The organism is Chlorobiota bacterium (genome assembly GCA_016710285.1).
Taxonomy (GTDB): Bacteria; Bacteroidota; Ignavibacteria; order OLB7; family OLB7; genus OLB7.
This window is the reverse complement of record JADJXR010000001.1, coordinates 980416-1038086: the sequence shown is the minus strand read 5'-3', so window position 1 is coordinate 1038086 and position 57671 is coordinate 980416. Positions and strand designations below refer to the sequence as shown.

The 57671-nt window shown below is 56.7% G+C and carries 39 protein-coding genes (2 of these 39 only partly in view); 20 read left to right on the top strand and 19 right to left on the bottom strand.

Annotation, left to right across the window (positions count from 1 at the left end; all coding sequences use genetic code 11):
• A protein-coding gene (locus IPM61_03680; GenBank protein MBK8910407.1) for a choice-of-anchor D domain-containing protein crosses the window boundary here: on the top strand, positions 1-2908 show its 3' portion. Its footprint begins 497 nt before the window's first position; the window shows 2908 of its 3405 coding nt (coding positions 498-3405); its start codon lies beyond the left edge, outside the window; its stop codon occupies positions 2906-2908.
• Positions 2909-3403: 495 nt separating this feature from the next.
• Positions 3404-7738 carry a T9SS type A sorting domain-containing protein gene (locus IPM61_03675; GenBank protein ID MBK8910406.1) on the top strand — a complete coding sequence of 1445 codons (4335 nt, stop codon included), beginning with the start codon at positions 3404-3406 and terminating at the stop codon, positions 7736-7738.
• 134 nt (positions 7739-7872) lie between these two features.
• On the opposite strand, the gene IPM61_03670 is transcribed toward IPM61_03675, so the two are convergent.
• The 10 genes from IPM61_03670 to thiO form a co-directional block, all read right to left on the bottom strand.
• A complete protein-coding gene (locus IPM61_03670; GenBank protein ID MBK8910405.1) occupies positions 7873-11169 on the bottom strand; it encodes an AAA family ATPase in 3297 nt (1098 codons plus the stop codon).
• A 48-nt stretch (positions 11170-11217) separates the two neighbouring features.
• On the bottom strand, positions 11218-11676 hold the full coding sequence (locus IPM61_03665) for a nucleoside deaminase (protein ID MBK8910404.1): 459 nt from the start codon (positions 11674-11676) through the stop codon (positions 11218-11220).
• A 154-nt stretch (positions 11677-11830) separates the two neighbouring features.
• Positions 11831-14671 (bottom strand): insulinase family protein, encoded by a 2841-nt coding sequence (locus IPM61_03660; GenBank protein MBK8910403.1) that lies wholly within the window; start codon positions 14669-14671, stop codon positions 11831-11833.
• An 8-nt stretch (positions 14672-14679) separates the two neighbouring features.
• Positions 14680-15195, bottom strand: a complete 516-nt coding sequence (locus IPM61_03655) for a GNAT family N-acetyltransferase (GenBank protein MBK8910402.1) — start codon at positions 15193-15195, stop codon at positions 14680-14682.
• 165 nt (positions 15196-15360) lie between these two features.
• Positions 15361-16182 (bottom strand): bifunctional hydroxymethylpyrimidine kinase/phosphomethylpyrimidine kinase, encoded by an 822-nt coding sequence (gene thiD / locus IPM61_03650; protein ID MBK8910401.1) that lies wholly within the window; start codon positions 16180-16182, stop codon positions 15361-15363.
• Positions 16179-16952, bottom strand: coding sequence for a methyltransferase domain-containing protein (locus IPM61_03645; protein MBK8910400.1), 774 nt, complete (start codon positions 16950-16952; stop codon positions 16179-16181). The genes thiD and IPM61_03645 overlap by 4 nt, the downstream gene beginning before the upstream one ends.
• Positions 16953-16966: 14 nt before the next feature.
• The gene (locus tag IPM61_03640; protein MBK8910399.1) at positions 16967-17572 is read right to left on the bottom strand and encodes a thiamine phosphate synthase; all 606 of its coding nucleotides are present in this window, start codon (positions 17570-17572) and stop codon (positions 16967-16969) included.
• A 5-nt stretch (positions 17573-17577) separates the two neighbouring features.
• A complete protein-coding gene (locus IPM61_03635) occupies positions 17578-18366 on the bottom strand; it encodes a thiazole synthase (protein ID MBK8910398.1) in 789 nt (262 codons plus the stop codon).
• A gap of 98 nt (positions 18367-18464) precedes the next feature.
• Positions 18465-18671, bottom strand: coding sequence for a sulfur carrier protein ThiS (thiS, locus tag IPM61_03630; GenBank protein MBK8910397.1), 207 nt, complete (start codon positions 18669-18671; stop codon positions 18465-18467).
• Entirely contained in the window at positions 18655-19797 is a 1143-nt protein-coding gene (thiO, locus tag IPM61_03625; protein ID MBK8910396.1) for a glycine oxidase ThiO, read from the bottom strand. Before thiO ends, thiS begins: the two co-directional genes overlap by 17 nt.
• 245 nt (positions 19798-20042) lie before the next feature.
• Between thiO and IPM61_03620 the strand changes: the two genes are divergently transcribed.
• The 5 genes from IPM61_03620 (at position 20043) to IPM61_03600 (ending at position 27288) form a co-directional block, all read left to right on the top strand.
• Positions 20043-22889, top strand: a complete 2847-nt coding sequence (locus IPM61_03620) for a S8 family serine peptidase (GenBank protein MBK8910395.1) — start codon at positions 20043-20045, stop codon at positions 22887-22889.
• 17 nt (positions 22890-22906) lie between these two features.
• Positions 22907-23707, top strand: coding sequence for an NHL repeat-containing protein (locus IPM61_03615; GenBank protein MBK8910394.1), 801 nt, complete (start codon positions 22907-22909; stop codon positions 23705-23707).
• 69 nt (positions 23708-23776) lie between these two features.
• Positions 23777-25498 (top strand): PP2C family protein-serine/threonine phosphatase, encoded by a 1722-nt coding sequence (locus IPM61_03610; protein MBK8910393.1) that lies wholly within the window; start codon positions 23777-23779, stop codon positions 25496-25498.
• Positions 25499-25630: 132 nt separating this feature from the next.
• Complete coding sequence (locus IPM61_03605; GenBank protein MBK8910392.1) at positions 25631-26428, top strand: hypothetical protein; 798 nt, start codon at positions 25631-25633, stop codon at positions 26426-26428.
• A 224-nt stretch (positions 26429-26652) separates the two neighbouring features.
• Entirely contained in the window at positions 26653-27288 is a 636-nt protein-coding gene (locus tag IPM61_03600) for a hypothetical protein (protein ID MBK8910391.1), read from the top strand.
• Positions 27289-27362: 74 nt separating this feature from the next.
• Here the strand turns inward: IPM61_03600 and IPM61_03595 are convergent, their stop codons facing one another.
• Entirely contained in the window at positions 27363-30698 is a 3336-nt protein-coding gene (locus IPM61_03595) for an AAA family ATPase (GenBank protein ID MBK8910390.1), read from the bottom strand.
• A gap of 444 nt (positions 30699-31142) precedes the next feature.
• Here IPM61_03595 and IPM61_03590 point away from each other — a divergent pair, with 444 nt between their 5' ends.
• Positions 31143-31601: a hypothetical protein gene (locus IPM61_03590; protein ID MBK8910389.1), complete on the top strand. Its 459-nt coding sequence runs from the start codon at positions 31143-31145 to the stop codon at positions 31599-31601.
• A 42-nt stretch (positions 31602-31643) separates the two neighbouring features.
• Here the strand turns inward: IPM61_03590 and IPM61_03585 are convergent, their stop codons facing one another.
• Positions 31644-31853, bottom strand: coding sequence for a hypothetical protein (locus IPM61_03585; protein ID MBK8910388.1), 210 nt, complete (start codon positions 31851-31853; stop codon positions 31644-31646).
• A gap of 485 nt (positions 31854-32338) precedes the next feature.
• On the opposite strand from IPM61_03585, the gene IPM61_03580 reads away from it, so the two are divergent.
• Complete coding sequence (locus tag IPM61_03580; protein MBK8910387.1) at positions 32339-33055, top strand: DUF2461 domain-containing protein; 717 nt, start codon at positions 32339-32341, stop codon at positions 33053-33055.
• A 26-nt stretch (positions 33056-33081) separates the two neighbouring features.
• On the opposite strand, the gene IPM61_03575 is transcribed toward IPM61_03580, so the two are convergent.
• Entirely contained in the window at positions 33082-35862 is a 2781-nt protein-coding gene (locus IPM61_03575) for a tetratricopeptide repeat protein (GenBank protein MBK8910386.1), read from the bottom strand.
• A gap of 146 nt (positions 35863-36008) precedes the next feature.
• Here IPM61_03575 and IPM61_03570 point away from each other — a divergent pair, with 146 nt between their 5' ends.
• Positions 36009-36584, top strand: coding sequence for a DinB family protein (locus IPM61_03570; GenBank protein ID MBK8910385.1), 576 nt, complete (start codon positions 36009-36011; stop codon positions 36582-36584).
• A gap of 68 nt (positions 36585-36652) precedes the next feature.
• On the opposite strand, the gene IPM61_03565 is transcribed toward IPM61_03570, so the two are convergent.
• The gene (locus IPM61_03565; GenBank protein MBK8910384.1) at positions 36653-37453 is read right to left on the bottom strand and encodes a hypothetical protein; all 801 of its coding nucleotides are present in this window, start codon (positions 37451-37453) and stop codon (positions 36653-36655) included.
• Positions 37454-38260: 807 nt separating this feature from the next.
• On the opposite strand from IPM61_03565, the gene IPM61_03560 reads away from it, so the two are divergent.
• From IPM61_03560 to IPM61_03540, 5 genes are all read left to right on the top strand, one after another.
• Positions 38261-39175 carry a hypothetical protein gene (locus IPM61_03560; protein MBK8910383.1) on the top strand — a complete coding sequence of 305 codons (915 nt, stop codon included), beginning with the start codon at positions 38261-38263 and terminating at the stop codon, positions 39173-39175.
• Positions 39176-39316: 141 nt separating this feature from the next.
• Positions 39317-40033, top strand: a complete 717-nt coding sequence (locus IPM61_03555) for a hypothetical protein (protein MBK8910382.1) — start codon at positions 39317-39319, stop codon at positions 40031-40033.
• Positions 40034-40188: 155 nt separating this feature from the next.
• Entirely contained in the window at positions 40189-43218 is a 3030-nt protein-coding gene (locus IPM61_03550; GenBank protein MBK8910381.1) for a hypothetical protein, read from the top strand.
• A gap of 318 nt (positions 43219-43536) precedes the next feature.
• Positions 43537-47040, top strand: a complete 3504-nt coding sequence (locus tag IPM61_03545) for a hypothetical protein (protein MBK8910380.1) — start codon at positions 43537-43539, stop codon at positions 47038-47040.
• A gap of 154 nt (positions 47041-47194) precedes the next feature.
• The gene (locus IPM61_03540; protein ID MBK8910379.1) at positions 47195-49654 is read left to right on the top strand and encodes an AAA family ATPase; all 2460 of its coding nucleotides are present in this window, start codon (positions 47195-47197) and stop codon (positions 49652-49654) included.
• Here IPM61_03540 and IPM61_03535 read toward each other — a convergent pair.
• Positions 49587-49994: an IS630 family transposase gene (locus IPM61_03535; protein ID MBK8910378.1), complete on the bottom strand. Its 408-nt coding sequence runs from the start codon at positions 49992-49994 to the stop codon at positions 49587-49589. The genes IPM61_03540 and IPM61_03535 overlap by 68 nt on opposite strands.
• Positions 49995-50101: 107 nt before the next feature.
• The gene (locus IPM61_03530) at positions 50102-50611 is read right to left on the bottom strand and encodes a winged helix-turn-helix domain-containing protein (GenBank protein MBK8910377.1); all 510 of its coding nucleotides are present in this window, start codon (positions 50609-50611) and stop codon (positions 50102-50104) included.
• A 142-nt stretch (positions 50612-50753) separates the two neighbouring features.
• On the opposite strand from IPM61_03530, the gene IPM61_03525 reads away from it, so the two are divergent.
• The 4 genes from IPM61_03525 to IPM61_03510 all read left to right on the top strand — a co-directional run bounded on the left by IPM61_03525 (position 50754) and on the right by IPM61_03510 (position 52903).
• A complete protein-coding gene (locus tag IPM61_03525) occupies positions 50754-51203 on the top strand; it encodes a hypothetical protein (protein ID MBK8910376.1) in 450 nt (149 codons plus the stop codon).
• Between the two features lie 102 nt (positions 51204-51305).
• A complete protein-coding gene (locus tag IPM61_03520; GenBank protein MBK8910375.1) occupies positions 51306-51557 on the top strand; it encodes a hypothetical protein in 252 nt (83 codons plus the stop codon).
• Positions 51554-52360, top strand: coding sequence for an IS630 family transposase (locus tag IPM61_03515; protein MBK8910374.1), 807 nt, complete (start codon positions 51554-51556; stop codon positions 52358-52360). The genes IPM61_03520 and IPM61_03515 overlap by 4 nt, the downstream gene beginning before the upstream one ends.
• Before the next feature lie 66 nt (positions 52361-52426).
• A complete protein-coding gene (locus tag IPM61_03510) occupies positions 52427-52903 on the top strand; it encodes a tetratricopeptide repeat protein (protein MBK8910373.1) in 477 nt (158 codons plus the stop codon).
• 79 nt (positions 52904-52982) lie between these two features.
• Here IPM61_03510 and IPM61_03505 read toward each other — a convergent pair whose 3' ends face one another.
• Together IPM61_03505 and IPM61_03500 are read right to left on the bottom strand one after the other, a co-directional pair.
• Positions 52983-54491 carry an interferon alpha-inducible IFI6/IFI27 family protein gene (locus tag IPM61_03505; GenBank protein MBK8910372.1) on the bottom strand — a complete coding sequence of 503 codons (1509 nt, stop codon included), beginning with the start codon at positions 54489-54491 and terminating at the stop codon, positions 52983-52985.
• A gap of 71 nt (positions 54492-54562) precedes the next feature.
• Positions 54563-55234, bottom strand: coding sequence for a sigma-70 family RNA polymerase sigma factor (locus IPM61_03500; protein ID MBK8910371.1), 672 nt, complete (start codon positions 55232-55234; stop codon positions 54563-54565).
• 417 nt (positions 55235-55651) lie between these two features.
• On the opposite strand from IPM61_03500, the gene IPM61_03495 reads away from it, so the two are divergent.
• Complete coding sequence (locus IPM61_03495; GenBank protein MBK8910370.1) at positions 55652-57382, top strand: T9SS type A sorting domain-containing protein; 1731 nt, start codon at positions 55652-55654, stop codon at positions 57380-57382.
• A 152-nt stretch (positions 57383-57534) separates the two neighbouring features.
• On the opposite strand, the gene IPM61_03490 is transcribed toward IPM61_03495, so the two are convergent.
• Positions 57535-57671: the end of a M48 family metallopeptidase gene (locus IPM61_03490; protein ID MBK8910369.1), read on the bottom strand. 910 nt of this gene lie beyond the right edge of the window; 137 of the gene's 1047 nt are visible here — the last part of the coding sequence; its start codon lies beyond the right edge, outside the window — the gene reads right to left on this strand; the stop codon is at positions 57535-57537.

Genomic DNA, 57671 nt, shown 5'->3' with positions numbered 1-57671 from the left:
GGCATATCCAAGCGGAACTTCCGTTGTTCCGTATGAATATCAAGTACGCTTGTATGAGCGGACGGATATGATTGACTTCGTTTACATCAATATGCCCACCGTTACTTCCCGTAGTGCTTCTATTGGAGCCACAAAGAGCGGGACAACTAATAACATCCGGTGGGTTCCCCCAACGGCTCAGGGTGCCGGACTATCGCTAACTATCGGGGGCGATCCTGCTAATATCAATCTGCTTGCTGGTGCGAATCCGCAGCACTTGCTTCCTGCAAATACCATCTATCGTTTCGTGCCATGCGATCCGAACATTGCTATTACTGGCAACATAGCGCAGGGGGGGACGGCAGCAATGGCAAATGGCGATAGCTTGCTGAAGGGGCTTATGGTCCAGCGGGGGAGCAGCGGAGCTTTTCAGCCACTGAGCATTACGCTTGGGCTGGGTGATTATCCGGCGTGTGCAAGCCGGGTGTACACCTATACGATTTCGGGGACCAACGCTGCTGATTACTCCATCACTCCATCAACAGGGACCATTGCCAGTGGCCAAACCTTAACGCCAACGATCAATTTTACCCCAAGTGCGTTGGGCATCCGCACCGCTACGCTGGTGGTGACGGACAACAACGGGTTCTCGCGCAGCTACACATTGGTTGCCCAGGGAACCACCCGCGTTGGCTACACCGGCGATCTTGCCGAGGGGGGGACCGCGGCAATGGCAAGTGGCGACACGTTGATGAAAGGGATCAAGGTTGACCGCTTATTCTTCGAGGATTTCACGCCGTTCACGGTTGCGAACACCAACAGCAACACCAACTCGGGATTCCTCACAACCGTGACGATCACCGACCCAACCGGGCAGTATCGGCTTGTCCACCCCAACACCTTGCAGCTGGTAACCAGCTACTCCAGGACCTTAAATGGGACGGAAAGCTATACCCCGGTTATTCGCTTCTCACCGTTGGGCGTTGGTTATCAGCCAGCAACGATACAGGTGACGACCGAGGACGGAACCCGCACCTACACGCTGTACGCCTTCTCGCGTGCGGCCGGTGCTGACTTCTACGTTGGTGCCGACAAAATTGGCCCGAACACGGAGTTCTTCAAGAAGGATTACCTCTGCGCTGGTGAGTACGCCGTGACGATTCCGATCACCGTCAAGAACGTGGGGGAAGGGACCTTCCGCATCTTCAGTGTCATGGGTGCTTATGAAATGGACACGACCTACGGGCAAGGGGTGCCGAAGTATCCGCTGGAACGGGATCAATTCTGGAACCCAATCTCCACGGTGGATTACTTCATCACCACCGACCCCGGCGTTGCGCCGCGCCCGTTGAACTTCTTCCCGCAATACCCGCTGGAGACGCCAGAGGCCGGAACCAGCACCTTCTATCTGACCTTTGTTCCGCAACTGCCGGGCAAGCGGTTCACGAGGATGTTCATCAACACGAACGCCGCAAACTTCACGGGGGTTGACCCAGACGGAGTTACCCGTGATGGACTGTTGGTGCTGGAGCTGTTCGGGCGTGGGCTTGGTTCCCGCCCAACCGATATTGCCGACGGCACAACCCTGCCGAAGCCGGTCACGATGCCATCGGCGATGATTGGAGCTTCGTCGGAGAAGACGGTGACCATCTACAACACCGGCGCGTGCGACCTTCGGATTGACCGGAAGAAATTCCACATCACCAGTGGCGACAAGAACGAATTCAAGATTCTGGAGGCATTTGCCAACGTCACGGTGGACCAGAACAGCGACACGTGGGTGCTGGCACCGGGGGATTCATCACAAGTGAAGTTTATGTTCACGCCATCGCGCACGGGAACGCGCCGCGTCGCGATCTGGATGCAAACGAACGACTCGACGATTCTTGTTCCGGGGCTTACCGAGCGTGGTGCCTACTACTGGGATGTCACGGGGGTTGGCTCGGCAGGATTGGAAGCCCGTGGCGCAGTGTTCCCGCCAGCGGTAATTGGCGGCTCCGTTGCTGACCAATCAACCGCCAGCGCAATGGTGGAGAACACCACGCGCGAGCTGGTGTATATCACCAAGATGGAGATTACCGGCCCGGATGCCGTCGAGTTCACGATGAACACCGCCAACCCGTGGCCCTCCGTTCCATTTGCGGTGATGCCAGGCGCGGCAATGCATTTCTCGGTTGTTCACACGCCAGCACCGGCCAGCCAGCCGGGGCCGCGGACGGCAACGCTGGAGCTAACGCTGAGCACAGGGGATGTTGTTCGCTTGAATTTGAGCGGCGAAGCCGGAACACGGACGCTAACGGTTAGCCCTGCTTCGCTGTTCGACAACGTGACGATTCCTGTTGGGAAGATTGCGCGGCAAACGGTGATGATTACGAACAACGGCACAATCCCGCTGAAGCTGGGAACCACGACCATCAGCGGCCCAACCTCAACCGACTACACGTTAGGCCGGATTCCACGGACCACCCTGGCTCCCGGGCAGACGGAATATCTAGAAGTAACCTACCGCCCGCTGAACAAGGGAACCAGCAGCGCAACGCTGACCATTGCCAGCAACGCCACCAACGGCGCGCAGACGGTGGCACTTGGCGGCACAGCCACCAAGCTGGAACCGGTGACCGGCCAGGACGCAGGCACAAGCGGGGTGGAAGATGCGGAGTTCAGCTACGGGATGAAGCTGTGGCAGAACGTGCCAAACCCTGGCCACGACCGTGTGGAGATCGCGTATGAACTGCGCCAGAGCGGTGAAGTGGCATTGGCGTTGTACGATGCCAATGGCAAGCAGATCAGCGTGCTGCAAAGCGGCATCAGCGAAGCGGGTGTGCATCGGGTCACGGTGGATGTTCGCGGATTGGCCAGCGGGTTGTATCACTACCGCCTAACGGTCAACGGCCAAACGCTGGCCCGCACAATGACGATTCAGCGATAAAAGATGGGGAAGGGCAGCTAAGGAAGGGATGCAGACAGGGCAAAGGAGGCTGCCAACGTGAAGCAATGCTAAATGGGCCACACCTTCAATCTATATAAGGTGTGGCCCGCTTTGCCAGCTACGGTCTTGCTTCTGGAACGGGGGGGATGCTGGGGGCGGGGTTCTTCACGGTTACGTTCTGAATAAATAGGGGCATAGCATCACTTTTATCCCATCTTTTCTATCTTTGTCCCCCAAACAAAAAAACTTGCTAACAAAATCGCCAATTCCTGTGTTAGCATAATGGAGGGGGGTGGAAAGGGTGAAGGGATGGTTGTTGTACTATATCAAGTGTTCCAATTGGGTTTGTTGGATTGGTCATCAATTCCATTGAATCTCCGCCAGTGGTACAGGGGGGCGAACTGCGGAAGAAACCTACCAAAGAATGAACAAGCGTAAGCCAAATACAATCAAGTTCCAATTCCTCAACTCACATTTAACTCAGGAGTGCATCCGATGAGAAAGCTACTACTGCTTCTCTGCGCTGTGATGTTTGCTCTGCCAACTTCGATGGTTGTTGCAGGGGGTGGCGATGGGGGGGAGAAAAACGATTCTCCCGATCCACAACGCCGCACCTACGACAGCAATCCAAGCGACGCAGCCGGCAATCCAGAATCTTACCCGGGGGGGCCGATTGGCAAATCGCCATTGGCCACTGGGTACTACGTAACCGACAACGACGCACCGCAATCCGGCGCGCCGTGGGCCCCAAGCTACTCGTTTGTTGACACCACAGGTGTTGAAGCCAAAAGCTGGCGTCGCATCCTTTCGGGGCCAAACCAACAACCGATGAGCTTTTGGGAACAGCCCGGAAGCAGTGGTTATGAGTACTTCCACAATCCAGACTTAGCAACGGACTCGACCGACGACGCGTTCGCCGGGCCAATTGCTATCGGATTCCCGTTCTACTACTACGGTCGGAAGTATGATAGCTTCTACGTCTCCACCAACGGTCTGATCGCTTTGACCAACCGTCGTTATCAGTACGATGTCAACGGCAACCGTATTGATTACGATCCGTGGAGCGATGACACCCGTGGAAAAACCGGCAACGCCTTAACCGATCCTACGGCGGATGATTACGGTTTCGAATTTGTTGCTCGTGGCACCAAAACTGCTCAAGGTGGCATTCGTAACCGTAACAACACTCCGTTCCCGGCCAACAGCCTGCGCTCGGTGCTGGCTCCGCTTTGGGACGACAACGAGTTGCTGCAGATCAATCCATCAACCGGATTGCCGGACGACTACGGCCGCGTTTACTGGCGGCGGGATCAAAGCGGCAACAAGCTCATCATCTATTATGTCAACATGACGATGATGAACCGGTCCCGCGTGCTGCCAATTATCGGCACGCCGGCAACACCAGCACGCCGCCAAGTTGGTGCCAGCTTCCAGGTGGTGCTGGACCGCAGCGACAGCACGGTGCAGTACAACTACGTCAACTTCCGTGGTTCGTTGGCCGATCCAACCCAGGGTATCTTTACCTTCCCTGCAGCTTCGGTCTTTGCGGTGAACGCAACAATCGGCGTTCAAAGCCATGATCGCGAGTACACGAACTATTTAGCCAACTACACGCCAAACACTGGTGCGGTGTATGTAAACGGCGATAAAGGTGCCACGCCGCACGCCAACCTTGCCATTCAGTTTAAGCAATGGAAGAACGTGGTGCGCGTGTTGAACGTGACCTTCCAAGTTCCGAACAAGAATAACCCGAATGTGTTTGAGCCATTGCCGAAGGGGCAAGAAGCCGGCAACTTTGAGTTGCTTCTTGGCAACGCCATCCTTGGTGTGGTTCGCCCGGTCGGTATCGTGGAGAACGTCTCCAGCAACAAGCAAGGGATCACAGGGGTAAACTACACGGCCCAGCCGATTGCCTTTAACGTGATCTTCCGTATTCGGGACCTTGTGAACGTGTTGGCGCAGCCGGTGTATCAGAAAACCCGTGCTACGAAGTCGCTCTATCCTATCGAGAATACCCCTGGTATTATGAACACAAATACCAGCATTCCGAATATTGATACGATCGTCTTCGATCCATACGTCACCAACGCCCAGCTGCTGAAACAGCTTGGCCGTTTCAAAGCAGAAGTGATTGCCACCGATCGCAACCCGCAAGGGCAAATCTATGGCGACCGCTGGCCGTTCGACGACACTACGGGCATCCGCATGTTCGGTATCAGCCGCCAAGAGGTGCCGTATATCTCCACCTTTAGCGACTACGACGATTCACCAGAAGATGGTCTGATCCCACCGGTGAAACGTTGGGTCTCGATTGGCGCACAAGTGGTTGATGGTGAAGCGAACTGCTACAACCCACCGCCACCACGTGGTCCAGCAGGAAGCCGCGGCGTGAATTCGCCAGTGGTGCTGCTCGATCGTAACGATGTCTCGTTGGCTCCATACCCAGGTTCGTATGTGGGCGATACGTTGATCTCCTTCCCGATCAACCTGAGCACAGTATTGAGCCGCCCAGTCATTATCCTTTCCTACCAACGTGCCGGTCGCCAGACCTACGCACGTGGCTGGAGCGATAACCTGCGCGTCGGCCCAGAGCAAGCGGTGTTTAACACTGCAAAGTCGAGCTTCATCCAGCGCCCAGACCAATTGGTGGTGGAGTTTGCCGAGCCAAGCCCAGACGGTATTGATAACGTCACCAATCCAAAGAACTGGCGCGAAGCCGGCTTCAACGACAGCAAAGCATCGTTGAATGCAGCACTGGCCGGTGTCCAAGGCTGGGGCGCGACTTCACCACGGTGGGGCGTGTTTGGCGGCGGCGGTGGGTCGGAGCTTGACACTAATGGTAAGATCGTTGTGGACGAATTTGATGCCGGTAAGGACTTCGAGTTCTACCGGGCATACATTCCGATTCCTACACGTTGGACCAAACCGCTGAACGCGAACAAAACCTTCCGTTTCCGCCTGCGTGTATTGGCCAAAAACGACCAAAACCCAGCCGGACCTCCGGGTGACGACAGCGATCCATTCTTTGTGGACAACGTCATGTTGGTGGAACCACAGAAGCCTGAGGTAGAGGTTACGGCAGTGGGTGTGGATTGGCCATACACCATTGCTCCTGGCTCGCAAGCACGCGCCATTCCGCTCTGGACAAAAGTCTCCAACAACGGATCCACGGCAGCTACGGCATTTGGTGTAGCAATGTGGGTGGTCAATGCGGCAGCTCCGCCACCACCAGGATTGTACAACTACTATCGTTACTTGACAGTGGTATCGGTGCAAGCCGGTCGTGACTTCCGCCAGCCGTTCCCATCATGGAACGCCCAAGAGTGCGGAAGCGAGTTTACGCCGAATCCAAACGATCCGGCGTATCCGAATCAAACAAAGACCACGCGCTACCGGATCAACGCCCAGATTTTCCCAACGGGCTACGATTCCTACAACGCAAACGACTACACCTACACAGATTTCGATCTGACCATCGGTTCGGTGTTTGCGTACGACGACGGCTCGAACGACGTCCCGAACTACGCTGGCTTGACCGGCAAAGGCTTGAACCTTGTTGCTCCATACCCGGATGCAACCGGTGGATCGCCGTACGGCCCAGTTGGCGGCAGCAGTGCTGGTACCTTCGCAATGCAGTTCCGCATCCTTTCGCGCGATACCATCCGCGGCTGGCGTGCGTACTTCGGCGAAGCCAACCAGTCGCCGGATTACATCAAGTACTCCATCTACCAGCAAGGCCCGGGGGCAAACGTAAACACGCCTCCAAACCAGGTCATCGCCCGTTCGGTGCGCTTTGCGCTTCGTGGCCAGGGTATCCCATCACGGCCATCAACGGAGCCATTCAACTTCGGCCAGTTCGTTACTTACGAGTTGGATACGCCATTGGTGGTGGAGCCAGGGCTGTACTACGCAACCATTGCTCAGCTTGGCGAAACCGGTCTTGAGCTTGGTGCCGATGCCAGCCGCATGGGTCAGGTGACGACAATCCGCGAAGACCTTAGCCCAGGCCAGGGGAACTTCAGCATCCCGGCGCACCCAGATATGCGTGCAAACCGCTTCTGGTACGAAGCAACAACGGGTTCGGGGTCGTGGGTGCCAATGATTACCTCAACGGGTAACCCAGGCTATCCACACTTGAATTGGCAAGGAACGGTCGCCGGATTCCCAACGCACCAGCGTGCGTCGTGGATTCCGATGATCCAGCCATTCTTCGGACCAAAGAGCACAACGGTTTGCCTTGTTACTCCGGTTGAGCTTGCATCGTTCGAGGCCACACCGCTGGCCAACGCTGTTCGCCTTGATTGGAGCACCGCAACCGAGTTGAACAACCACGGCTTCTTTGTGGAACGCCGCGAGAAGGGAGTCGAAAGCTGGAACGAGCTTGGATTCGTGAAGGGGAACGGAACCAGCAACCAAGCCAAGCAGTACGACTACACCGACACCAAGGTGAACGTTGGCCCAACCTACCAATACCGCCTGCGCCAGACCGACCTTGATGGAACGGTCAGCTACAGCGGTATCCGCGAAGCCCGCATCGAGTCGGCTTCCACAGGCTTGACCAACAGCCTTGGCCAAAACGTCCCGAACCCAATGGGCAACCTGACCCAAATCGCCTTCAACGTTGTTGAAAGCGGCAAGGTGAAAGTTGAGATTGTGGACGTGTTCGGTAGCGTTGTCCGCACCTTCGATGTTGATGCCACGGCCGGTGCCAACAGCATCACATGGGAAGGCACCGACCAAAACGGCGTGACCGTTCCAAGCGGAACCTACGTCTATAAACTGGTCGGCAACGGCTTCACACTGAGCAAGAAACTGACCGTGACGCGGTAATCCACCGCTAAACGAACTCAGCGACGAAACAGCAAGCCCCTTCAACAGCAATGTTGAAGGGGCTTTGCTGTATCTCTAACCTCACGTTCATTCCAATGGATGCTGTATCGCTTGCGGGAAGAAGGCTGATGGAGTTATCCCCCCGCTTCCATCCTCACCCGCTCGGCCTCCACGTGGCGATCAAGTTTGCGGAGGGTTTCATGCAGAAGCTCACGAAGCTCCCCATTTGTTGGCATGGCCGCGACGGCGCGGGAAAGAAGCTCCTCGGCGCGAACGCTATCCCCCTCGCGAATCAGGCTGCGTGCCGTGCGAATCGCCAGCAAGCGAATCCGATTCTCGTAATCCTCGCGTGCGGCTTGGAAAAACTCCTCGAACAACGTCGGGAAAATCACCTCGCCCCTGGTGATTCCGATCCCTTTCACCAATGCCTCTTGCGCCCGCACAAGCACTCCTTCCGACAAAGCACGGGTTGCTGTTTGCAGATGATCGTACGCCTCAAGAATATCAATCTTCATGGCCGAACGATTCAGCCGGGGCGTGTCGCCGTCGGTAAGGATTGCTTCGTGGCCCATCATCTCCCGCAGCCGATGCACCGTCAGGTTCACCGATTTACGGATGTCGTCGGGGTCGCTCATGTCGGGGACGGCAAGGCGATAAAGTTCGCGCTGGGTTAGCCGTTTTTCCACCATCGCATCCACCGTCAGCAATCCCAGGAACACCCGCAGCCGCTCGCCGCGTGGCTTCACAGTTTCGCCGCTTGGCAACTGAACCTCAATCGTCCCAACCATTGCCAACCTCAGCTCCCCTTGCTCGTGGTCCGAGTGGTGCGGCAATGCCTCGCGGAGCAGGTTCTGCATCGTGCCACGCCACCGTGTGGCCTCCCGCTTGGGAAGCAACCCCTCGAACTGCTGCAATGCCCCCGCCATTCCCAGCGGAAGCCGCTGCTGCAAGCACCATTCAAGATCGGCAACCACCATGCGCTGCAGGTCCTGGGTAAGCGGATCCGTCAAGGGCTGAAGCTCCGGGAACTTCTGCGCGTGAACCAGCAAAGCAAGCAGTGCACGATTGATAAGCAGCATCGGAAGCGTCAAGATCGGCTGCAAGCTGGCTTGCTGAATCTGTTCCACCAAGGATGACGCGGCCACGCCAGCATCCCGCGCGACCACCACTTCCGCAAGCTCGCACAGCAGGTTGTTTTGCGGCGATTCGGGAATCTCCTCCCCCATCAACTCTTGCAGTCCATCGTGGCGAATGGCGTGGTGGACCCTGCGGTGCAGCGGCGTGAACTTCTTCCAATCGCTCATGTATTCCCCCTCGAATCGCTCGGCCCAATCGTGCTCACCACGCAGTGCCGCCGCGGTGGCAAGCTGATAGCCGAAGTGATCCCGCTGCAACTGGGTGTGGGGTTCGGCAAACGTATCGGCCACGCGTTTTGCTTCGGCGGCAAGGCGTTCCATCGGTAAGTGGGTCATCCCCTGGGCCGCGGTGCCGCACCGAAGCGCGAAATAGAGATTCTGCAGCAGGTTCCGCTCGCGCGCAACGCGGGCGGTTTCCTGGGCGGTGGTTGCAACGTCGTGCATCTTGCCAATGGTGAACAGCAGCACAAGTTTGCAATGGAGCACGTCGGGGTAGTTGGATTGGCGCGGCATCCGCTCAAGTTCCTGCAGCATCTCCAAACGCTTGTGCAGCTCCGCTTCGGTCTCGAACAGGTCAATCAGGATTGGATAGAGCGAGCTGCGGAGCATTGCGCGGAACTCATCGTTGGCTTCGTCCGATTCTATCAGCCGCTCCATGATGCTTTCCACCTCACGTTGCGCAGCATTATCATGCTCCAGCGAGCCGATGTACAGCCGTTGCCACAAGTACGCCACGTACGACTGCGTGAACTGCAGGTGCGGGCGTTCCTTTGCCAGTGCCTCAATGCCGCTGCGGGCCTCAAGGTCCGGCGTTCCGGTTCGGTTGAAACTGTGCAGATGCTGGTTCACCAAGGTGGAGAATCGGTAGAACCACATCTGGTTGCTGGATGGATTTGCCGTTACCCGCAACAGATCATCCAACACCCCCTGGAACGCATCATGGTCACGATGCAGAAGGTTGCTACGGCGGATCAACATCAGTGCCTGCAGGGTTTGCTGCGGCTCCGGCTCCAACTCCTGCTCGATATGTTGGAACAGCCGCTGGGTTCCGTTCCAGACCTGCAAGGCAAGGGGCCAATCGGCGGTGTTGTCAAGCTCCAGCGCGATATCCAACCCGCGCTGGATTGCGTCGCGGGCAACGTCGGTCGGGAGCTGCGGAAGCGTTTCGGCGGCGGCAAGAAGCTGGAACGGAGTTGCCGAAAACAGCGGAAGCCCGCCAGCAATCACCTCAACCAATCGCCCCATATCGGCCTGGTGGTCATCGGCCAATCGGCGGTGGAGCAGGGAGTGGGTGAAGGCCAGCAACGGCGAGGCAGAGGCTTTCCCGGAAAGGTGAGGGATCAGCGAATCGAGCGGAGTGAGTATCCCCTTGAACGTCAGGATGTCCATGGTGCGAAGGTCGCCGCCAATCATCGCCGCTGCCGACTCGCGCGCGACCACTTCGCCAAGTGCTGCAATGCTGCTGGCGGCGCGGCGTTCCTCCGGCTGCAAGTGGGCGGCCATCCCCTCCGTTAGCGACCCCACGCCACGTTCAAGAATGTTTTTCAGCGCGGTGCTGTTGCTGCTTACGCGCCACATCCCCGCGCGTGCGTCGCGGGCAATCACCCCGGCATTCAGCGCGCCACGCAGGCCCGAGCGGAGCGCAAGCGGGTTTCCAGCGGTGGTGGCCATCAGCAGTTCAATCACGCTGCTGGTGGGTGCTTCATCGAACAGGTGCGTCCATATCTCGCGAAGGCTGTCGCGGTCAAGGGGCGGAAGGGGGAACTCATCAACAAGGTGCGGCTCCAGCACGCCACGCACAGGAATCTCCACCGGGCGGGCGGCGCACAGCAGGACCATCTGCTCATCGCTTAACCCTTGCAGCAGCAACGCAAGTTGCGGAACCCCTTCCCCAGTAATCAGGTGGATATCCTCCAACACCAGCAGCAGCCGCCGCAGCCGCGACAATCGCCGCAGAGCCGAAGCCACCGATGGAAGCGTGTCGTCGGCATCTACGTTGGTGGCGGGGTGGGCCATGGTGTACCGCCAAATGGCACTGCTGAGCATTGGCGCAATGGCGGTGGGGGATTCGGGATAGAGCTTTGCGTGGATCACCGCCACCCCGGCATCTTCTGCGCGGCGAATGGCTTCTTCAATCAACCGGCTTTTTCCCGCTCCGGCTTCCCCGGTCATCAACATTGCGTGCAGGCCCGGGGCTTCGGCAATGCGCGCAACGGCCTCCAGTATCCGCTGCGCCGTTGCTTCGCGCCCCATAAATGGAAGGATTCCGTGGTTGATGAAATCAATAAGGGACATGGTTTGGATTGATGAAACAAGTGCTGGATTGTGTGAATCAAGTATCGGCTATTTCCGGGTCCGTTGCTCGCGGAAAAATTGCTGAAGCAGCTGGGTGCTTTGGGCCGCGCAAATCCCGCCCCACGTCTGGGCCGCGTGGTTCAGCCGGGGATCCGCCGTGATGGAGAAGAGCGTCCCCGCCGCGCCGGCGTTTGCGTCGAACGCGCCAAAGTAGAGTTTGGGAATCCTTGCAAGAAGGATTGCGCCGGCGCACATCGGGCATGGCTCCAGCGTCACGTACAGCGCGCATTCATGCAGCCATTTCTCTTGCTGGCACGCGATTGCTTCTTGGATGGCTAACAGTTCGGCGTGGGCGGTTGGGTTCTTCAGCTGCTCCACACGGTTGTGGGATCGCGCAATCACGGACCCATTGCGAACCAGCACCGCACCAATCGGGACCTCACCTTCTTGCCCGGCAATGCGTGCTTCCTCCAAGGCCATTTCCATAAAGTGTTCGTGCCGATTCATGCGCCGCAAAATACGCCAGCGGCGGAAGCTGAAAACGCTTTTCTGCGGCGGTGGCATTGCGGAAGGGAAGCAAAGGACGCGGGGGGGGGGATGCAAAAGGGCCTCGGCAGTTTCCCGCCGAAGCCCTTTGTCTGGTTGCGTTTGCGTTGCTGGCCTACATGGTCTCTGGATACATCACAACCGTGATCCGGTTGTTCATGTTGAAGTAGAGGTTTGCGGCGCGTTTTACGTCGTCGGCACTGATGTTTTTAATCATCTGCTCGTCGCGGATCACCTGCATCGGGTCCTCTTGGTTCAGGTAGTAAAACTGCAAGGTTCCCAGCCAGTAGCGGTTGTCTTTCAGGTTCGTTTCCCGTTCGCGCAGGAACATTTCTTTCACCTTGTGCAGATCGTCCGCCAGTGGGCCGTTGGCTTTTAGCTCCTTCATAACGTCCAGCGTGGCGGCCACCAACTCATTGGCGCGTTTGGGGTCGCAGCCGTACAGGACGTTGACGGAGTAATTTGGCACAGGATAATGCGCCGTTGATCCGAACGCTGCTGGGCTATACACCCCCCCTTTGTCCTCGCGCAGGCTTTCGCGCAGGCGGATGTCCAGAACGTCCATCAGTGCGCGCAGGTCCATGCGGTTTTTCCGGGTCCATTCAAACGGGCCGGTAAGGGCAATCCGAACCTGCCCTTTTTGCTCCACCCCTTTCCGCACGGCTTTCTCAATCGTCCCGGTTGGTGGGCGGATTCCCAAGTCTTTCCAGTTTTCTTGCCGCCCTTTCGAGGGAAGCCCTCCCAGGTAGGTCTCAATCATCGGCTTGATTTCTTCCGGCTTGAAGTTGCCAACAAACACGAAGGTGAAATCCCCCATGTCGGCAAATCGTTCGCGGTAGAAGTCGTATGATTTCTGCAGGTCCAGCTTCTCCAGCGTCCCCTCGGTCCAGGGTTGGCGGCGGAAGTGATATTGCGACATCACGTTGGTGACGGTGTCCTGGAACGCCGTCTCTGGGCGGGCGTTGCGGTTCTGCAAGCTGGCGCGCTGGCTGGCCTTGAAGGTCTCGAAGGCTTTCGGGTCCATCCGCGGCTGGGTGGCGTACAGGTAGATCAGTTGGAACATCGTCTCCAAATCTTTTGGCGACGCGCTTCCCCCCATTCCTTCCTGAAGTTCGTTGATGAACGGGGAAACGTCAGCGGCTTTCCCCGCCAACATTTTCTGCAAAGCGATCTGGTCGAACTGGGCCACGCCCCCCAACGGAACCACTGCCGAAGCGGTGGAGGCGGGGATGAAATTGGCATCGGAAGCAAGGGACGTTCCCCCGGGGCTGAATGCCGTGAAGGAGACCTCGTCGTTCTTGAAATCGGTTGGCTTCATCACCACGTGAATCCCGTTCGAGAGCTTCCACTCGGTAACGTTCAGCTCTGGGATCGTCTTGGTATCCACCACTTTTCCGGCGGCTGGCTTGGTGGCCAGCAGTGGCTGGTTGCTTACTTGGTCAACATATGGCGTGACTTCTTTCCCCTCCACTTTTTTCACAATCGCCAGCAGTGCGTTGCTGTCGGGGACGGCCACCCCTTCTTTCTGCGGAGCGTTGATGGTGAAGACGCGGTTATCCTCGCGGATCAGCTCGGCAGCAAGGCGGTTCACCTCATCAAGGGTGATGGTGCCAACGTATTGCTGGTAGAGTGCGTACTCGTAATCAATGCCTGGCGCCGGAGCCAGATTCGTGAAGTAGCGGACATATTCTTCGGCATATTGACCCGATTCAAACTTGTCGCGCTCGGCATACGCTTGCTCGAAGCTGCGGAGCATCTCCTTCTTGGTTCGCTCCAGCTCGGTGGGGGTGAATCCAAATTTCTCCACCCGTTTTGCTTCGGTCAGAATCGCTTCCAACCCTTGCTCGATCCCTCCATTTTTCACGCTGGCACCAAGCCGGTAAATTTCCTTTGCGCGGTTGAAGGAGCCTTTGGAGGAGAACGCGCCGAGGAACGGAGCGTTCGGCTGCTGGCTGATCTCGTAGAATCGTTGGTTCAGCATCCGGTTGTAAATGGCATCCACGATCCCCTGGCGGTAATCGCGGACGGTAAGGTCCGGCTTGTAATCGTGCTTGTACATCACCCCAATGCTGCTGCGGGTTGCTTCGGGATCCGTGGCAATGGCAAACAGCGTTTGCTTGTGGTCCGGCATGGTGTACCATTCGCGGTTGCGCGGGTTGGTTGCCGGTTTGATTTTGGAGAAGTGGCGCACCACCATCTCCTCAACTTTTGCGGGGTCGAAATCGCCAACCACCACCACGGCCATCAGGTCGGGGCGATACCAGTCGCGGTAGAATCGCTTGATGGTTTCGTACTTGAAGGTTTCCAAGATTTCTTTCTTCCCAATCGGCCAGCGTTCGGGATAGCGTGCGCCGTGGTACATCACGGGATATTGCTTCTGCGACATCCGAAATTCGGCGCCAAGCCGCAGCCGAAGCTCCTCGATAATCACCCCCCGCTCTTTGTCAATCTCCACATCTTCCATGGAGATGTTGTGCGCCCAGTCCTCCAGGATTTGGACCCCTTTGTCAACGATCTTCATATCCTCAGTTGGCAATTGCAGCTGATAGACGGTTTCGTCGAAACTGGTGTGGGCGTTTAGGTCCGCGCCGAACCTCATGCCGATGGATTCAAGGAATCCAACGATGTCGTTCTTGGCAAAGTTCTTGGTCCCGTTGAACGCCATGTGCTCAACGAAGTGGGCCAATCCCTGCTGGTCGTCGTCCTCGCTGGTGGACCCAACGTTCAACGCCAGCCGAAGCTCGGCACGGTTCTCCGGTTTTTTGTTGGCGCGGATAAAGTACTGCAAGCCATTGGGCAACGTGCCCCGGCGCACCGCGGGGTCGAACGGCAGCTTCGCGTCAAGGTCCAGCGATGCGCCGCCGCTTGGCTGCGCAACCGCCGATGCCAGCGTTGCCGCCATGATCGCGGCGGCAAACAGCCCTGTGATTCTTCGCTTCATAGCAATCGTGTTCAAGAATGTGGTTATTGGTTATCTATGGTCCCTTCGGAATGGTTCTTTGCTAGCGATTCCAATGCCGTCCCAGTTAGGCGATACACCGTCCATTCGTCCATCGGGGTTGCGCCCAGGCTTTTGTAGAAATCAATGGAGGGCTGGTTCCAGTCCAGAACGCTCCACTCCATCCGCCCGCATCCCCGCCCGACGGCAATCTGGGCCAGGCGTTGAAGCAACGCTTTCCCGTAGCCGTTGCCGCGATGCTCGGGGCGGACGAAAAGATCCTCAAGATACACCCCTGAGCGTCCCAAAAAAGTGGAAAAATTGTGGAAGAAAAGGGCGAACCCCACCGCCGTTTGGCCAACGCACGCAAGGATCACTTCGGCGCGGGGGGATTTCCCAAACAGTGCCTGATGGATGCTCTGCTCGGTTGCCACCATCTCGTGGCGCAGCCGCTCGTACTCGGCAAGCTCGGCAATCAGCGAATGGATCAACCCGGAATCCGCAGGCGTTGCCGGGCGAATGTGGAAATTCGGTTCAGTCATGTTCTGTTTTGGGGAAGGGAAGGCCTGAATCTTACTGTTCAACGAAGCATTGGGGAAGCGCAGGGAAAGGGGGCGCATTGGGAACTGCGGCGGACCAACCCCGCCCCGCTACGCCGCAGCAAATGGCCGGTTGCACCGCAAACAAGAAGAGCAACAATCAAGAAATCAGGGGTTCCGGTCCGGGGCGTTGGACCGCCACGAATGGAGCAGTGGCCCGCTTCCCTTCCCCAATCCTGGTGCGTGGAGCATGGCCCCATGGACGTACGCTTTTGCCTGCAACACCGCTTGCGGCAGTGGATTCCCCAACGCCAGCAGCGCGGCAATCGCCGCCGAAAGGGTGCACCCGGTCCCGTGGGTGCTTCCGGTTTGGATCCACGGCAAGCGGAACTCCTGGAATTCACCTCCATCAAGCAGCAGGTCCAGGGCCTCCGGCGTGGCGTGCTCCGTTTGCGGCGGATGGCCCCCTTTGATAAGCACTGCTGCCGGCCCCATTGCCGCAATCGTGCTTGCGGCGTGGCGCATTTCGGGGACCGAGGCAATGCTTTGTTGGGAAAGAACTTCGGCTTCGGGGATGTTCGGGGTGACGATGGTTGCCAGCGGAATCAGCCGTTTGGCAAGCGCAGCAACGGCATCGTGGCGCAGCAGCCGGTCGCCGCTGGTGGCCACCATTACGGGGTCCAGCACAATGGGGATGTTGGCGGCGCGGCGTTCCAGCAGCTGGGCAACGGCGTGGATGATTGCTGCCGAAGAAACCATCCCAATTTTGATTGCCGCCACCTGGAAATCATCCATCACCGCCTCAATCTGCCCGGCGATAACCTCCACCGGAACATCCGCCACGCCCCGCACGCCGCAAGTGTTTTGGGCGGTAACGCTGGTGATGGCCGTGGTCCCAAACAGGCCGAACGCCTGGAACGTTTTCAGGTCGGCTTGGATTCCCGCGCCGCCGCCGCTGTCGGAACCGGCGATTGTGAGGGCCACGTTCATGGCTTGCCGCTTGGCTTCTGCATCCAGAGTTCTTGTTGGAAGGAGTAGCGGCGTAGGAACGGAAGCACCCGCACCACAAACCGGTCGAACGCCCGCAGCTTCCGCCCAACCGAACGCTTTTTGAAGATCATGGCGTTCAGCAAGTAGAAGAACTCGAAAGTCTGGTTGTAACGCTGCAAATTCCCGTGGAAGATGTCGCGCAAGGTCCTGACTTCTTCCTCGGTCAGGGGATATTCATCGGTGGTTCCGTTGCGGCGGAAGAAGAGAAATCGCTGGCGTTGATAGCCCCCGGGTTTGCCAAACGCAAGCCGCCGGATCCAACGGAGCAGCGGGTTGCGGTCGCTGTTTTCCCGGAAGTACGCAACGCCGCCAGGCTTCAGCACGCGGTGGATGTTGCGGCCCACAACGTCGCAATCAATGTGGTGCAAAATTGCCGAGCCGTAAACGATGTCGAAGAAGTCATCGGGGTAGGTGAGGTGGTGGAAATCCATCGCCTGGACCTGCATCGGGACGTTGTTGAATTCGGCCATTGCGCGGGCGTTCTGCACCGCCGTTTCGGAGATGTCGAAGGCATAAACATCGGCCCCTTCCAACGCGGCCTGCACCGCTTCGATTCCGGTCCCGCAGGAGCAGACAAGGACGCGTTTCCCGGAAAGGGTTGGGACCTGCGGGATCACCACCCTGCCGCGAATTTCGCGCACGGTGATTTTCTTCCACTCCTCATCGTAAAACTGCTTCTCGCGTTCTTGTATTGCTTGGTCCATCGCCATTGTTCTGCCTTCGGTTATGGGTGCTGCGTGGTTGGCAGCATTGCTGCGTGAAGTTCTTCAAGGGCGTTCTGGGCAAACAGGGTGATGCCGGCAATGCCGTACGCGCCGGCTTCAATGCAGTGGTGGGCGTTCTGCAGCGTCACCCCGCCCAGGGCAAACACCGGAACGGAAACCGCCGCGCAGACTTCCCGCAAAAGTTCCAATCCCCCGCCGGTTGCGCCGGGCTTGGAGGCCGTTGGGAACAGTGGGCTAAGGGTAATGTAATCCGCCCCCATGTTTTCCGCCAGCAATGCTTCCTGGACGCTGTGGGTGGAGGCCCCAAACGCACGCCGCAAGCACCCGCCACCGCCAGCCCACGACAGTTCCCGCAGCCCCAACGCCGTCAGGTGAAGCAGCTGGGACCCGGGGACCGGATAGGCGTTGCTGATAAGGGTAAGATTGTGCGGTGCTCGCCGCGCAAGCGCGGTGCGGATCAGGTCCTCCACGCCGTCGCGACGGTGGCCGGGGTCGCGGGCCATAAGGCCAAGCCGAACGTCAGGGTTGGCGCGGGCCGCGTCCACATATCGCTCCACATCGGCTGGCGTTTGTGCGATTGCCAGCAGCCGGAAAATTGGTTCCATTGGGGTTATGCTCCGCCGGTATGAATGACCCCCTGAACAGGGGAGGAAGCGGTGGCATACAGTTTTGTGGGGATGCGCCCGGCGTGGTGCGCCAGCCGCCCGGCCTCCACCGCCATTCGCATTGCGCTGGCCATTCCCACGGGGTCGTGCGCGCCGGCCACCGCGCTGTTCAGCAGGATTGCATCGGCACCCAGCTCCATTGCGCGGGCCGCGTCCGATGCGGTTCCTATTCCGGCATCAATAATCATCGGTATCTGGATTTTCTCACGGATAATCTGAAGGTTGTACGGGTTGCGTATCCCCATGCCGGAGCCGATCGGCGCGGCAAGGGGCATCACCGCAGCGCACCCGATGTCTTGCAATTTCATGCAGGTGATGGGGTCATCGTTGCAGTAGGGAAGCACCACAAACTGGTCCCGAACAAGCTCCAAACAGGCTTTCAGAAGATGCTCAACATCGGGGAATAACGTCTCCTCGTCGCCAATCACCTCCACCTTGATGAAATCGGTTCCCAATGCTTCGCGTGCAAGCTGTGCGGTCAGCACGGCATCCTTTGCGGTGTAGCATCCTGCGGTGTTCGGAAGCAGGTCGTAGCGGGTGCGGTCAATGGAGTCAAGGATCGAAGGGGAGTTGCGGTCGCGCAGGTTCAGCCGCCGGATGGAGACGGTGACAAGCTCCGCACCGCCAGCCCGCAACGACTCCGCCATGATCGCGGGGTTCGGGTAGCGGCTGGTTCCCAAAATCAATCGGGAGTTATAGCTGCGCGTGCCAAGTAAAAAGGGGTCGCCGGACATACTGAATGCTCTCTGGTCAGATGCAGAAAAAGTAGAGAAGGAGCGCGAGAGAAAGGTTCTTCGCCATCGTCGGGGTTCAGCGGATGATTCCCCCCGAACTATCCCCCCTGCATCGCTGTGATAACCTCAACCCGATCCCCTTCCTGCAGCTTGTGTGTTGGCCAACTGCGGCGGGGGATAACGGTGTCGTTCACCGCAACCGCAATCCCTTGTTGGGTTGGTTCTATCCTTTGCTGTTGTAGAAGCTCGGCAATGGTTCCGGCCTCCATCAGCGTTGCGGGTTCGCCATTAACGGTCAAGTCCATGAAATCGCTCAGGGGAAAAAGTCTGAATCCATTGGCTGCTGCTTCCTTCCACCACGTGGGCTGCCAGCAGTTGCGCGGCGTACGGGGCGAACAAGATTCCATGCCGGTAGTAGCCCGTTGCAACGGCAAGCCCGGGAATTGGGGTCCAGCCGATCAGCGGCAAGTGGTCGCTGGTGGCCGGGCGGAATCCGACGGTGGTCTCCAGAATGGGAAGCTCGCGGATTGCCGGAACGCATTCCCACGCCGCACGCAGAAGCTCAAACATCACCCCTGCGGTGATCCGGTCGTCGAACCCTTGCTCCTCGGCACTTGCCCCCACCACCAATCGCCCGTCGCTTTTCGGGACCAGATAGACTTCGGGGGTGCGGACCACGTGGTCCAGCAGATGGAGTTCGCGTTGGTCCAGCCGCAGCACCTGCCCTTTCACCGGGCGCAGATGCCGCCCAAGCTCCGGCAGCAATCGCCGCAAAGCGCGGGCCGAGGCACCTTCGGCCAACAGCACGTTCGCCGCAGCAAGGGGCGTTCCGGGAACACCATCCCCCTCAATCTTCCAGATTCCATCAACGCGCTGCGGGTGAAGTTCGCCAACGCCTTCCATCACCCCAACATCCAACCGAACAAGCGTGCGCCGCAATGCTTCGGCCAGCAGTTGGTTATCCACCTGGTGGTCGTATCCCGAACGGATGCCGCCGGCAATCGTGGGGGATAGATACGGCTCCAGCTCGCGCAGTTCGTAGCCGCTGAACCACTCCACCGGAAGCTGCAACCGCTGCTGCTCGGCAAACAGGTGGCGCAGCTGCTCGGTTTGGTCGCGGTCCACGCCAACCACCAGCGTCCCGTCGGTTCGGTAGCCAACCTCCATCTCCGCTTCGGCCTCAAGCTGGCGGATGAACTCCGGATAAAACCGCAGTGCCTCAAAACCAAAATGGAGGGTGTGAGGTTCGGCAACCCGGGCCTCCACCAGCGGAGCCAGCATCCCTCCGGCAGCGGCGGTTGCTCCGTTTCCAAATTTTCCTTGCTCCACAATCGCCACGCGCTGGCCCCGTTGCGCCAGTGCGCGGGCAGCGGCAAGCCCCGCAATCCCGCCGCCAATAACGCACCAATCATAGAGTGCTGTATGGGTCATGGATGATTGAATTTGCTGAGAGATAGAGAGCAGCGCAGGATCACCGATTCCGAAAAGATGGTGCGAATATAGCTGGAGAAATGGGAAAGGATAGAAGGGAAGTGTAAAGGGAAAAGGCTTCGGAAACTGGCGTGGGACGCAGCGGAAAAATCGTTGGAGCCGCACCGCCTGGCTAACAAATCTCAGCATTGATGTGTTAGTAGGGTGGGAGCCATATTTCCAGCCCTCGTCATATCTTCAAGCCCATGAAAGCCCTCCATCTCTTCTTGCTAATGCTGCTGGCCGTTGCCACGCTTCCGGCCCAAACCGGGCAACCGCACACCGTGGGGTCCGATCTGATCCCCAATCGGGTTCTTGTCAAATTCACTCGCGATGCCGCACGCAGCGGGATCACCCCGTTGCTGCTTGGCGGCGTGGCCGCGCAGTTCGGCATCAGCGACGTTCGCCCGTGGCTGAACCCGGCCCTGGTGAAGTGGCGAATGGCCATGTACAAATCCACCAGCCAATCGCAAGAAGCCGGGCTGTTGCGGATTGCGGTGGTGGAGTACTCCGCCAGGGTGGACCCGCGCCACGTTGCGCAATCGCTGGCAAAGCTGCCGGGGGTGGAGTATGCCGAACCGATTGGCCGCCCGCGGCTGCTTCTGCAACCGAACGACCCTTCCCTTGCCGACCAATGGTATCTGGAAAAAATCAGCGCGATGGAGGCGTGGGATAGCGTGCAAGCCGATAGCACCCTGCTGATTGCCATCACCGACACCGGAATCGAGCCGGACCACGAGGACCTTGCCGCAGCAATCTGGAAAAACCCGGGCGAGAACGGAACCGACAGCGAGGGGAAGGAGAAAAGCACGAACGGAAAAGATGACGACGGCAACGGCTACGTTGACGATTGGCGCGGCTACGATTTTTCCGGCTACGACGGCCTCCACCCCGATAACAATCCATCCCCCGCGGGCGAAGGCCACGGGACCGAAGGGGCCGGAATCGCCGCAGGAATTGCCAACAACGACCGTGGGATTGCCGGCGTGGCATACGGTGCGCGGCTGATGTCGCTGAAAATTGCCACCGACGGCGCAAGCCCTGATCTTGTTAACGGCTACGAGTCCATCCTGTACGCCGCCAAAATGGGGGCGCAGGTGATTAATTGCAGCTGGGGCGATGTGGTCCGTTCGCGGGCCGAGCAGGAGGTGATTGATGTGGTGGTTGGCAACTACAACGCAGTGGTGGTGGCCGCCGCCGGAAACAGTGGGATAGAAACTCCGCTGTATCCCGCCAGCTATCGCGGCGTTATCTCCGTTGCCGCCACCGATGAGGAGGACCGGCGCGCATCGTTCAGCCGCTACAATTACTTCGTGGACCTTGCCGCCCCCGGCACCCGCTTGCTAACAACCGACATCGGCAACAGCTACCGCCGCGACGACGGGACCTCCTTCGCTTGCCCAATGGTGGCGGGCGCGGCGGCGTTGCTGATAAAAAAATATCCGGGGCTGGACCCTGAGCAAATCGCCGAGGTGCTCCGCTCCAGCTGCGACGACATCACCGGATCGCTTCCGCCGCAGGTGGTCAATAAATTTGGCGCGGGGCGGTTGAACTTGTCCCGCGCCGTTACCCAAGGCCCAGCGGTGCGGTCGGCGCGGATGGTGGAGTACAAACTGAACGACCAAAATGGCGATGGAATCCCCGACGCTGGGGAGCAGGTCTCCATCCAAGTCACCATAAAAAATCTGCTTGCCCCAACCGATAGTTTGGTGGTTACGATGGAGCAGGCCAACTATCCGACCCTGGTGATTGGCAACAACCGTGTGCGGTTCAACAACTTGGCCACCGGGGCAACCGCAACCTCGGCCACCGGCAACTTCACCCTGACGATTCCTTCGCAGATGGCCGCAAATAGTGAGTTGGTGCTGAAAGTCAGCACCATCACGTTGGACAGGGTGAACAATGATTACATCACCCTCCAGATTTCCCCAACCTACCAGACAACCGATCTCAACAAGATCACCGCAACGTTCAACAGCACGGGGAACATTGCCTACAACGGCTTGAACCGTGGGCAAGGGGATGGCTTCACCTACGGAACCAGCCGCCGGCTGCTGTTCCACGGTGGGTTGGTGGTGGGGTCCGCTGCGGATCATGTTGCCGATGTTGTCCGCGTTGGGGGATTGTCGCAAGGGACCGCACAAGGCTTCCAGATGGTGAAGCCGTATCGGCTGACGGTTGCCCCCGATTCCTCGGTGCAAACGGGCCGAGCACTCTTCAACGATTCGGCGATGCTGAAGGAATCGCGAGTCGGGGTTGAAGTGGCCCTGACCACAACGGAGTATCGCGAGGCGGCTTCGGAGAATTTTGTGATCCTCCGCTACCGGCTGAAAAACATCTCCGGTGCGCCAATCGCCAACCTCCATTGCGGGCTGTACCTTGATTGGGATGTTGGGTTGGATGGCCTGGGCGACGTTGCCGGCTACGACTCCGCATTCCGTTTGGGATACCAGCAAAACCCTGGGATGGAGCAGAATAAAATCTACACGGGGGCGGCAATTCTTGAGGGGGAGGGGAATAACTTCTACGCCATCAACAACGACGACCCAGAGAACGGCGTGCAGGTGGATTTCAGCCCGGCAAAGAAGTGGGGGAAAATCTCCGGCGGACTTGCCCGCACCCTTAGCGACCCTGGGGATGCCAGCATGATGATTGCTGCGGGTCCACTTTCCATTGCCGCCGGCGACACAACAACCGTGGCGTTTGCGCTGCTGGCTGCCCAGGATTTCCAAACGCTTCGCCAAAGCGTGGCGCAGGCAAAAAAGGTGTACAACGGGACCAGCGTTGTTCCGGAAGAACCCGTTGCTTCCCCGTTGCTGCAACTCTTCCCGAACCCTGCTCGCGGAAGTGTGATGGTGGAATGGAGTGATGCTTCGCAACGCCCGGGAGCCATTGAAGTTCACGACCTGTTGGGGCGGGAAATTGTGCGGGTTCCGGTTCCGTCCGGAAGCCAGCGGTTGCAGCTTCCGTTGCACGGGATTCCAGCGGGGCTGTATCGGATAACTCTATCGTCCGGAAACCAGCGTGCGGTGCGGAACTTCATTGTTGAGTAATCGGCCACGGATCTATCATGCTGCTTCCTCTTGTATTCCTTCTCTACTTCGGCCAGTTTTCCGGCGCGTGCGATCTGGATACTGATGTTCAGGGGAATATCATCGTTGCCGATTGCGCAGGGAACTCCATCGTGCTCTTCTCCCCCCGTGGCGACTCGCTCCGAATGGTGGGGGGATATGGAAGCGGGACTTTGCAACTGGACCAACCAATGGCCGTGGCTGCGCGCCAGGGGAACGACCTGTACGTTGCCGACCACAACAACCACCGGGTCCAACGTTTCAACCGGATGCTGGATTACGTCACCACCATTGCCACACGCGACGGCGCAAACGAGCGCGCCCGTTTTGGCTACCCACGCGACGTAGCGGTAAGCCGGCAAGGGGACCTGTTTGTGGTGGATGGCGAAAACCGCAGGGTGGTGAAATTCACTGCGCGGGGAATGTGGGAGCGGACGTTTGGGGACCAAACCAGCGGCGCGGCGCGGCTTGCGGACCCGCAACGGATTGAGCTTGACGAGGCGGACAATATCTACGTGATTGATGCGGGGCGCGTGGCCCAGTTCGATCCGTTTGGCAGCTATGTTCGGGACCTTCCGCTTCCGCCCGAATTTTCCCCGACCAACCTTAGCATTGCCGGCGACACGCTGCTGCTGTCGGACGGCTCCAGCATCCATCTCTACTCCGCAGCCACGCGCCAATGGATAGACCAATTCCCCCTTGAAGCAAAGGACCCCGCCGCCGCGGTGCTGCTTCGCAACGGAATTTTTGTGATGGCTTACGCCACGCGTTGTGGGGTGTACAGCAAGGATGGTTTCTGATAAAAGAGATCGGTAACCGTCCCGATCTAATGCGGGCGGAGTTCCCTCCCATCCCCTATCTTTGCCGCCATGAATCCTATGATGGAATCCGCGTTGCCGCAGGACGCTGCTGTCACCTCGCTCGACATCAATGCGCTGTTGGAGCTAAGCCGATTGCTGATTGAATCGGACAGCCCCGATTTTATCCTGAACAACCTGCTGCTGACGCTGATGGGGAAGTTTGGTCTGGGTCGCGCTGCCGTTGCGGTGGCCGATTCCAACGATCCGCACCTGTTCCACACAACCATCATCAAAGGAGGCGGCGGCGGGCTGGCGGGAAGCCAGTTGCGGCGCGCAGCCACACCGGAAAACAACGGGGAATTTGAGCTTGAGCCAGAGACCGAAGCGATGCTTGAGCGCAACAATATCGGCTACGCACTCCCCTTGCAATTTGGCGAGCGAACGTTCGGGATGGTGCTGCTTGGCAAGCCTTTCACCAACCGCGAGCTTTCCCAGAATGACCTTACGTACGCCGCGCTGGTCCGCACCATTGCCGCCATTGCGCTGGAGGGGTGCAGCGCGCGCGGCTCGCTTCGCCATGCCAACCGGAAGCTGGAGCGGCGCGTGCATCGGTTGCGATCCCTGTTCGAGGCCAGCCAGGAGTTCAACGCGCTGCTGGATCACGACGGCATCTTGCGGCTGTTAGGATACACTTTGATGGGGGAGATGACCATCAGCAAGTACGCGGTGGCGTTGAAGATCGGGGAGGAATACCGCTTTGCTGTCAACCGCTTCCCCCAGGCTCCGCCGACGGAGTGTCTTCCTTCCCTTGCCGAGCGCGGTCCCATGATGTTCGGCCCGGAAGCCGCAACCGATCCGCACCTTGCCGAGCTTCACCAGCTTGGCATCCGCGCTTCGATTCCGATGGAGATGCAGGGGGAGACGCGCGGGCTGCTGCTGATTGGCCAACGGCTGAACCAGATGATGGACGATGAGGACCTGGAGTACTTGGGGGCGTTGACTTCGCTGGCGATTGGCGGGCTGGAGACCGCACGGCTGCTGCAGGAGATGATCGAGAAGAATCGGTTGGAGGAGGACCTGCGGATTGCTGCCGAAATCCAGAAAGGGTTGCTGCCGCTGGTGTTGCCAACCCTCCCTGGCTACCAGATTGCGGCGCGCACAATCCCAACCCAGCAAGTTGGGGGCGACTGCTACGATGCCATTGAGCTTGGGGAAGGGCGCGTGCTCCTTTCGGTGGCCGATGTCTCGGGAAAAGGGACCCCGGCTTCGCTTCTGATGGCCAACTTCCAGGCGGCGTTGCGTGCGTTGGCGGGGCTGAACTTGCCGTTGTCGGAGCTTGCTGCGCGGGTGAACGACATCATCAACGGCAACACCTCGGCCGATAAATTCATCACCGCATTTTTCGGCATTCTGGACCCCAGCGAAGGGACCTTCCGCTACGTGAATGCTGGCCACAACCCCCCTTACCATTTCCACAAAAACGGGACCGACGCATTGGATGTTGGGGGATTGATTCTGGGGGTGATGCCAACGCTGATTCCGTATCAAGTTGGCGAAATCAGCATGGCGCCGGGGGATATGGTGATCCTGTACACCGATGGCGTTACCGAGGCGATGAGCAAGCAGCGCGAGGAGTACGGCGACGACCGGCTGCAGGCGTTGTTCGCTGGCAATTACTCCATCACTGCCGAGCAAGCGGTGGACCGCGCTTGCTACGACATCGCGATTCACACACAGGGGGCGGCGCAGTCGGATGACATCACCCTGCTGGTGGTTAATCGGCAGGCGTAGCCTCCCGCACTCCATTCTCCCATGGTGATTGTCCACTGCTGGCAGGGCGATTCCATTTCCGTGATGTTCGGGACTGCGGTGCCGTTGTTAGGGTAAGGTCGGTGCTTGTCATCATTAGCGCAGGAGTACGCAATGCAGGTTCTGCAAAAAACACACACCATCATTTCGCTTCTGCTTGTGGCGGCTATCCTTGTGATGACTTCTGCCAATTGCCATAATTCTATCACGGATGATAATTCTCCATATTTATCCGGAGACACGTTAGACCCACTACCGTTCCCTGATTCTTTGTACGCTGATTTTTATAAAAAAGCAGCGGCTTCAATAGATGAGCGGCTGGCCATACATAGAAGTTTCAAGAATAGAAAATTCACTAAAACAATCCGGATTCTTGCTTCAATAAACATACTTGACACCTTAACGAGGAATAGCAGCTTATTCGTTTTAAGTTGGGTGCATCTAAAAGATTCATTATCAAATCAATGTTGGGGGCTGATAATTCTTGAACGCCAGTGTGATAGCAGTAGGTGTCAAGGCGGGAGTGATATGTCATCATCAATAGTGGATTATTTTGGCGACAATATAAGATCATTGCCACAAGACCAATATGATAGTGCTTTAATAGATATCGTAAATCGTCCTGCATCCAGAACATTCTTAACCCAGTTAAATGATAGTATAATAACAGCAAAGGAGATTCTCGATTTTGCTAATAGTCCGTCTAGACTTGGCTCCGTATTAACAGGATTTATTCCTCCAGCTATGGAAGGCGAGGAGGAAAGCCTGCATTGCACAGCTAAAACAATCATTCGGGAGCGAACATGGAAAGCAATGACTGGCGATGACCCAAACCACAGCATTCCTGTGGCTCAATTTCTCAGGGAGATGGAGTTGTACAGCAAAATGAATGAATATCATAGCACGGAATAAGCCTGATGAATCCTCGCAAATAAGCTGAAAATGCAAGAATCGTCAGTAATCTGGAAGTTTGTGGGATAACAGGACAATCGTTAAAAAATTCGGGTGAAATGCGCTATCGCAGTCAAAAAATATGCGTTATCAATCTGATGATACTCTGCTTCGTTTGCGGCAGTTGTAAAAACGAGAGGGGCAATAAAGCTTTGCTATACTCATCCCTAAACCCCAATCCTCCAGTGCTAACTGCAAAGCTCAAAGAAAATATTCTTAAGGAGTTCAATGACATAGATGTTGTTCGATATCAGGCGGCGGAGCCAGAAATATTGATGTGGACCCGGTATAAACCGTCGCCTTTTCTTCTTGAATCGCAAACTATAGTTTTAATCTGGGCAAAAGTTGTTGATTCCACGAACAAGCAATATTGGGGATTATTACTGCTGGGGCAAGAATGCGATAGCCTACATAACTGTAGCGAATGGAGCCATTTATATGCCGCCGGATTTGTGGATTCAATGTTGGATTCCCAGCAAGTACACATACGCAAATTCGGTGATAAAAGGGCAAACGATAGCATGAATAAAGCCATCAATAATCTGTACGCAGGATCAAGGAAAATATTTACCTCACCTCCATCTTCTTCAGAAATTATGCGGTTTATGGATATGTGTGAGTGCTATGGCTATCCAATTGTTGAAATTGCGACCCCAACATTTCATGAAAACGTAGATAAGGGAGCTGCTATCCAAACGTTTTTTTCACAGGAGACATGGTATAAAGTAACAGGGGATGATATCAATTCTGTGCTGCCGATTTATCGAATGAATAAGCGCATTGAAGACTACGAACGCATCCGTGATCTGTATGAAAAATGAGCAATGGCTCCGGTTCGTTGGGACGATTACCGGGGGAATCCCGGCGCGTTGAAATTCCTCAATTTCCCCATCCATCACTCCATTTCCATCATCGCTCGCAAGCGCAGGCGGGCGGCTTCGGTTCGCTTCCCTTGCTGCGTTAGCGACTCGTTCAACATCTCCAACACTTCCTCATCCTCCGGCATCATTGCGTGTGCGCGGCGGAGCAATTCCTCGGCACTGGCGGGGTCGGCCTCGCGCAGCAGGCCGGAGGCTACGCGGAGCGTTGTGGAGCGGAGCAGATGCTCGAAATCTTCGCGGGCGGCCTCGAACAGCTCTTCGTACAACGTTGGGAAGGGGACCTCGCCGTGGGTAAGTTCTAACGCTTCCATCACCGCAGGGAAGGCGCGCCGCAGTGCCCCATCGCGAACGGCGCGGGCCGCATCACGAAGCAAGTGGCGCGCCGTCAAAATATCCACCCGAACGGCCTGAAGGTTCAGCATTGGCGTTTCCCCTTCGGTGCGGATTACCTGCTGCCCCAGCAGTTCGCGTAGCCGGAAGACCGCCGCGTTCATCGTTTTGCGTGCGTGCTCCGGGTCCCCCTCGCCACCGGCGGCAAGGTGGCGGAACTCACGCGGCTCCAGCGGTTGCTTCTGCATGGCGTTGGCAACCATCAGCCCCAGCACGGCGCGCAACCGCCCGCCACGAATCGGTATCACCCTCCCGTCGGGAAGAACCGCCTCCACCGTCCCAATCATCTTCAACAGAATTTCTTGCAAGCCATGGTCGGCCGGGCGGCGTTGCTCGGCAATGGTTGCGGTGCGGTCGCGCCACTGTTTCAGCTCCTTCTTGCCCAGATACTCCTCCCCAAATTGCTCCAAGAATGGGAGCATAAACGCCCACAGTTCCCGCGTGCTTAGCCAGTCCATCACCCTGCCGAACAGCGCGGCGGCTTGGCCATGCAGGCGTTTCCGCAGCCCGGGGTCCATTTCCCCAATAAGCTGGAATGCCAGCCGCAAGAAGATCAAGTCGGTTAGGCGAAGGATGTTCAACTCCATCTGTTGGAACAGGATGGCAATGGCCGGGTCCGCTTCCGATTCGGGGGATTGCAGAAGCGCAATCAGCCGTGAGATGTCGGGGGGGAGCAATTCTTCGCTTCGGATTCGGTGCAGGATGGTGGCGCGTTCGTCGCTGGTTTCGGCGGCCAATGCAAGAACATCGGGGAACAGCTGCGACCGGTCCAAGGTGCGGCGGGCGATGCAATCCCGCAAGGCCGCATCGTCCCCCAAATGGACGTACAGCTGCGGGAGTATCAGCCCCACAAACCGCCGGAAGCCGTCGCGAATGGGCGCGGGCGTTTCGGCAATCAGGCGGTCCACCTCGGCTTCAATCTGGCTGGGACTTAGCCCAAACCCGGCGCGCAGATGAAGGCGCTTCAGCCGGTGGGAGTAGTAGTTGGTGAGGATGTGGTGCGATTTCAGCAGCGGGAGCAATCGCTCAAGAAGCTGCAACGCATCGTTGGCCTGGCCGATGTTGTAGTAAAAGGAGACCACCCGCGAAAGCGTTTGCGGATCGGAAGCATGGACCGAATCAAGCAGCCGCTGGCAAAGCTGGCGTCGCTTCTCCAGCTCCAGCGGGTTGGAGAATGTGTCCAGAAGGAACGGGGCAATCTCGCGCCAGCATCGTTCTTTGAATTCTTCATCAAGCCCTTCCACCTCAATCAATGTTTCCACCTCCCGCTCTACCGCGCGGATAATCGCATGGTCCAGTGCCGAAGACTGCGCAAGCTGGCGAAGGAAGTTGATCCAATCGTGGCCGCGCCGCAACCTGGGGTGGCGTTCAACAATGCGCAAGCCTTCCTGCCATGTGTCGCGCCGCTGGGCGTAGTGGCGCATATTCGTGATGGCGTGGATGGTGGCAAGCCCGTTCAGCCGGTGCCGGGCAACGGCCTCCGATTCCGCGCCTTCGGTTAGCTGAAGGTAGTGCTGAACATCTTGCTCGAATTGGTCGGTGTAAAGCTCCAGCCGACGGGTGCGCAAGTCGGTGGCGATTAGCAGAAGCTCGTTCTCCTGCTGCTGGCCGCTGCTCCATCTGCTTGCGAACGCCTGCCGGATCGCTTTGCCACAGTTCAACAGATCGCGCCCTCCGGTCTCCAGCAGTGCAACGTTCATCCATCTTGTTCTCTCCATCATTGCCGCAACTCCATCGTAAGCCTCTTCTGCGGAAATGTTCAGCTGGTGAGCGATTGGAGCAAGGAGCAAGAAGGGTTGGAAAGAATAGAGAGGGAGAGGAGCGGTGCAGAGCTTCCAGAGAAGAGCGGGAAGTGATTCGGTTTTTTCAGTTGGGTGGACATCAGTTGGGTGAGCATCAATCAGGTGGTGGTGAAGCAAGGTGTGGGTGAAAGAAAGCGGGGGCTGGCTGCTGCCGCCGTTGCCGCCAGGAATCGGCGTTGACCCCGCAGCGGCTTGGCTGATGATGCCGCGATACCGCAAGGTCCGCACTGCTTCGGCGGCGTTCCCCTCAATCACCATTTCGGCTGCTTCCGCCGAGAAGATTTCGCCAAGCAAGGCAAGCTGCCTGGCGTTTGCAAGCTCTTCGGGTGATAGGTGCGCCGTCATTCCGTCGGCCAGCAGCGTGACGCTTCGTTGAACCGATGCAAGAAGATCGGCGGTGGAAAGCCGCACGTAGGGGACGCTTCCCGGGGAGCGTTCTTCGCGCAACGCTCCGGTCATCGCCCCGCGCAATGCCGAGCGCACCGCAAGGGGATTCCCAGAGGTTGCCCCTTGCAATGCCTGCATGGACGGGACCTCTATTTCTTGCTGGAACAACGTGTGCCACATCTGCCGGACCGCCGCGCCGTCAAGGCCATGCAGGGTGATCTCCGTGTGGAGCCAGCGTTCCATCACGCCACGCGCACCCATATCCACCGGGCGGGCGGCGCACAGGATGGGGAAGGTTTCATCGGCAAGGGCATCAAGCAGTTGGGCGAACTCGGCAAGGGAGCTTCCCGCCAGAAGGTGAACATCCTCAACGGCAAGCATCATCGGGCGCAGCCGCGAAAGCCGCCGCAACGCATCGGCAACCGAAGGGAGGTTCGGCTCGGGGTCGGACCGAAGGATGGCCGAGGTGGAAGGCGCAACAGCAAGGGAGCGGGAGAGGAGGGCGATAAGGGATGTGGTGGATTCGGGATAGACCTTCACATGGGCAACAATCCCCGCGCGTGCGGCTATCCGCGCCGCGATTTCTTCAATCAATCGGCTTTTCCCCTGCCCCGCTTCCCCAATCAGCAGCGCAAGGCGAAGCCCGTCGGCCTGCACGGTTCCTTCCCAGAATTGCATGATCGCCCCCACCTCCCGATCGCGCCCCACAAACGGAAGCACGCCACGATTGAGGAAGGAGAGAAGGGGGTCGGTAGATGGATGAGTTCCCATGAAGGTTCGGTTCCCAGTAGTTGAAAGCGGCATGCTATCTGCCTATGCTTTTGGAAGGGGGAACAACCTACGGATTCGGTGGCGAATCATCACGGCGCGGCGGAAGTTCGGCTGCGTGCCAAACCTTTTGGTAGCTCATCAGCCGTTGCTGGTGCAGCTGGATTGGTGGGGATAGCAAGCGGCTATCGTTCCGCCGCCGATTTGGAGTGTGTAGAGGGATGGAGGGTTCGGAGCAACGTGTTGCTGCTGAAGAAGCGGAGGGATGGGGCACTCGTATGAAGCGGGCTTCCCTTTCCGTTCCCAACTTCTAACGCTTCTATGCTTGGTTTTGCGGCGGTGGAAGTCGTAGCTTCGCGGCTGCAACGCAACAGCGATTGCACGATCCGCACAGCGGATCAACGGCCAAACGATCAACCAAGCACTGACTACCGAACATTTCATCCGATGCTACGCGATACACTGCTTGCCCTGTTTTGCACGGGCTTCTTCCTGTTTCTGTTTCCCGGTTGCGAATCCAACCCAACCCCGCCCCCCACGCCGATTGACAGCTCAAAGCTGTTCCAGAACATCCCCCCAGGTTCCAGCAAATATTTGGTGCGTGTGGTGGAGCTAAATCTGAACCCCAAAGCCCCCGACACCGCGGAGTTTTTTGTGCTGAAAAATTTCGGCACCACCATTGTTTCGTTGAATGACTGGTTGATTGTAAGCCACGATGGTAGCTACCGATTAAAATTAGATGAGTGGCAGCTTCTTACAGGGCAGCTGTATCGGAAGATCAGCTTGTTCACCGACCGTCCCCGCGAAACGGGCGACACGCTGTACCTGCTCGACAAAGACAAAGGGGATACCATCCAGACGATTATCTACGGCCCGCTTCCGAAAGGGGAACCTTACCGCCTGTGATGGGTGTGAGTAGGCGGTCTTGCTTGCCGTCTGCTGCTGGGGTTATCGTTTGGCGCGCCGCAGCAGCAGGGCCTTGCGGTCGCGCCCCTTCTTGCGAAAATTCCTTGCAGGGATTGCAGACCTCCCCGAGGATGCTCCGGCGCGGCAAATGGCGTTGTACGGTATTGCCCCGCACGGAATTGCCCCAACCATGCCGAAGAAAAAGAACGAGAGATGGTGTGGCGAGATAGAAAGTGTAGTAGGGAGTTCCATCGGTCTGGAGAATGGGTTGTTGCTGGTTCACACATCGCGGAAACCATCCGGTTCCGAACGCCAGCAAAACTACCTCCCCGCCACGCTCCCCACATGGCCCAAAGGATACACTGCGGGGTTGATAGTTGCAGCTCCGGCAGTGGGACGGAAATGGGTGATGTTGAGAGGCCTTTACTCACCCGCGCTCCCCGCCTCCTCTCTCCGTGACTTCAGTTTGGAAAAGGGGTAGCCGCAGGTCTTTAGCCTGCGGTGCCATCTGTAGCCTGCGGCGCCTACCAACCCCGCTACCGCAGTCGCCCCCACCCCGCCTCCCCCAATGCTGGGGGAGGGGCTGGCAGAGGTGGTGTGAAATCCAGAGAGAAAAAGATCAACAGCCGAACCTAGTTCCCCCCAGCATTGGGGGGACGCGCAGCTGCTTGCGGCGAAGCAGGGAGGCGCGGCGGAATCCGCCAATTCTCCGACACTTTCAACAACCACGTCCCACAATGAACGATCTCCTTCCCGATACGCCGCCGCCCATTCCGTTTGAGGGATTCAGCGCGAAGACCTTTCAGTTCCTGCATGGGCTGAAGGAGAACAACAACAAGCCGTGGTTCGATGCCCACCGCGCCGAGTATGAGGAGCATCTGCGCCAGCCAAGCAAGTCGCTGGTAAGCCAAATGGCGGCCCTGTTTGCCGAGCATGGGCTGCCGCTGATGGCCGACCAACGCCGCTCGCTGTTCCGCATCAACCGCGACATCCGATTTTCCAAAGACAAATCCCCCTACAAAACCCACATCGGCATTGCATTCCTGATGGAGGGATTGGGGGAAGGGGAGTGGTTCGGTTGCTATTTCAGCTTCCAGCCGGAAGGGGCGCGGGGGATTGATAGCTACTGTGGCGGCGGGGTTCATCAGCCCTCGGCACCCGCGCTGAAACGGCTGCGGGAGCGGATTGCCAGCAACCACCAAGAGCTGGCGCAACTGGCCAGCGATTCAGAATTTTTGGCGGTCTATCCAAACGGACTGCGGGGGGAATCGCTGAAGCGGATGCCGAAGGGATACGAGGAATCTCACCCCGCCGCTCCCTATCTGAAACTGACCAGTTTCGAGTTCGGAGCCAAGCTGACGCAGAAGCAACTCACCAGCCTGGAGCTTCCGCAGACGATCCTACAGCACTGCATCGCGGCAATGCCGTTGTTGGAGTTTTTTGCGGAGAAGTAATCGGCGCAAGCAAGCGCGTTCGGGCCCTACTCAATCACCCCCATCTCCCGCGCTTTGGCAATGGCTCTGGTTCGGGTGTCCACCCCCAGCTTCTCATGGATATTGTGGATATGCCGTTTGACGGTTCCGGGGGCCACGAACAACCGCTCGGCAATCTCACGATTGGAGTTTCCCCGCGCCACCAGCTGCAGGACCTCGATCTCCCGCTGGCTAAGCGGGTCCAGCAGGAACTGCGTGGCGATTGCTGCGGCCCGCACTTTCCCCTGGGCCGGTGTGCCGCTGGGCTGCCGCTGGGGGAACGCCCCCAACAGCCGATCCAGATAATCCACCATCCCCCCTTCCCCTTCGCGCCCAACGATTTTTTTCCGCAAGCGAAGAAGCAGCCCACGCATGGCTTCCCCTTCGTCAACAAAGGTGCGGGTGTAGCGTTCGGGTTGGCCAAGCCGGAGCGCGCGTTCCAGCAGGGGCAAGGCTTCGGGTTCGTTGCCGCACTGGCAATGGGCAATGGCCATCAGGTTCAGCAGAACAATCAGGTTGCCGTCGCGCCCTTCGGTTTCGGCAAGCTGGGCAAGCTCGGTAAGGATGGTGAGGGCTTCGGCATATTCCCCCGTGGCAATCAGCACGCGGGCAACGGTGCGGCGCTCCACTTCGTTGTAATCAATCCAGCCGCTAAGCTGCCATCCATCGTTGGGTTGGCGGTCCAGGCGTGGGCGTTTTTCCTGCATCCATGCTGCGGCGGCTTCAATCTCCCCCCGTTCCAAATGGAGCCGCGTGCGGAAGGTTGCCAGCGGCGAACGGATCCAATCGGGGACGCTGTATCGGTGGGCTAAATCGTCGGCAGTGGCCAGCGTTTGCAGCGCGCCTTCGTCGTCGCCGGTGGTGTGTTGCAGCCGCGCAACGGCAACGTAGCCGTCGCGCTGGGTTAAGATTTCGCCGCTTAATTCTGCCAGGCGAATTCCTTCGCTAAGGTGGGTCCGCGCCTTCTCGATGTTGTTCCACTCATATTCCAGCTCCCCAATGCTTAAGTGAACAACGGCGGTGGAAAGGTTCGTGGTTTCCTCACTGGCTTCGTGCCGGGCAAGCTCCAACCCCTGGTGGCACCACTCCATTGCCTGCTGCAATTTCCCATGAATCACCTCCAACCGCTCCAACAACCGGATGGAAGCCAATGCCGCGTACAAATGCCGCGCCGATATGCTAAGCGGCAACGCCTCCAAACAGGCAGCCCGCGCCCGCTCCACGTTCCGTTGCAGCAGATATGCCAGCGCAAGGTTCAGTTTCACCGCGCCGCGTGCGCCAAGCTGCTCAATCGGCAGCATCGCCAGAGCCTGCAGTGACAGGGCAATCCCTTGCTCGGCACCGCCGTTGATCCGCGCCATAAAAGCATGAAGGGCAATGATATGCCCGGCATACATGCGATGCTCTTGGCGATGCTCTTGCGGTGGCAGCATTGCCAGTGCGCGCTCGCCATCTTCGATCCGCTTTGGGGCTTTGGAGATTTGCCCGGTGAAGATCAGCACCCAAGCGTAGATCACCGAAAGCCCGGCGTTCTGCTCAATGGCCGACTCCGGAAGCATCCGAAACCACGACAGCAGCAGCGAAAGTTCGCTGCGGACCAACTTCTCTTCGGCATAGCGAAGCACGATTTTCGAGGCTGCGGTGGCATCGTCGGCGGCAAGGAAATGGCGGATTGCCTCGGTCAGAAGGCCTTGCTCCTGATACCACAGTGCAGCGCGGTGGTGAAGCTCCGGAATGATTTCCGGGGACCCCGCCGCAAGCCGCGACCGGAGGAAATCGGCGAACAGATGGTGGTATCGGTACCAGTATCGCGCCTCGTCCAACGGCATAATGAACAGGTTCACTTCCTCCAACGTTTGCAGCCGCGCCGCCCCCCCTTCGGTTCCGGTGACGGCATCGCACAGGTGCCCGGTTAGCCGGTCCAGGATGGAGGTCTCCACCAAAAAACGCTGCACGGCTTCGGGTTGGCGGTGCAGCACCTCGTCGGCAAGGTAATCCACAACGTGGCGGTGGCTTCCGGTGAAGGCTTGGATAAATCCCGAAGCGTCGCTGCGGTTCCGGACCGAAAGCGCGGCAAGCTGCAACCCGGCAATCCATCCTTCGGTGCGCGACTCCAGCGCGGCAACGTCGTTGGCGGCAAGGTCCAGCCCCATCACTGCGTTCAGAAACGCAGCAGCTTCATCGGGGGTGAATCGAAGGTCGCCGGAGCGGATTTCGGTTAATTGGCGGCGGCCACGCAACCGCGCCAGCGGCAGCGGCGGGTCCACGCGGCTGGTAAGAATAATGTGGCATTCGTCCGGCAGATGGTCCAGCATAAAAAGCAGCGCGTCGTGGACCTCGGGCGAGTCAATCGTGTGGTAATCGTCCAGCACCAGAAGCATCTGCGTGTTGGCTTCCAACACGTCGTTCAGCAGCGAGGTCAGCACCCCTTCGGGGGTTCCTTGCGGCGATTGCAGCAATCCCAACGCGGTTTTCCCAACGCGCTGGTCCAGCCGGTGGAGCGCGGCGGCAACGTAGCGGAGGAATCGGCGCAGGTCGTTATCCCCTTCGTCCAAACTCACCCAACCAACCATCCGTTCGGTGCGCCACGCCCATTCGCTTACCAACGTAGTTTTGCCAAACCCCGGCGGGGCCGAAATCAGGGTCAACCGGCTTTGAAGCCCTTGATCTACCAGCGCAAACAGCCGTTCCCGCTCAACAAGGTTCGGTTGTGGGCGCGGGACGTACAGCTTGGTTCGCAGCAGCGCAAGCGTTGCGGAAGTGGCGAAGTGTGCAAAGGTTTCTGGCATTGGCGGAGCGTCATCATGGGAAAAAATCGGGGCAAATCTACGGGAAAGCCATTTCTAACCGAAGCAAAGAATATCCAGATGCGGGCTGGGATTATTTTGGGGATCGTTGTGGGCAATTGGGCATTTTTCACAAAACCAGAACACTCATGCAACACCTTCTTCCCGAACTCCAATCCTACCTTGAGCAGCTTGCCGCGATTGACCACCGCGTGCAGACCTTGCTGCAGGGCATAACCGAACAACAACTGAATTGGCGGCCAGCCCCGGAACGGTGGTCGGTGGGGGAGTGCGTGGACCATCTGACGGTGACCGGAACCCGATTGCTTGAACGGATTGAGCCAGCAATCGCCAACGCGAAATCGGCGGGGAAGCTATCGAACGGTCCCTTCCGCTACGGTCCAATCAACCGCTGGTTTATTCGGACGCTGGATGAGAAGGGGGCAAAAAAAATCAAGACGTTCCCCATCTACGCGCCATCGGCAAGCAACAACAAGGAGCAGGTGGCGGATGAATTCAGCAGGTTCCATCGGCGGCTATCGGAAGCGATCCAGAGCGCGAACGGGGTGGATCTGAAATCCACGAAAGTCCGCTCGCCAGCGGTGCGGCTGCTGAACCTTTCGTTGGGGGCGTGGTTTGCCGCCACCCTGGCCCACGAACGCCGCCACCTTGCGCAGGCATCGGGGGTGATGCAGGAACCCGGATTCCCCACGCTATCCGAATAGCGTTGCGGCGTGCCGGGTGGACGAGAAAAGAGAGAGTGTGTGAGTGAGTGCCGATCCTGCTGGCAAAGCTACTTCCCGCCACCTCCGCCGCCGATGGAAATGCCGAACGAAACTCCATTCCATGCCGGGGTTAGTCCGCCGTTGTTCACCGGCTTCCCATCCTGCTCCCACGAGGGCCGCGACGGCATCACCCCCCACGTTAGCCGCGCCGCAACCACGAACCCGCTTCTGGATCCATCGGCCTCTGCCGAGCCAAGGAAATGGACCAGCCCAACGCCAATCGCCACACGCGGGGCCGCGCCGGTGTAGGTTCCAACTCCACCGGGGGCCACTGGGTTTCCTTCAAAGAAGGGGAGCGAGTCGGTTTGGTTGTTGTGATACTCAAGGGTGTAGCCGTAGTAGCCCCCTTGCAGGTAAGGGAACACCAGGGTTTGGCCATCGTTCACCACGGCGTAGCCAAAGTCCAGCCCGCCGCCGCCGCCGCGTAAAATATACTGGTCGCGAGGGGAGCCCGGGGGCATAATGGATTGGGATTCGGGATAGCGGACCATCTCGCCGCTTCCCCCCACCAGATACCGCTCGCCAAACAGCAATCCACCGCCAGCCGTCAAGATCGTCCCGGTTTCGAAGAACTCGCTGTTCTGGTACAAGTACGGCTCCCCGTCCGGTTTGGCGGGGACGAAGCTGGCAAGGCGGCGTGAGAACGCGCCGTTATCGTGGGCGGTTAATCCGGCGCCAACGGTTCCAAACCATGCAGAGTTGAAGGGGACGGAAACGGGCGAAGCCGCAGGCTGCGCGCCCATCTGCTGCGCCAGCAACGGGAGCAGGCAGAAGGGGAGGAGCATGATGAGCAAGCGAGATTGATTCATGGCCAGATCGGTAACGTTCGGCTGAATGGAAGTGCTGGGGCGAATATAACCCCGTTCCCCCCGAAGACCCGCAAAGGGAGCAAGAATGAACGGGGGGAAGAGCGGGTGAACGGCGTTCCAACGGCGTGCTTGGCTATCGGTAGCCTGGCGCGCCGTTCTGGTATTGGTGCAGAATTGAAAGGGGGGAAATGAAAAGTTGAAATGAGAAACTGAGTATGGAAACGGAAGTGATGCGGGTTCTGCGGGGCAACTGATGCGCTGCTGAAATCCACTGATGCGTCCCCCCCTGCTTCTGGTGCGCCCTGCCATTACCTTGTCCGGCAGATTCCAGCAAGGTACAGGGACAACGCCACGATCATGCGAAATGGCTGCCAAGTAAACAGGGGCGAACCGAACCTTTTTGCAGCAGACATGACACCAGCAACCGTGAGTCTTCCCGCCAACATTTCAGCCATTGAAAACCTTCGGTACTGCGCCAACTGTGGGCGGTTGGTCAGCTTCTGCGAAACCGGGCAATGCTTGGCCTGCAACGGCCAGACAAGCCCGCCACGCTGCAACTGCGGTGCATGGATAGATCATCCAATTGCATGGTTCTGCACTGCTTGCGGGGGGCGATTGCAGGGGCGGGGCTGAAGGTGTCGGAGTTAGCAACGCAACAAGGCTTCTTTAACCAAGAGGACCTGGTCAGCCGAGGATGCAGGCAAGGGGCACTTTCTGGAATTGACGTAATGGCCGATAGCAACGAAGCTACAGAAGACTGCTACAGAAGGCTATCGGCTGGTAGAACCCGGCATTTCAGCAACGTCAATGATGATCCCAGCAACACGCCGCTGGCTGATTCCCTTCCTGTGGGGGACCGCCAGCATCATCGCATCAGCGCAACCAACCCCCGGCATTTCGCCAAGCCCAATGTCCGATATCTACGGCCACATGGGGGTTGGGACCTTGCGCCCCGACATCTCCGCCGCGTTGGATATCACCTCCTTCCATGCCGGGTTGCTGTTGCCACGGATGACCGCCACGCAGCGGAACGCCATCTATCAGCCCGCAACCACTCTTCTGATTTTTAACACAACAGCAAACCAGTTCGAGTACAACGCCGGAACGCCGCTGATCCCGAACTGGGTCCCGTTTTTGTCGGGGATCAATATCAACAACGTTGGATGGTCCCTTACCGGGAACAGCGGGACGAACCCGGCAATCAACTTTGTGGGCACCACCGACCCGCAGCCGCTGGTGTTCCGCACCAACAATATCGAGCGGATGCGCATTGCCCCAAACGGTTCGTTAGGGGTTGGAACTCCATCGCCATCCCCTTCGGCAGTTGCCGATTTCTCCTCTTCGTCGCAGGGGGTATTGCTCCCCCGCGTGACAACCACCGAACGGGATAACATCGCCGGGCCGGCAACCTCGCTGATCCTTTTCAACACCACCACGCAGCAGTTCGAGTACAACGCCGGAACGCCAGGCGCGCCGAATTGGGTGACGTTCGATGGCGGGATTTCCGGGACCGTTCCGATTCCCTTCGAGGCCACCACGCTGATGGTCAACAACCCACTGGTGACCGCCGGGGCCAACGTTGTAATCTCCATCTCCGATCCCAGCGGGCAGACCATCACCGCTTCAGTAACCTCCATCACTCCTGGCGTTGGCTTCCTTGTGACGTTCGGTGGATTCTATCCAACGGCAACCGGAAGCCTGAAATATGTGATTGATAAATAGCAGCAGACCGTGGCCAACCTCAAGCCAGACCTGTGTAGAGGCAGGGGAAGACAACCAAAGGTACAGACATCAGAAAATGAGCTAAAAGACGGCTCACTGTTCAATACACCAATCAAACAGAGGTACGCACCAATGAAGGCAATGAAAACACTTGCAGGGATGGGAATTGCCCTGATCGGACTCACACTGTCGGTTTCGGCACAGACACCATTCAGCAGCATCAAACTTCAGCAAGGTGGGGGAACGAACCCATCGAACGGCCTGATTATGCAATCGAATCCGGGCGACTACGTGACCGGAAGCGGCGGCAACGCAACCATGCGGTTTGCACGCCCAAGCAGCACCGGCGTGTTGCGCGGGACAAGTTTTGGCAGCGGCATTTTGGACGTTGCTGTTGGGGCGGTGAACTTGGCATCGAACGGTGCCGGCGGCGACGTCACCGGCACGCTGAACATCAGCAATGGCGGAACGGGGCTGGCCACCACGCCAACCAACGGCCAACTGCTGATTGGCAACGGCACCGGCTACACGCTGGGGACCATCACTGCCGGAACCGGAATCACGGTGACGAACGCAGCTGGCTCCATCACGATTGCTGCCAGCATTGCAAACACCATCAACTCCCGCCGCTTTGGGCTAACCGACGGGCAAGATGTGTACACCGGGGTTGCCGCGCCAACGGGCTTCACGCTGGCAGCGGGGTCGGTGATTACAATCACCATCCAAAATGGAACCGATGGAACCCAATACTGGGCCACCATCACCGGCGTTGACACCGGAACCAACACGTTCAGCTTTGCTTTGAACGGCTTGCCGCCAGCAAACTGCACGGCTAACATCATCTGCATGAATCCGTAAGTCGGCGTCACCATCGGCAGCATTATCATGGACTGATGCTCTGCGGGTTTTCCTCTTTCTCCTTCCAACGCGGAGCATCAGTCCGGTATATGCCGGCAATAGCGATGCCGAAATTTTTTGCGCGAACTTTTTCACACCGACAGCACCAGCAGCACATGAGGCAGCACGAATATCTTCGATCTATCCTTCCGGCGTTTCTGGCCGTGGCGATAACGTTGGGGGAAGCCGCGGGGCAAACGCCTACGCCGTTCAACCCCGGCATTCAGCTGCAGGACAACACCGGCAAGCGGATCACCTTGCGCAGCCCTTCCGGCGGCATCGGCAGCAATTACACCGTGGAGATGCCGGCCGCCGGGCCGGGAATGGGGGCATTGCTGTTCACAACCAACGGCACGGGGACCACAAACTGGTTGAGCGCAGGGGCCGATGGGGCGATCCTATCACTTTCCGGAGGGGTGCCTGTGTGGGCCGATCCGGGGACGTTGTTGACGGGAACGTACGTTCGCTACAACGTGGCATCGGCGCAGGTGACTGCTGGAGCAAGCAGCCGGTTGTTCGATGTTGCCTACAGCGCGCTGGGGTCGGGGACGGCTGCGCTTGGGGCACGGATAGCCTCAGAAAGCGGAGCCAACGCAAGTGCCAGCGGGCTTTCGGTACGTGCGGTGGCCAACGGCACGGGGACGGCGACGGGATTAAGCGTGGAAGCATCGGGCGGGGGGACGAACTACGCAGCGTTGTTCACCAGCGGCAAGGTTGGAATCGGGACATCCACACCTATTCCATTTATGGAGATTTCCGCGCCGACCATCACCAGTTCTACCCAGACTACCACGGATTGGACCCCCTCGATTGGATTGAAGTTGTCGCAGGTAATCAATCCTTCGGCAGCAACTGGGGTGGGGTATCATGCGGTTTCTGCGTTCGATAGCGTCGCGGTTATCGGAACCAGCAACCTTGCCTCGGGAACATTCATCGGGCGATTCTCGAACATCCGCAACTTCAATAACAACGCCATTGCAACGCTTCGGGCATTTCAGGGGAACGCGGTGCAGGCTGGAAGTGGAACCTTGAATGAAGCTGTTGGATTCTACTCCAACCCAGGGTTAACTGGCATCGGCACAGTAACCAATGGAATAGGGTACGCGGCGATCATTACCAATGGAGGTGGCGGAACAATCACCAATGCCACCGGCGTATCGGCGCGCCCATTTATCAGCAGCACCGGAAACATCACAAATTTTGTTGGGCTACGTTCCATCGAGCCGTTTATCGCCGGTAGCGGGACGGTTGCCAATTACACTGGCGTGCATATCGAGGATATCAACCCCGACGTGGTGGCGGGCAACCGGCGCGCATTTTTTTACGACGGCACAGGGAAGAATCGCCCAGTAATTATTGAAGGGAACGGGGATATCGGCATCGGCACATCGGCACCGGTTTCGTATGTGGAGATCACCACCCCCGACATCACCGACCCAACGCAAACCATCACCAGCTGGACGAACTCCATTGGTGTGAAAACTTCGCAGCAGATCAATCCATCCGGCGCAACCAGTGCTGGCTACCACGCAACAATGGCGTTCGACAGCACAGTGGTTGCTGGCACGGCAAGCATGGCGAACGCAAAGGCAATCAGCCGGTTTGTTCGCTTGGCCAACCACAACACATCCACCGTTGCCGAGCTACGCGGGCTTCAAGCCAATGTGAACCATGCTTCCTCTGGAACCTCGACACTTACCAGCGCCCTCTATGGCCAAACAGTGATGTCCGGAACGGGGACGATGAGTTCGGCCAATGGGGTCCAGGCTCTGGTCACCAGCTCATCGGGCGGGACCGTGACGACGGGGCGCGGATTGCTTACCGGTCCCACGATTGAAAGCTCGGGCAACATCGGAACATTTATTGGCGTGCAAAGCCAGCAGCCATTAATCACCGGCACCGGTGCGGTGCAAAACTACACTGGCATCCAGGTGGATAATATCCCCAGCACGGTGAGCGGAACGCGCCGCGCTTTCTATTACGGTGGGGCCGTGCCGTTTGTGGTGGAAGGGGATGGCGATGTTGGCATCGGTACGGAAACCCCGGCCGCACGCCAAGATATCGTGCTGGAAAACAGCACCACCAACGTGATTGATAACGTGCTTCGGATTGAACACGCCTCAACCGGAACACCTGCTGCGGGGTTCGGCTCGGGGATTCAATTTCAGCTTGAGTCTAACTCCACAGCAAACCAAGATGCCGGGCGCATTGCCACCATCTGGACCACCGCCACCAACGCAAGCCGCACCAGTGCGATGACGTTCGCAACCGTCAACGCCGCAAACGACATTGCCGAGCGGGTCCGCATCGAAGGTGACGGCGATGTGGGCATAGGAACCACCGCACCAAGCGCACGGCTTGATGTTGAAATATCCAGCGCGACCGTTGCCGAGCTGAACCGCACCACCAGCGATGGGACAATCCTCAGCATTCGCCAAGATGGAACCGAAGAAGGAACGATTTCCGTTGCGGGGACAACCGTTTCCTACAACGCCTTCACCGGTTCGCACTACGCCTTGCCGGAAAACGAATCCGACGCGCAGCAAGGAATGCTGGCCACGCTTACCGGGAACAATCAATATCTGCGCGATAATCCCAATGCCGAAATCCTGTACGGCGTTGCCCTTTCAACCCGCCCAAACGACCCCCGCATTCTTGGCGCGTTTTTGGCGCGGCAGGAGTCCACGCGGAAGCTGGATAAAGAAAACCCTTTTTTGGTGATGGCGGTTGGCAACGGAGAGATGTGGGTGACCGATGAAGCTGGGGCAATCGCGATTGGCGATTACCTTATCTCTTCCTCAACCCCCGGCCATGCCATGCGCGACAACGGGCGATTCGACACCAGCTACATCATTGCACGCGCTGCCGAGCCAGTGGATTGGAGCCACGTTACCGGCATCGAAAAGCAAGCAAAACGGAAGAAGATTTCCATCCTGTTTGAAAACTTCACACGGCTTAATCGCCCCACTGGCGCAGCAACCGGCGACGGCAGCGGACGCGTGGAAGAATTGGAGAAACAGGTGAAGGCATTGCAAGCGGAGTTGGAAGAAGTAAAAAAACTGCTGCGCGGAATCCGAATCGAGTCCAAACCCGATTGGAAAGGAACGCAGTTGCGGATTGACAATCCCGATTTACGAGCAAAGTGATGCGTGCCTTGCTGGCAGCACAAAGCTGGCAATGCAAAGCTGGCAGCACAGAGTTCCACAGTGAGTGATTCCCAGCAATCCCGGCCACAATCGAAAGCGGCTTCGCCGGTTTCACCACGTGCTCTGTACCTTCAGATCGCCACGCTGATTGCGGGGGCGGCCTTTGCCGGCCGCTCCCCATTCTGCCTTTGCCGGCTCATTATTTCGTGAACTGATGCCGCGATTGGCGCGATACCGATGCGGCAACCCGTTTTTTACATGATCGAAGCACCGTGGTGCTGCCACCTCCTTCTGTCCACAACCTTTTGCGGAGCAGCTATGAAGATCCGATTTCTCCTTCCGATTCTCCTTCCGATGCTACTGCTGGCCACACTGGTGGGCAGGGCGCAAATCAACTACTATGTCTCCTCGGCAGAAGGGAACGACACCAACCCTGGCACGCCAGAGCTTCCGTTCCGGACCGTTGGCCGATGCGTCGGCACTTGGAACGACACGGTGCAGGTGAACTGCCATTGTAGCGGCGTTTTTAACGAGGAAGTCATCATCCGCAAGGGGGGGATATCGCCATTGCAACGGAATGGATTGGTGGCGTGGGACACCGATAACGATGGCATACGAAGCGACGAAACGTTTGTGCTGGATGGAGAAGGAACGCGCAACATCGCCATTGACGTTGCGATTGGTGCGCGGCCCGATAACGTTGAAATCGGTTGGGTGGAGTTCCGCAACTATCAGCCCGATGGCGGGTGTGGGGGAAGTAGCGGCGCGCATTTTATCCGCATGAACTGCTACGGAGCCGACGGTTGTGCCGATTGGCTGGTTCACGACAACACGTTCGGGAACCTTGCGCAGTTCTGCAATGTGGCGGCGGGGCAGGTGGCGATTCAGCCCGCAAACGCGCCAAACCTGGTGGTGGAATCCAACCGTTTCGACTCCATCGGTGGCTTCATCATGGGGAACATTCAAGGGGCGGGGATTCGGTTCCGCAACAATATCGTTGGGATTGTCGGGACCGGGATCAGTGCGTCGTCGGCAACGATTGATGGAATAGAAATTTCCGGCAATCTGTTCAACTGCGACGGCAACGGAGTAAACGCCCCGGGAAGCAGTGCAACCGGCCCGCAAAGTGCCATCAACTTCAGCGATAATATCCAGGGAAGCGTTATTCGGAACAACACGTTCAACGACTGCGTCACCTGTATCTACTTCGGCACCACCCCCGAAACCGGCGAACGGGACAACAGCAACCACGTGGTGGAAGGGAACATCATTCGCAGAAGCGAGCGGGTAACGAACCGCTATGTTGCGCCAATCGTTATCAAGGATAAAGGAGGGGTGGCCATAAAAAACGGCGCGGCAATCAAGGTGCGGGACCTGACGTTTCGGAACAACGTTATCCTGAATACTTCCAACCCAACAAGCTGGGTGCAAGGCGCAGCAGTGGATATTACTTCTGGCCACCCGTATCCATTTAACAACAACATCACGTTTGCCAACAACACGACGCATGGTTTCCTGTGGGGCGTTCGGGTTGATGAAGCGTTAATCGGAACAACCCCGTATGCGAACCAGACCAACGGAGTGACGCTGGTGAACAACATTTTCAGCGGTATCCGCGACGCGCAATTCACGCTGAACACCAGCGGGATATGGATTGGTCCACCCCCAGCGAACTGGGTCAGCAACCACAACACCTTCTCCACCGTGGATAAATTCGCTTGGGGGCGTGCGCGCACCCTTGCCGCGTGGCAAGCACTGGCGGGGAACGATAGCAACTCAACGCTCTGTTCACCCTCCTATGAAATTGATGGGCGTGGCGTGTTCCGGCTGCTTCATACCGACGTTTGCGCAACCGACCGTGGCGCAACGCTATCGGAATTTGCTGCCGATATTGATGGGGACCCGCGGCCAAACGGTGCGGCTTGGGACATTGGGGCGGATGAATTCAACGGGGCAAAAAACTACTACGTGGCTTCGTGGGGAAGCGACCTGAACCCTGGAACGCCGCAAGCTCCGTTGCGCACCATCCAGAAGTGCGTGGACAAATGGAACAACAGCGATTGGATACGCTGCCGTTGCGCAGGGGTTTTCAACGAGGAAGTGGTGGTTCGTGCCGGGGGCCCCGCGCCGGACCGCCGCAATCAAATTATTGCATGGGACACCGATGCCGACGGGAACCTTGCCGACGAGCAGTTTGTGATAGATGGGCAAGGGGAGCGGAACATCGCCATTGAAGCCGCATTTCCGCAGCGTCCAGACTATGTTGAAATTGCTTGGGCAACGCTCCAGAATTTTGAGCCGGACACGTGCGGCCATGATACTCCATCGCTCTTCATCAAGCTGAAATGCTCTGGGCTGAACGGTTGTTCGGATTGGTGGATTCACAACAACACTTTCAAGAATTTGCGGCGATTTTGCGACGCCGGTTCTGCCAGCATTGCTATCCAACCTTCGTACACGCCAAACTTGTTGGTGGAGCAGAATATCTTCGATTCCGTTGGCGGATTTATCATGCGGTATGTGGATGGGCCGAACATTCGGTTCCGTGATAATGTTGTAAATATCAATGCCACCGGATTGAAGGCGTGGGATAAATATCTCAGCAATTTTCAGGTAACCGGGAACGTGTTTAACTGCGACGGCAACGGCTACAACAACCCGAACACCCCCGGCTGCGGCCTTCAGACCGCCGTCAACATCAGCGATAATGGCCAGGACGTGCTGATTGGCAACAACATCTTCAACGACTGCGTGACGGCAATCAACCTGGGAACCGACACCCGCTACGGCCACCGCGATGTTACCAATGTGGTGATTGAAAACAACCGCATGCACCGTGGCGATGCCGTATGCCACCTGTACACGCCAATGATAAAGGTGGAGGACATCAGTTCCTACTCCACAACTTCACGTGATAGCATGGAGGTTCGCAATGTCATCATGCGGAATAACATTATCGCCTATCATGGCACACCAAGCAAGCAGCTTGGCGCAGCGATTGATCTTGCTGCCGGCCACGACCACGATTTTACCAGCAATTTCACAATCACGGGAAATACAATTCAGGGGTATTATTACGGGATAAAATTCACCGAAGCAAAGAAAAGCGCGACCGTGCCATACCCATACCAAATAAACGGTGTCGTGCTGAAAAACAATATCCTTACTGGAGTTCGTGATGCACAGCTAACCATGAGCACCAATGGGGCTTGGATCGGCACCGGGCCACGTGGCGTGGTCAGTGATTACAATACCTTCTCAACAATTAACCGATTCCGGTGGGGCGGCGGGAACAGGACGATTGCAGAGTGGAGATCGCTCACCGGCAACGACAATCACTCAATGGTTGGCTCGCCACAATTGTATGTAGGTGGGGATGGTATCTACCGGCTTCATCCAGCCGACACAGTGGCGCGCGATAAAGGAACGATCATCAGCGAGCTATCGTCCGATATTGATGGCGATGCGCGCCCCTATGGCTCCGGGGTTGACATCGGAGCCGATGAGGAGTCAGGAAACGTTGCCGTTCCAAAATTTATGCCGCCAGCATCTGGCAACCCTATAACAATTCAATGGCATGTATATCCAAACCCAGCAGCAAATTTTCTTACTATCGAGACGGAGGAAATGGAAGAGGGGGAGCTATCGGTGGAACTGCTGACAGTCACTATGGAGCAGGTATTGGCCGGCTTCAATGGGAAGGTGGCTTCCGGAAAACAACGATTCGACCTTGATGTAAGCATGGTGCCAGCGGGCAACTACATCGTTGCGGTTCGCACTGCTTCGGGCTGGGGATACCAACGGGCAACAATCATCCGGTAAAAAAAACGCCCGCTGCCCCGCCAGCCAATTTCTCCGCCCTGTGAAACAGGACATGGGGCGGAGGGCCGGGAAGGAGTCCGGCTGCACACGCAGCCGGACTTCGCTATTGTAGATGACTCCGTTCAATCAAGCTAACAAACCAGTTTACACGAAGATGGCAAAGAAATTCGAAGCCTTACAATCTACTGAACGCGTGATTGTTCCGGAGGCATTAACAGGGTTTTTAAATCATGGAATATTGCCATTTACAGGGCGTAGCCGTGAGATAGAGATGCTGGTTCAGTTTTGGCATCAGGCACCCGACGAGCAAGGGTTGCAGGCGGCTCTGGTGCTTGGCGAAGCTGGAATGGGGAAAAGTAGGGTGATAGATGAATTAATTCCTCATATCACCCACAATGGTGGGATTGTTTTGCGGGTGAAGCTGTTTACCGGAAGCACCTTATCGTTAGCACAGCTGCTTGCAAAAGCAATCCGAACAAACCTTGGTGTTCGCACGTTGCTTGCGGGCCACGTGGAGGATACCATTGGTAGCGTGACCACCGCATTACAAAGGTTAGTTAAGCTGCGCCCAGCATTATTGGTAATCGAGGATATTCACTGGTTGCCAGCCGAATTATTGATGGAATTAGCGGGCTTCTTGGAAGGAATGTCGCAGGAATATCTACGCGTAGTATTTCTGGCTCGGCCAGTAGTGTTCGATGCACGCGGCATAATTGAACGCTATCTAACAACCGAGATAGCAATGAAAGGGCTAAACGCAGAAGAGGTTGAAGCATTATGGGAGCGACTATTCATTTCGCGTGGCGAAGAGGAATGCATACGTGTACTTCACGAAATAAGCGGTGGCAATCCGTTGGCACTCCGTTCAGCGTTGCGCGGTGCCGTGCATTCAAAATTGATCGGAATTGAAAGCATGGGCGGTTCGCGCTGGAAAGTGTTATGCCCGTTACCTGTTTTGAAATCGAATATCAGTCGTTTTGTTGAGGTGCTATCGGATGGGTTAGCAGCACACCTTACCAGCCAGGAGTTAGATTCCGCTCGACAATTAGCAGCCTTAGGTGAGATTATCTCCCCGGAAGCTGCTGCAATAATGATAGATAATTCCAAGTTGGTGATAGAGCAACTTATCCATAAGGGGATTCTGGTTCCCGTGCTATCTGTTTCGTTGGAAATAGAGAAAGAATTTGAACAATCAGCATATGGTTTTACTCACACACTGCTTCATCGGCATCTGTTAAAACAAAGCAGTGGCAGTTCTGTTCAGCTAATGCGCATTTTAGCAGAAAATATTCCAATTCATTCAATTCAGTTATTTGAACAATTACAGGGAGTATCTTTGGAGCAAATCCCTAACGACTCTATTGCAGCAGCATTTGATAACTGGGTGAAAAGACCACCAGATATATGGGTTAGCCATGGAAGCCAAGCTGCAGTTGTAGTTCTAGATACATTGAAATGGCTGTTGGACGCGGCACCAAGCACAGTTGCGAATGTGCGATATCGCGAAATCTATTTACGCCTTACCACCTTGATGCTTGCCCACATGAAGTCTGGGCTACAGGATTGCCAAGGTGAAGCTCGCCGCTACGCTGAATTGACAGCAAACCCTACAACAGTTGAGGAAGCCCAGCAATACCTGTATGGTTGCTCCTACATGATGTGCATTGAGGGGGAACAAACAGGTAAAATCCCAATATACTGGTGGAATGAATGGCAAAAAAGCATCGAAAAATTTCCAGCATGGAAAGGCTCCATAGAGTATATGGTTATCTATGCTTCCATGCTTCATAGCACATTGCTATTAACCGGGGATTTCGCATTGTTGCGAGCAAATGAGGATGAAATAATGAAGTTGATATTTGATGAATCATATCCTGCTGAATTTAGAGAGCAGATAATTCTGCACCTTTCTGCTCAGTATTTTAATATGTTTGAGAATGACAGGGAGTATAAGCATAGATTGCAATTAATTCAGCTGTATGAAAAAAACATAAAAAACAAAGAGTGGGCAAATGTGATGTTCGTTAGAAATTATATGCCTTTTTTATTTTCTACAGGACAGTTTGGTGATTTTCAAAAATTATTGAAATCAACGATACCGTTATTGGTAAGCCATCAGCTGAATCGTGGCCAAAACCAATGGTCATACTGGGCTAAGCTCTCTGATTCAGCATTTGGCATCCCGATTCAATCAGCTTCACACGCAGCCGAGCCATACCGTACTTCGGAGCATATTTTCCCGAGTGCCCAGCATCGCTTAGCTAAGGATACTGTCCTGTTTAGCATCTTGCTTGATGAGTACCAGTGGGCGCGCCAGTATATGCACCAGCATGAAATAGAGCTAAGCGAACTTGATCTTTCAGCTCAAATCTTGATCCTGCTTGCTGAAGATCAAGTTGAGAAAATTCCTGCAATAGAGTTCTCCCGTCACCTTGATGGGCTGTTTCGTCAGTTATGCCAAGTGTTTAGTGCCAATGCAGATATTGCAACTGTCGCAGATCACTTCAGCAAAATTTATATACTCACTGCAAAGAGGTTTGCGAAAATCAGAGCACGTGGAAATTCAGGGTTAGAAGTCTCTCTAACTCTGGGCGGTACTCCTCAATATCGTTGAAAAATCTTCGGATAGCTCCACGAAATTCATCCTTCGTTTCATAATACCTCCTGTCTATTACCTTCTTCCTCATGTATTTCCATAATCGCTCAATTAAATTCAAATTCGGTGAGTAACTCGGCAAAAATACCTGCTCTATTCGCGATGATGATAACCACTCCCGCAAACGACGACTCCGATAGTATCTCGCGTTGTCGCAAATCACTCTGATCCTTCCACTCGGATGCTTCCGCTCTAAGGCTGCATACAACTCAATCGTTGATTCACTATCCACCCGCTCGCTTTCCACCACCTCCACATCTCCCACATCATGCGCGTTCAATGCCGCGTTGATGTTCACACGTTCCCGACCCGTGTTCGATCGCACTTCATACCGACTCCCCGACTTGATCCACCCGTAACTGCTCCGTGTGTTGTGCTGAGGATGCACCGCATCACTGAAATACACTACCCCACCTTCCTCGCCTTCACCCCTATCAGCAAGCAATCCCGCCAGACGTTCAAGAAATTCCTCCTGCTCCGCTCGATTCCCCTCGATGACACCAGACTCGTCTTCTTGTACACAAAGCCCAGACGCTTCAGCAATGCTACCATCCCGCTCTCCGTATATCGCACACCATAACGCTCGCACACCAACTCCACTACCTCCTTCGATGTATGATGCAGATGTCCCTCCAGTTCCTTCGATACAGCTGATGCCTGTTCACCGCTCAGCTTCCCACCATAGCACACATACTTGTCTTCTATGTAATCCTCAAAGCTCTTTGATGCTCGATACCCTTCGGCATACCGATATATCGTCGAATTATCAACACCCAACGCAAAGGCCGTCTCGCCAACGCTAAATCCCCCGTCAAGCATCAGCAGCGTCGTGATCTTCACATACCGACGCTTCTCTTTCTCCATTCGCTGCAATTTCCGCAGTTGTGTCCGTAATTCCTCCGTAAGTTCTATCATCTCTTCCCTCTATCTATTCAATGACTACTATCTTTTCCCTAACGTAACCCCATCATCCCTTTTTCGCAAACTACTTTATTTCGAGTATAACAAGCCTGTTTTGCGTGTGCATGATGTGCTAATTATTCAGGCAACAAACTGCTTGCTGAAATTAATAGAACAGCAGCATGGCATTGCATCAATACAGCATTTGCACCAGAGCATCTCTGATAATCTGACCTCTACATTGCAATGGATGAAATCGCGAAACCTGGTAGCCTTTATTCCCCCATTCTTAAAAAGTTATGCAGGGATACTTGACCCTGACTTCCTGATTCAACAGAGCAATTCTATCAAGGAAGAAATTGCCGAGGTGCTATCGAATGAAAACGTTGATGGGACCAAACCTATTCAAATAACCGTCTTGGGTGAAATTACTGTTCAGAAAATAGGTTCGGAACCACTTCCATTACGGGGTGCTCGTAATCGTACCTTGCTTGCGTTGCTGGTCGCTGTGCAAACAATGCGCCGACCTCCATCCGCTGAAGATTTCTACGAGTTGGCTTCTGGTGTTGCAGGGGATGTGTCCTATAGTATAGGACATAACTTTTGAGAAAAGAAATAGGGTTTATTATAAGAGAAGATAAGAGATATTGGGGGGGATATGTGGAGAGGTATACCACGTACATTCAACAACTACTATCGGGGAATAACCATGGCACTGAATAAACAGATTGAGGAACCGGAACTGTTGTCGGAATTTCTTAAGGAATATAGGGTTGGACCGGAATCATTCAAGGTGTTAGTCCTACGGCTTGTGCATGAATTGCAGGATGTGAGCCGTGTTTCGAGCATCACCGGTGTTCCAGCACCGACGCTGTATGAGTGGATCGCGGAATGGAATAAAAAAAAACGGCATCACTTCGGTCGCGTCAAGGGGAAGGGGGCGGAGCACGGGGACGATTGACGGCAGAACAGTTCGAGGAGTTGTGCCGGAAACTGCGTTCGGAGCAGCGATTGTGGACAACCAGAGAGCTTCAGGAGTATTTGCAGGAGCGATGGGGCGTGAGGTACAGTCTGCGTCAAGTCCGTCGGATTGCTCGGCGTTGTGGACTTGGGTATCGGAAGCCGTATGTGTTGGACGAACGCCGTCCGGAGGATGCAGAATTGCAATTGAAGCGAGTGCTGCGGAAGGTGGTGAATGGTCTTGCCAATAAAGGGATTGCGGCATCGGATGTGGCGATCGGATATGCCGATGAATCGTCGCCTCAGACGCGGTGTAATCGTGTACGGTATTGGAGTTATGGGGATTGCCGAGTGCGGGATTATCATCAGAAGTGGCGGTGCAACACGTTTGGGTTTTACGCGATTCGTGGGAAGAGCGTGGTGCGGGGCTTAGTGTCATCGCGGAGCAAGGATATGGTGGAGCAATTGACAGAGATTCGGGAAGCGAATGTGGGATACAAGCGAGTGATTGTGGTGTGGGATAATGTATCGTCGCACAAGACGGAAGAGGTACGGGAGCATGCGAAGATGATAGGGATAGAGTTAGTGAATTTGCCGGTGTACTCACCGGATTTAAATCCTATCGAATATGTTTGGAAAGGGGTACGTCGTCGGATAGCGGAGAGTGGGATTATACGGAGTCGGGAGGAGATGGTATTGCGAATCAAGTCGGCATTTGAGGAGTGTGTAAAGTTTCGGAGTTATGCAAAATCATGGATAGAGAAATTTTACGAACCGATTTTCAAGGTATCATTGAGGATGTAATTTCTTTCACGAAATAATCCATCCAACTTTTATGGAATGTTATGTCCCGCACTATACGCCCAGCACATGACAAGAAATGCGATGTCGCGTCTAAAAGGGCTTGTCGGTAAAAATTCGATTGTACGCCGCTCTGGGCTGCCACGCCTAAACATGGATATTGTGCACGTTGATATAATAGAAATACAACAGGAACTCCAACAAGTTTTAAAATTAATTGGTGAAGGAGAAGCGTTCCAAGCCTACAGCCTTACAAAGAATGTGCTGGCCAGCATTGGAACAAAGGTTCTGTACCCAACCCAGTATGAACCATTTTTTGAAATTGCCCGTGAGAATTTTGAAAACTCCTTGCGCAATGCCATCCTCTCGGTTGCACGCCTACTTATCGAAGAACGTGACCACGACCATGCAGAGATAATTTTACAGAGTGGGATTGAGGTTTTACCGCAGGACCAGGAAGTAGTGGATCGACTTGCTGAGGTGCTAGTTGCTTTGAACAGAAGTGCTGAGGCCGAGCGGCTACTTGCTGAAATGGAGTATCGGTAATTGAAGAAATCAGGAGATCAAAACTGGTCTGACAAAAAAGGGAGCCGATTGGCTCCCTTTTTTGTCTAGTATCTACCCACTATGGCTGCTCGGCACTATTCTCCGGCTGTTGCTGTTGTGGCTTCTGTCCTTCCCGCAATTGCCGCAGCAAGCTGTCGGCTTGTTGAAGTTGCTGGCGGGCGTGCTCCAGGATTTCCTGCGTCCGAATAATCACCACTTGCCGGGTGTTTGGATTTGCCTTCACGACGTGAACTGAAGAGCCAGTATCGTTCAGCAGGATGTCCATTCCATTCTTCATCCCCCTTGCTTCATTGGCTTGCACGCGTGGCCTTGCGATCCGCACTGGCGCAGCGGCGGCTGGCTCCGGTATCGGAATTCCCGCCGCAATTTCTGAATGCTGTGGAATCGCAAGCATTTCGGCAGGGAGCAAGCCTTGCAGCTCCTGGAACTCGGGCGAATCGAACAGATCAACCACTACCTTGTTCGATTGCAGCACCACAGGGTCGTTCCTGCATGCCATCGTTAATGCTACTGTTTCGCTTTCCTCGGGGAATGCTTCCGGCTGGATAATCACTGGAAAAGTGCGTAACTCCCATGAGTTCCAGGCTTGCTGGGAAACAGAAGTTGCCGAGGGGATCACCCGCCGTGGTGGCATTGCGTTGCCGATAACTCGGTGCCATCCCTGCTGAACAACGTTTGCTTGCATGGCTTGGGTTTGCTGCTGGAACTGGGCAACCTGTGTTGCCCGTGCTGCCCGGAATTCGGCAAGTCGGCGGTGTTCCTCGGCAAGCCGCGTGTTAATCTCTGGGCGAAGGCTCCGTTCGCGAAGCAGGCTCACCAGCCGCTGGCGGTTGTTCCAGATGTCGTTCCGCAAGCCGATGAAGCCGTTCGGGAACGCCTTGACGGAATGCCGAATCGCTTGCTCGACGGTGTCAAGTTGCGGCGTTTCTGCAAGGTTCACTTCGTGGAATTGCCTGGCCAGCTCTTTCGGTTTTCCCCGATGGAGTTCCAGCCGGAAGGAATCGTTCCCCTCGGTCTGGACCGTCAGGTAGCGGTTGCGGTTGGGGTCAATCGGCAGCGTCCCTTTCACCGCAAAGCCCACAAGCTCATCGGGGGTCATCGAAGGGACCACAAGGCTTCCGGTGTCGGCAGCCGCCGCAACGGGAAGGGCTGATGGAGTTCGGGCGGCAACCGCAGGGCGAACGTTGCTGCCGGAGTTGTCAATCCGGCCCCCGCCAAAATTCAAGGCCATCACCACCCCAATGCTTGCCGCAGCGGTGGCGATTCCGGCCATCCCCCACGATCCAGCAAACAGGCCATGCACCGCAGTGGTTTTTCCTGCGGCGGCGGCAATGCTGCTTCCGGTAAGTTTTGCGGAGAAGGCTGCGCCGGCAATCCCGGCACCAAGAACTGGAGGGAATGCTTCGTGGGCCACGTTCCGCAGGCTGCGAAGATCGTTCAGATACGCTTCCGCATCCTTCGAGCGGGCAAGCAACCCCTCGGCAGTCTGCCGTTCGGCACTGCTGATCTCGCCATCCAGGTAGCCCGATAGCAAAGTTCGTTCGGTATCGGAAAGTCTATGATTCATCATCGAAAATCGGTCGTCGGTTGTCGGTCAGTTGCAATCGCTTGTGTTGGCAAAAAGCATCGCTGCTTTTCTTACACTTCCCCCCGGATATACGGCATCAACTCCTCCCGCAAGCGGTCGCGGGCGCGGGCTATTCGGGATTTGATCGTCCCCATCTCCACCTCAAAAATCTCCGCTAACTCCTTGTAGCTTATTTCTTCCACTTCCCGCAGATAGAGCAACATCCGGGTTTGCGGCGGAAGCCGTTTCATTGCCAGCCGGACCGCCGCGCTGCGCTCGCCCGACTCCAAGTGCTCGCCGATTTCCAGCGATGGTTGCTCCGATGGATTGGAAGCAAACCAATCATCGAAGGAGAAGAATCGGCGCAGCTTCATCTTCCGCAGCTCATCGCGGCAGCGGTTGACGGCCACGGTGTACAGGTAGGTGGAGAAGGAGGCATCGCGGCGGAATTTTGGGAGCGAGAGATAGACCTTGATGAAGATTTCTTGCACCAAATCTTCAACCTCGATCCCGTTGCCGATAATGGAGCTTACCAGCCGGATCACCTTGCCACGGTAGCGGTTCACCAGCTCATCGAACGCTGGCAGCCGCCCGCCAATGGCTTGGTCCAGCAGGGTGGCGTCGTCCAAAATCCCCATGGGGGCGTGGCCGTTCACCTCGGACGCGCTTGGCGCGACCCGTGGCTCGGCACGGAAGCCATTAACCTCTGCCGAAAGAAGTGTGCTACCAGTAATGCTACCCATGGGCAAGTAAAAAAAACGCAAGGCCGGAAACGTTGCTCAGGGGGTTGGGACGGGGGAGCGGTTGGGATGTTCCTTCTCTGGCTCGCCCGTGCCACAACTCTAAACAATAGCCGAAGTTCTGACGCACCGTTGCGGTATAAATTTGGAGAAATGTTGGCAATCACAAATGCCTGGGGCAACCGCCGGGGCTGCCGCAACGGGGCGGAAGTCGGTTGCCATTTCGGCGCGCAACGCCCCTTGCAACGTTGCGTGGGAACATCCCGATACCGCTGCCGTCACAACGCCCAGATGACCGGAAAGGGAGCCAGCGTTTGCTGCACCGGACAACTGAACAACGCCAGCCGGAAGCCTGCTAATCGTTCCGTACCTTTGCAGAAAACGAATCACAGACCAATCCATTCCAGGAGGAGTAAAGCGATGAGAAAGGGAGTTTTGCTACTTGGTGCTGCCCTGCTGACGGGGGCAATCCCGCTATCGGCCCAAACCACGGAAACCACCGAAACCACGCCAATGCCGGAGACCACAAAAACCATGTGGTATGATTCCGCCACGGGCGCACGGCACTTCAAGGTTGAGCAGATCACCAACGACAACGGTGTTCAAAAGAAAACAGTGCAGCAGGTAGTTGTGCGGAGTAAAGGCGCTGGCGGCGCGGCTTCGGTGGTGGTCAGCGATAGCGTCTCCATGGAAGATGTGCTGATCGAAGCCGGTGGTGAGGGGAAGAACGTTGTGCGGCTTCGGCGGATGGTCCCCCCCAATGCCACGGCAACAACGTGGACAACGGACAGCACCACCATGATCCAAGATGTCCTGGTGAACACCGATGACGCAAGCCACGTGCAGTTCTACGATATCCACATGGATGCTCCGCAGATACTGCTGAACAGCGACGAAGGGGATAGCGAACTCTCCATCGAGCAGATGGATATGCCTGCTGGAATGGAAGGCCAGCCGCAGATTATAACGGTTGATATTCGCGGGGAAGAAGATGGGGCGGGTCAGGTGATCGTTGGCGACCCATCGCAACTCCAATTCGTTGACATTCAGAATGCCGAGAATGTCAGGATTGAAGGGGGATCGGCAACAATGGAAGCGGAGCTGGAGAAACTGATGGAGGAACTGAAAGCCCGCGATGGCGAACTGAAAGAAGTGCTGGAGCAAACAAACCCAGAATCAAAAAAAGTGCGGAAGGAGATTCGCATCGTTCGCCGCTCGCTCGATTCGGCACAGATGCTGATGGAGCTGGCTCGCGAAGAAATGGCCAAGCTGGACGGGAACAAAACTGTGCGCACTATCAGGAGCGTTGCTCACCCCACAAAATGCGATCCGGCAATGATGAGCTGGATGCGCCAGCTGTGGGAAGTTGCTCCCCCCAATGCCCCAGCCCCGCCAGCAGTGCGCCGTTTCCGGTTGAGAACGGTTCCACCCGATGCTCCGATTCCACCGGACGCTCCGGTTGCACCAGTTGCCCCGGTTCCGCCGCTTCCACCCGATGCTGATGTTCTTATCAAAGCCTTCAGCTGCCCGCAGATGACGATTCTCAGTGGCGACTCGGTGAGCATTGTTGAGGAAAAAAATGGCGAGCGGGTGGTGCGGGTGTTCGAGCTTGGCAACCGCGACACCACGCTGATTATCAACGAAACCGACAACGATGGCACGCACCGCACCATCACCCTGTTCAACGGCCCGCTGACGATGATGAACACCGGCAGCAAAAACCTGCGAGTGATCTGCATGCGGGGCGACTCGATGGTGGCAAACGTTGACCAAAAAGTGATCGTGATTGGCCCGCGCTACGCTGAAGCAAAACAGATGCTGGAAACCATGAGGCAGAATGAGGAGAAGCCAGAGGCGATGGCCAAATCCGCCGCTGCGGTCCGCACGGCGGGGTATATGCTCCATGACGCAATGCCGAACCCAGCCAACGGATCGGTCACGGTGAACTTCACGCTGCCCCAGGCTGGCCAGGCCACGTTGGAGTTGTACGATGCCAACGGAACGGCAGTGAAGAAAATGGCCGACGGCGACCACACCGCGGGCGACCACTCCGTCACGTTCGACACCAGCGACCTTTCCAGCGGAACGTATTTCTACCGCCTAACCAGCGGAAATTTTGTGCAGTCGAAAGCCCTGCAAGTGGTGAAGTAACATCACCCACAACAGCAAGGAGCAAGCAGTGCCGGAGAACACAAAGGCCACCAATGTTGGTGGCCTTTGTTGTTGTATCGGTCTTGCTTCCGGCGGTTTGCTCCGTTCGGAAATCTTCCCCCTTCCTCTTCCTTCTTCCCACGGAACGCTATCTATTTCTTCCCCCCATTTCCAAAAATGGAGTCGAATACTTCTTTCGCTTTCTTCCCCACCTCGCCGGCGGTTTCCCCCATGTTGGCAGCGGCGTTGCGGAGGGTCTCGGTTAAGGGGTCCTGCGATTTGTTGATGT

Bases quoted from the DNA above. Each gene is read 5' to 3' on its own strand.
- IPM61_03675 (MBK8910406.1), top strand. From the start codon at position 3,404: ATGAGAAAGCTACTACTGCTTCTCTGCGCTGTGATGTTTGCTCTGCCA.
- IPM61_03670 (MBK8910405.1), bottom strand. From the start codon at position 11,169: ATGTCCCTTATTGATTTCATCAACCACGGAATCCTTCCATTTATGGGG.
- IPM61_03665 (MBK8910404.1), bottom strand. From the start codon at position 11,676: ATGAATCGGCACGAACACTTTATGGAAATGGCCTTGGAGGAAGCACGC.
- IPM61_03655 (MBK8910402.1), bottom strand. From the start codon at position 15,195: ATGACTGAACCGAATTTCCACATTCGCCCGGCAACGCCTGCGGATTCC.
- thiD (MBK8910401.1), bottom strand. From the start codon at position 16,182: ATGAACGTGGCCCTCACAATCGCCGGTTCCGACAGCGGCGGCGGCGCG.
- IPM61_03645 (MBK8910400.1), bottom strand. From the start codon at position 16,952: ATGGCGATGGACCAAGCAATACAAGAACGCGAGAAGCAGTTTTACGAT.
- IPM61_03640 (MBK8910399.1), bottom strand. From the start codon at position 17,572: ATGGAACCAATTTTCCGGCTGCTGGCAATCGCACAAACGCCAGCCGAT.
- IPM61_03635 (MBK8910398.1), bottom strand. From the start codon at position 18,366: ATGTCCGGCGACCCCTTTTTACTTGGCACGCGCAGCTATAACTCCCGA.
- thiS (MBK8910397.1), bottom strand. From the start codon at position 18,671: ATGGACTTGACCGTTAATGGCGAACCCGCAACGCTGATGGAGGCCGGA.
- thiO (MBK8910396.1), bottom strand. From the start codon at position 19,797: ATGACCCATACAGCACTCTATGATTGGTGCGTTATTGGCGGCGGGATT.
- IPM61_03620 (MBK8910395.1), top strand. From the start codon at position 20,043: ATGAAAGCCCTCCATCTCTTCTTGCTAATGCTGCTGGCCGTTGCCACG.
- IPM61_03615 (MBK8910394.1), top strand. From the start codon at position 22,907: ATGCTGCTTCCTCTTGTATTCCTTCTCTACTTCGGCCAGTTTTCCGGC.
- IPM61_03610 (MBK8910393.1), top strand. From the start codon at position 23,777: ATGAATCCTATGATGGAATCCGCGTTGCCGCAGGACGCTGCTGTCACC.
- IPM61_03605 (MBK8910392.1), top strand. From the start codon at position 25,631: ATGCAGGTTCTGCAAAAAACACACACCATCATTTCGCTTCTGCTTGTG.
- IPM61_03595 (MBK8910390.1), bottom strand. From the start codon at position 30,698: ATGGGAACTCATCCATCTACCGACCCCCTTCTCTCCTTCCTCAATCGT.
- IPM61_03590 (MBK8910389.1), top strand. From the start codon at position 31,143: ATGCTACGCGATACACTGCTTGCCCTGTTTTGCACGGGCTTCTTCCTG.
- IPM61_03585 (MBK8910388.1), bottom strand. From the start codon at position 31,853: ATGGAACTCCCTACTACACTTTCTATCTCGCCACACCATCTCTCGTTC.
- IPM61_03580 (MBK8910387.1), top strand. From the start codon at position 32,339: ATGAACGATCTCCTTCCCGATACGCCGCCGCCCATTCCGTTTGAGGGA.
- IPM61_03575 (MBK8910386.1), bottom strand. From the start codon at position 35,862: ATGCCAGAAACCTTTGCACACTTCGCCACTTCCGCAACGCTTGCGCTG.
- IPM61_03570 (MBK8910385.1), top strand. From the start codon at position 36,009: ATGCAACACCTTCTTCCCGAACTCCAATCCTACCTTGAGCAGCTTGCC.
- IPM61_03565 (MBK8910384.1), bottom strand. From the start codon at position 37,453: ATGAATCAATCTCGCTTGCTCATCATGCTCCTCCCCTTCTGCCTGCTC.
- IPM61_03560 (MBK8910383.1), top strand. From the start codon at position 38,261: ATGATGATCCCAGCAACACGCCGCTGGCTGATTCCCTTCCTGTGGGGG.
- IPM61_03555 (MBK8910382.1), top strand. From the start codon at position 39,317: ATGAAAACACTTGCAGGGATGGGAATTGCCCTGATCGGACTCACACTG.
- IPM61_03550 (MBK8910381.1), top strand. From the start codon at position 40,189: ATGAGGCAGCACGAATATCTTCGATCTATCCTTCCGGCGTTTCTGGCC.
- IPM61_03545 (MBK8910380.1), top strand. From the start codon at position 43,537: ATGAAGATCCGATTTCTCCTTCCGATTCTCCTTCCGATGCTACTGCTG.
- IPM61_03540 (MBK8910379.1), top strand. From the start codon at position 47,195: ATGGCAAAGAAATTCGAAGCCTTACAATCTACTGAACGCGTGATTGTT.
- IPM61_03530 (MBK8910377.1), bottom strand. From the start codon at position 50,611: ATGATAGAACTTACGGAGGAATTACGGACACAACTGCGGAAATTGCAG.
- IPM61_03520 (MBK8910375.1), top strand. From the start codon at position 51,306: ATGGCACTGAATAAACAGATTGAGGAACCGGAACTGTTGTCGGAATTT.
- IPM61_03510 (MBK8910373.1), top strand. From the start codon at position 52,427: ATGACAAGAAATGCGATGTCGCGTCTAAAAGGGCTTGTCGGTAAAAAT.
- IPM61_03505 (MBK8910372.1), bottom strand. From the start codon at position 54,491: ATGAATCATAGACTTTCCGATACCGAACGAACTTTGCTATCGGGCTAC.
- IPM61_03500 (MBK8910371.1), bottom strand. From the start codon at position 55,234: ATGGGTAGCATTACTGGTAGCACACTTCTTTCGGCAGAGGTTAATGGC.
- IPM61_03495 (MBK8910370.1), top strand. From the start codon at position 55,652: ATGAGAAAGGGAGTTTTGCTACTTGGTGCTGCCCTGCTGACGGGGGCA.